This window comes from Vibrio sp. Isolate22 (assembly GCF_022398115.1).
Lineage (GTDB): Bacteria > Pseudomonadota > Gammaproteobacteria > Enterobacterales > Vibrionaceae > Vibrio.
This window is the reverse complement of sequence record NZ_JAKEUW010000006.1, coordinates 1-57,671: the sequence shown is the minus strand read 5'-3', so window position 1 is coordinate 57,671 and position 57,671 is coordinate 1. Positions and strand designations below refer to the sequence as shown.

At 45.2% G+C, this 57,671-nt stretch carries 49 protein-coding genes and 1 riboswitch; of the genes, 28 read left to right on the top strand and 21 right to left on the bottom strand.

Annotated elements, in window-relative coordinates; translation table 11 throughout:
- The first annotated feature begins 216 nt into the window (after positions 1 to 216).
- The gene (gene dnaJ, locus L1D55_RS05780; RefSeq protein ID WP_008224495.1) at positions 217 to 1,362 is read left to right on the top strand and encodes a molecular chaperone DnaJ; all 1,146 of its coding nucleotides are present in this window, start codon (positions 217 to 219) and stop codon (positions 1,360 to 1,362) included.
- Between the two features lie 155 nt (positions 1,363 to 1,517).
- Here the strand turns inward: dnaJ and L1D55_RS05775 are convergent, their stop codons facing one another.
- Positions 1,518 to 1,949 carry a type IV pilin protein gene (locus L1D55_RS05775; protein WP_345772776.1) on the bottom strand — a complete coding sequence of 144 codons (432 nt, stop codon included), beginning with the start codon at positions 1,947 to 1,949 and terminating at the stop codon, positions 1,518 to 1,520.
- A gap of 102 nt (positions 1,950 to 2,051) precedes the next feature.
- Between L1D55_RS05775 and L1D55_RS05770 the strand changes: the two genes are divergently transcribed.
- The 7 genes from L1D55_RS05770 (at position 2,052) to tadA (ending at position 8,974) form a co-directional block, all read left to right on the top strand.
- A complete protein-coding gene (locus L1D55_RS05770) occupies positions 2,052 to 2,558 on the top strand; it encodes a GspH/FimT family pseudopilin (protein ID WP_239916808.1) in 507 nt (168 codons plus the stop codon).
- The gene (locus tag L1D55_RS05765; RefSeq protein WP_239916880.1) at positions 2,539 to 3,171 is read left to right on the top strand and encodes a pilus assembly protein PilW; all 633 of its coding nucleotides are present in this window, start codon (positions 2,539 to 2,541) and stop codon (positions 3,169 to 3,171) included. The genes L1D55_RS05770 and L1D55_RS05765 overlap by 20 nt, the downstream gene beginning before the upstream one ends.
- A complete protein-coding gene (locus L1D55_RS05760) occupies positions 3,168 to 4,508 on the top strand; it encodes a hypothetical protein (RefSeq protein WP_239916807.1) in 1,341 nt (446 codons plus the stop codon). Before L1D55_RS05765 ends, L1D55_RS05760 begins: the two co-directional genes overlap by 4 nt.
- Positions 4,498 to 4,947: a prepilin-type N-terminal cleavage/methylation domain-containing protein gene (locus L1D55_RS05755; protein ID WP_239916805.1), complete on the top strand. Its 450-nt coding sequence runs from the start codon at positions 4,498 to 4,500 to the stop codon at positions 4,945 to 4,947. The genes L1D55_RS05760 and L1D55_RS05755 overlap by 11 nt, the downstream gene beginning before the upstream one ends.
- 297 nt (positions 4,948 to 5,244) lie before the next feature.
- On the top strand, positions 5,245 to 6,807 hold the full coding sequence (locus tag L1D55_RS05750) for an AbgT family transporter (protein ID WP_061033252.1): 1,563 nt from the start codon (positions 5,245 to 5,247) through the stop codon (positions 6,805 to 6,807).
- A gap of 196 nt (positions 6,808 to 7,003) precedes the next feature.
- Positions 7,004 to 8,293, top strand: a complete 1,290-nt coding sequence (locus L1D55_RS05745) for a hemolysin family protein (protein WP_239916804.1) — start codon at positions 7,004 to 7,006, stop codon at positions 8,291 to 8,293.
- A gap of 132 nt (positions 8,294 to 8,425) precedes the next feature.
- Positions 8,426 to 8,974: a tRNA adenosine(34) deaminase TadA gene (gene tadA, locus L1D55_RS05740; RefSeq protein ID WP_239916802.1), complete on the top strand. Its 549-nt coding sequence runs from the start codon at positions 8,426 to 8,428 to the stop codon at positions 8,972 to 8,974.
- 59 nt (positions 8,975 to 9,033) lie between these two features.
- Here the strand turns inward: tadA and L1D55_RS27565 are convergent, their stop codons facing one another.
- Together L1D55_RS27565 and mltF are read right to left on the bottom strand one after the other, a co-directional pair.
- Positions 9,034 to 9,165: a hypothetical protein gene (locus L1D55_RS27565; protein ID WP_004737586.1), complete on the bottom strand. Its 132-nt coding sequence runs from the start codon at positions 9,163 to 9,165 to the stop codon at positions 9,034 to 9,036.
- Positions 9,166 to 9,467: 302 nt separating this feature from the next.
- Positions 9,468 to 11,036, bottom strand: coding sequence for a membrane-bound lytic murein transglycosylase MltF (mltF, locus tag L1D55_RS05735; RefSeq protein WP_239916801.1), 1,569 nt, complete (start codon positions 11,034 to 11,036; stop codon positions 9,468 to 9,470).
- A gap of 329 nt (positions 11,037 to 11,365) precedes the next feature.
- Here mltF and purL point away from each other — a divergent pair, with 329 nt between their 5' ends.
- Together purL and L1D55_RS05725 are read left to right on the top strand one after the other, a co-directional pair.
- Complete coding sequence (gene purL, locus L1D55_RS05730) at positions 11,366 to 15,262, top strand: phosphoribosylformylglycinamidine synthase (protein WP_239916800.1); 3,897 nt, start codon at positions 11,366 to 11,368, stop codon at positions 15,260 to 15,262.
- Between the two features lie 245 nt (positions 15,263 to 15,507).
- Positions 15,508 to 16,041, top strand: a complete 534-nt coding sequence (locus tag L1D55_RS05725; protein ID WP_019823893.1) for a DUF3332 domain-containing protein — start codon at positions 15,508 to 15,510, stop codon at positions 16,039 to 16,041.
- 76 nt (positions 16,042 to 16,117) lie between these two features.
- Here L1D55_RS05725 and dapD read toward each other — a convergent pair whose 3' ends face one another.
- From dapD to L1D55_RS05695, 6 genes are all read right to left on the bottom strand, one after another.
- Positions 16,118 to 17,149, bottom strand: coding sequence for a 2,3,4,5-tetrahydropyridine-2,6-dicarboxylate N-succinyltransferase (gene dapD, locus L1D55_RS05720; RefSeq protein ID WP_239916798.1), 1,032 nt, complete (start codon positions 17,147 to 17,149; stop codon positions 16,118 to 16,120).
- 256 nt (positions 17,150 to 17,405) lie between these two features.
- The gene (locus tag L1D55_RS05715) at positions 17,406 to 18,047 is read right to left on the bottom strand and encodes a MarC family protein (protein WP_004737591.1); all 642 of its coding nucleotides are present in this window, start codon (positions 18,045 to 18,047) and stop codon (positions 17,406 to 17,408) included.
- 199 nt (positions 18,048 to 18,246) lie between these two features.
- Positions 18,247 to 19,236, bottom strand: a complete 990-nt coding sequence (locus tag L1D55_RS05710; protein WP_239916879.1) for a GGGtGRT protein — start codon at positions 19,234 to 19,236, stop codon at positions 18,247 to 18,249.
- Between the two features lie 24 nt (positions 19,237 to 19,260).
- The gene (locus tag L1D55_RS05705; RefSeq protein WP_239916796.1) at positions 19,261 to 19,953 is read right to left on the bottom strand and encodes an iron-sulfur cluster assembly scaffold protein; all 693 of its coding nucleotides are present in this window, start codon (positions 19,951 to 19,953) and stop codon (positions 19,261 to 19,263) included.
- Between the two features lie 192 nt (positions 19,954 to 20,145).
- Positions 20,146 to 20,229: riboswitch (Fluoride riboswitch) on the bottom strand.
- 154 nt (positions 20,230 to 20,383) lie between these two features.
- Complete coding sequence (locus L1D55_RS05700; RefSeq protein WP_008223840.1) at positions 20,384 to 20,677, bottom strand: YebG family protein; 294 nt, start codon at positions 20,675 to 20,677, stop codon at positions 20,384 to 20,386.
- 88 nt (positions 20,678 to 20,765) lie between these two features.
- Positions 20,766 to 21,662, bottom strand: a complete 897-nt coding sequence (locus tag L1D55_RS05695; protein ID WP_008223843.1) for a LysR family transcriptional regulator — start codon at positions 21,660 to 21,662, stop codon at positions 20,766 to 20,768.
- Between the two features lie 205 nt (positions 21,663 to 21,867).
- On the opposite strand from L1D55_RS05695, the gene L1D55_RS05690 reads away from it, so the two are divergent.
- The 4 genes from L1D55_RS05690 (at position 21,868) to recD (ending at position 32,714) form a co-directional block, all read left to right on the top strand.
- Positions 21,868 to 22,818: a TDT family transporter gene (locus L1D55_RS05690; RefSeq protein WP_128162692.1), complete on the top strand. Its 951-nt coding sequence runs from the start codon at positions 21,868 to 21,870 to the stop codon at positions 22,816 to 22,818.
- A gap of 127 nt (positions 22,819 to 22,945) precedes the next feature.
- Positions 22,946 to 26,422: an exodeoxyribonuclease V subunit gamma gene (gene recC, locus L1D55_RS05685; protein WP_239916794.1), complete on the top strand. Its 3,477-nt coding sequence runs from the start codon at positions 22,946 to 22,948 to the stop codon at positions 26,420 to 26,422.
- A 407-nt stretch (positions 26,423 to 26,829) separates the two neighbouring features.
- A complete protein-coding gene (recB, locus tag L1D55_RS05680; RefSeq protein WP_239916793.1) occupies positions 26,830 to 30,504 on the top strand; it encodes an exodeoxyribonuclease V subunit beta in 3,675 nt (1,224 codons plus the stop codon).
- Positions 30,504 to 32,714 carry an exodeoxyribonuclease V subunit alpha gene (gene recD / locus L1D55_RS05675; RefSeq protein WP_239916792.1) on the top strand — a complete coding sequence of 737 codons (2,211 nt, stop codon included), beginning with the start codon at positions 30,504 to 30,506 and terminating at the stop codon, positions 32,712 to 32,714. Before recB ends, recD begins: the two co-directional genes overlap by 1 nt.
- 52 nt (positions 32,715 to 32,766) lie before the next feature.
- Here the strand turns inward: recD and L1D55_RS05670 are convergent, their stop codons facing one another.
- Together L1D55_RS05670 and argA are read right to left on the bottom strand one after the other, a co-directional pair.
- The gene (locus L1D55_RS05670; RefSeq protein WP_008223046.1) at positions 32,767 to 32,958 is read right to left on the bottom strand and encodes a hypothetical protein; all 192 of its coding nucleotides are present in this window, start codon (positions 32,956 to 32,958) and stop codon (positions 32,767 to 32,769) included.
- A 294-nt stretch (positions 32,959 to 33,252) separates the two neighbouring features.
- Positions 33,253 to 34,590 carry an amino-acid N-acetyltransferase gene (argA, locus tag L1D55_RS05665; RefSeq protein WP_239916791.1) on the bottom strand — a complete coding sequence of 446 codons (1,338 nt, stop codon included), beginning with the start codon at positions 34,588 to 34,590 and terminating at the stop codon, positions 33,253 to 33,255.
- A 161-nt stretch (positions 34,591 to 34,751) separates the two neighbouring features.
- Between argA and L1D55_RS05660 the strand changes: the two genes are divergently transcribed.
- The 4 genes from L1D55_RS05660 to csdE all read left to right on the top strand — a co-directional run bounded on the left by L1D55_RS05660 (position 34,752) and on the right by csdE (position 37,812).
- A complete protein-coding gene (locus tag L1D55_RS05660; RefSeq protein ID WP_239916878.1) occupies positions 34,752 to 35,225 on the top strand; it encodes a DUF2850 domain-containing protein in 474 nt (157 codons plus the stop codon).
- A gap of 81 nt (positions 35,226 to 35,306) precedes the next feature.
- On the top strand, positions 35,307 to 36,419 hold the full coding sequence (gene mltA / locus L1D55_RS05655) for a murein transglycosylase A (protein ID WP_063522713.1): 1,113 nt from the start codon (positions 35,307 to 35,309) through the stop codon (positions 36,417 to 36,419).
- Positions 36,420 to 36,532: 113 nt separating this feature from the next.
- Positions 36,533 to 37,342, top strand: coding sequence for a tRNA cyclic N6-threonylcarbamoyladenosine(37) synthase TcdA (gene tcdA, locus L1D55_RS05650; RefSeq protein WP_004737606.1), 810 nt, complete (start codon positions 36,533 to 36,535; stop codon positions 37,340 to 37,342).
- Positions 37,343 to 37,383: 41 nt separating this feature from the next.
- Positions 37,384 to 37,812: a cysteine desulfurase sulfur acceptor subunit CsdE gene (gene csdE, locus L1D55_RS05645; protein WP_171367642.1), complete on the top strand. Its 429-nt coding sequence runs from the start codon at positions 37,384 to 37,386 to the stop codon at positions 37,810 to 37,812.
- Between the two features lie 153 nt (positions 37,813 to 37,965).
- On the opposite strand, the gene L1D55_RS05640 is transcribed toward csdE, so the two are convergent.
- The 4 genes from L1D55_RS05640 to L1D55_RS05625 all read right to left on the bottom strand — a co-directional run bounded on the left by L1D55_RS05640 (position 37,966) and on the right by L1D55_RS05625 (position 41,902).
- A complete protein-coding gene (locus L1D55_RS05640; protein WP_008223059.1) occupies positions 37,966 to 38,445 on the bottom strand; it encodes a porin in 480 nt (159 codons plus the stop codon).
- 339 nt (positions 38,446 to 38,784) lie between these two features.
- Positions 38,785 to 39,996 (bottom strand): cysteine desulfurase CsdA, encoded by a 1,212-nt coding sequence (gene csdA, locus L1D55_RS05635; RefSeq protein ID WP_239916790.1) that lies wholly within the window; start codon positions 39,994 to 39,996, stop codon positions 38,785 to 38,787.
- Between the two features lie 86 nt (positions 39,997 to 40,082).
- Positions 40,083 to 40,976, bottom strand: a complete 894-nt coding sequence (panE, locus tag L1D55_RS05630; RefSeq protein ID WP_239916789.1) for a 2-dehydropantoate 2-reductase — start codon at positions 40,974 to 40,976, stop codon at positions 40,083 to 40,085.
- Between the two features lie 110 nt (positions 40,977 to 41,086).
- Complete coding sequence (locus tag L1D55_RS05625; protein WP_239916788.1) at positions 41,087 to 41,902, bottom strand: outer membrane protein OmpK; 816 nt, start codon at positions 41,900 to 41,902, stop codon at positions 41,087 to 41,089.
- Between the two features lie 587 nt (positions 41,903 to 42,489).
- Between L1D55_RS05625 and L1D55_RS05620 the strand changes: the two genes are divergently transcribed.
- Positions 42,490 to 43,836, top strand: coding sequence for a DUF4397 domain-containing protein (locus tag L1D55_RS05620; RefSeq protein ID WP_239916787.1), 1,347 nt, complete (start codon positions 42,490 to 42,492; stop codon positions 43,834 to 43,836).
- Between the two features lie 77 nt (positions 43,837 to 43,913).
- On the opposite strand, the gene L1D55_RS05615 is transcribed toward L1D55_RS05620, so the two are convergent.
- The 4 genes from L1D55_RS05615 to L1D55_RS05600 all read right to left on the bottom strand — a co-directional run bounded on the left by L1D55_RS05615 (position 43,914) and on the right by L1D55_RS05600 (position 47,662).
- Positions 43,914 to 45,272, bottom strand: coding sequence for an MFS transporter (locus L1D55_RS05615; protein WP_239916786.1), 1,359 nt, complete (start codon positions 45,270 to 45,272; stop codon positions 43,914 to 43,916).
- Between the two features lie 53 nt (positions 45,273 to 45,325).
- Positions 45,326 to 45,874, bottom strand: coding sequence for a peptidylprolyl isomerase (locus tag L1D55_RS05610; RefSeq protein WP_128161785.1), 549 nt, complete (start codon positions 45,872 to 45,874; stop codon positions 45,326 to 45,328).
- Positions 45,874 to 46,443: a YajG family lipoprotein gene (locus L1D55_RS05605; protein ID WP_239916785.1), complete on the bottom strand. Its 570-nt coding sequence runs from the start codon at positions 46,441 to 46,443 to the stop codon at positions 45,874 to 45,876. Before L1D55_RS05605 ends, L1D55_RS05610 begins: the two co-directional genes overlap by 1 nt.
- Before the next feature lie 67 nt (positions 46,444 to 46,510).
- A complete protein-coding gene (locus tag L1D55_RS05600; protein ID WP_105024445.1) occupies positions 46,511 to 47,662 on the bottom strand; it encodes a methyltransferase in 1,152 nt (383 codons plus the stop codon).
- A 174-nt stretch (positions 47,663 to 47,836) separates the two neighbouring features.
- Between L1D55_RS05600 and bolA the strand changes: the two genes are divergently transcribed.
- The 9 genes from bolA (at position 47,837) to nqrM (ending at position 55,957) form a co-directional block, all read left to right on the top strand.
- Positions 47,837 to 48,145, top strand: coding sequence for a transcriptional regulator BolA (gene bolA / locus L1D55_RS05595; RefSeq protein WP_008223074.1), 309 nt, complete (start codon positions 47,837 to 47,839; stop codon positions 48,143 to 48,145).
- Positions 48,146 to 48,667: 522 nt separating this feature from the next.
- The gene (locus tag L1D55_RS05590; RefSeq protein ID WP_004737617.1) at positions 48,668 to 50,008 is read left to right on the top strand and encodes a Na(+)-translocating NADH-quinone reductase subunit A; all 1,341 of its coding nucleotides are present in this window, start codon (positions 48,668 to 48,670) and stop codon (positions 50,006 to 50,008) included.
- A gap of 5 nt (positions 50,009 to 50,013) precedes the next feature.
- Positions 50,014 to 51,258 carry an NADH:ubiquinone reductase (Na(+)-transporting) subunit B gene (locus tag L1D55_RS05585; RefSeq protein ID WP_032551421.1) on the top strand — a complete coding sequence of 415 codons (1,245 nt, stop codon included), beginning with the start codon at positions 50,014 to 50,016 and terminating at the stop codon, positions 51,256 to 51,258.
- Positions 51,248 to 52,015: a Na(+)-translocating NADH-quinone reductase subunit C gene (locus L1D55_RS05580; protein ID WP_102423848.1), complete on the top strand. Its 768-nt coding sequence runs from the start codon at positions 51,248 to 51,250 to the stop codon at positions 52,013 to 52,015. The genes L1D55_RS05585 and L1D55_RS05580 overlap by 11 nt, the downstream gene beginning before the upstream one ends.
- Entirely contained in the window at positions 52,015 to 52,647 is a 633-nt protein-coding gene (locus L1D55_RS05575; protein WP_008223083.1) for an NADH:ubiquinone reductase (Na(+)-transporting) subunit D, read from the top strand. Before L1D55_RS05580 ends, L1D55_RS05575 begins: the two co-directional genes overlap by 1 nt.
- Positions 52,648 to 52,654: 7 nt before the next feature.
- The gene (nqrE, locus tag L1D55_RS05570) at positions 52,655 to 53,251 is read left to right on the top strand and encodes an NADH:ubiquinone reductase (Na(+)-transporting) subunit E (protein WP_004737621.1); all 597 of its coding nucleotides are present in this window, start codon (positions 52,655 to 52,657) and stop codon (positions 53,249 to 53,251) included.
- 29 nt (positions 53,252 to 53,280) lie between these two features.
- Positions 53,281 to 54,507: an NADH:ubiquinone reductase (Na(+)-transporting) subunit F gene (gene nqrF, locus L1D55_RS05565; protein ID WP_063522726.1), complete on the top strand. Its 1,227-nt coding sequence runs from the start codon at positions 53,281 to 53,283 to the stop codon at positions 54,505 to 54,507.
- Positions 54,508 to 54,681: 174 nt separating this feature from the next.
- Positions 54,682 to 55,686, top strand: coding sequence for an FAD:protein FMN transferase (locus tag L1D55_RS05560; RefSeq protein ID WP_239916784.1), 1,005 nt, complete (start codon positions 54,682 to 54,684; stop codon positions 55,684 to 55,686).
- A gap of 16 nt (positions 55,687 to 55,702) precedes the next feature.
- The gene (gene nqrM / locus L1D55_RS05555; protein ID WP_004737624.1) at positions 55,703 to 55,957 is read left to right on the top strand and encodes a (Na+)-NQR maturation NqrM; all 255 of its coding nucleotides are present in this window, start codon (positions 55,703 to 55,705) and stop codon (positions 55,955 to 55,957) included.
- Positions 55,958 to 56,047: 90 nt separating this feature from the next.
- Here nqrM and L1D55_RS05545 read toward each other — a convergent pair whose 3' ends face one another.
- Positions 56,048 to 57,289: an IS3 family transposase gene (locus L1D55_RS05545; RefSeq protein WP_345772777.1), complete on the bottom strand. Its 1,242-nt coding sequence runs from the start codon at positions 57,287 to 57,289 to the stop codon at positions 56,048 to 56,050.
- Positions 57,286 to 57,671: helix-turn-helix domain-containing protein (locus tag L1D55_RS05540; RefSeq protein ID WP_239916783.1), on the bottom strand; the 386-nt coding region annotated here is incomplete at its 5' end. The genes L1D55_RS05545 and L1D55_RS05540, both read right to left, overlap by 4 nt.

Below are 57,671 nucleotides of genomic sequence, written 5' to 3'. Positions count from 1 at the left end.
TTGAACTAACGTGTTTTAGCTTAGAAAAGTCGTTTTTCGATTTCTAAATATACGGGCGTCAGAGGTAACTCTCACGCCCGTAAATTTGTATTTAGACTTGTCGATCTAGATAATAGCTTTATTCGGTGATTCAGCCGGCAGAACTTTTATCTAGATTGATACACAGACTACTGAAGTTATTTTTCGGTAGTAGCAATTATTTTGGTGACCTAGAATATGTCAAAACGTGATTTTTACGAAGTATTAGGCGTAAGCCGCGATGCATCAGAGCGCGATATTAAAAAAGCGTACAAGCGCTTAGCAATGAAATTCCACCCGGACCGTAACCAGGGTGATGAGAGCGCAGCGGACAAATTTAAAGAAGTAAAAGTAGCGTACGAGATCCTAACCGATCCTCAAAAGAAAGCAGCTTACGACCAATACGGCCACGCAGCTTTTGAACAAGGCGGCATGGGTGGCGGCGGCGGTTTCGGCGGCGGTCAAGGTGACTTCGGCGATATCTTCGGTGACGTATTTGGCGACATCTTCGGCGGCGGTCGTCGTGGTGGCGGTCAACAACGTGCACAACGTGGTTCAGACCTACGTTACAACATGGAACTGACGCTTGAAGAAGCGGTTCGTGGTGTATCTAAAGAGATTGAAGTACCAACACTGGTTGAATGTGACACTTGTGATGGTAGCGGCGCGAAGAAAGGCTCTTCTGCGCAAACTTGTGGCACTTGTCATGGCCACGGCCAAGTGCAAATGCGTCAAGGTTTCTTCGCAGTTCAGCAGACTTGTCCTACTTGTAACGGTAAAGGCAAGATCATCAAAGACCCATGTAACTCTTGTCACGGTCAAGGCCGTAAGCAGAAGACGAAAACACTTAACGTTAAGATCCCTGCTGGTGTTGATACTGGCGACCGTATTCGTCTATCTGGCGAAGGTGAAGCGGGAGAGCAAGGCGCTCCAGCTGGCGACCTATACGTGCAAGTTCACGTAAAAGAGCACAACATCTTCGAACGTGACGGCAACAATCTTTACTGCGAAGTACCAGTAAGCTTCTCTATGGCTGCTCTAGGTGGTGAAGTTGAAGTTCCAACACTGGATGGTCGTGTAAACCTTAAAGTGCCAGAAGAGACACAAACGGGCCGTATGTTCCGTATGCGTGGCAAAGGCGTGAAAGGCGTTCGTGGCGGCGGTGTGGGTGACCTAATCGTTAAGCTAGTGGTTGAGACGCCAGTTAAGCTAAGCTCTCGTCAGAAAGAACTTCTACGTGAGTTTGAAGAGACATGTGGCGGCGAAGCGGCAAGCAAGCACAAGCCTAAGTCTGAAGGTTTCTTCAGCGGCGTTAAAAACTTCTTCGATGACCTAACTAAGTAATTAGATTATTGAAATATTAAGTTATCGATACTTTAACTTAATGACGAAAATAGAAAGCCTGCTCTTGTAGCAGGCTTTTTTGTATCTGTAGAAAAGAGGAAAGATAAAGGAGAAAGGATAAAAGAGGTCACACATGGCTTGAGTGGCCTACCTCATTATTTCCAACACGCTTCTGGTTCTGAGATACCAGAGTGGTGTAACTCCAAAATATCAGTCGTTGAGTCTAAGCAGTCATCGTTAGTCTGTGAGGCGTGCGGCTCAGCTTGAATAGTATAGGTGGTGGTGCTTGCTGAGATAGCGAGCGTGTATCTGCTTGAATCGGAATCGCAAAAACTGCATGTCCCGGCGGAAATAATCCCTTGGGCTGCGGATGCATAATCGCCCGTATATAGGGTTTCCATCTCTAATTGGATCTTGGTCATGTCGGCCAACGCGGTGACACGATGCGCCTTCATGACATGGTTGGTATAACTCGGGTAGGCGATTGCCCCAAGTATTCCCACGATGACTACAGCCAACAATAACTCGATCAATGTCATCCCTCTCATGCTTATGTTGTTGCTGTTGCATATATTTTTTCGAATCATCGCGAGTAGTTTCCTTTCATAACTCAGTACATTCTTCTCCGGTGGTAGCATCGCTGCAAGATTAAATACGGTTACGCACTGAATTACATAGGAATTTGGGAAATGACTCGCGGGTTTACTTTATTAGAGCTGTTAATAACGGTATCGGTACTGTCGATACTGATAGCGACGGCTGCCCCGAGTTTTAGTTCGGTGACTCAATCCGTTAAGATGCAGCGGTTGGCAGGGGAGCTCAATGGTTTCTTAATTCAAGCTAAGTCTGAATCGGTGAAAAGGAATCAGGATCTCTGGGTGCATTTCTCTACCTCAAAAAATGAAGTGCAATCGACTGGCGAATGGACGGTATGGTTGAAGCCGACGGAAGATCTCACTGGAGAAACTTTGCTGCAGTTGTCGGGTGAACCATTTCGCGATGTCGCGTTTTCTCACAACTACACAGGGGAAAGAATTAGCTTTGAGAGTGTCAGGGGGAGACCAGCCAGAGGCACGATCTACCTTTCTCCTAATGCATCTTCAAGCGACCGTTTATTGATTAAATTATCTAGCCCTCCTGGGCGCATAAAAGTGTGTGGTGAGTCGAGTGCGCAGTATGACTATGATGCGTGTTAAACCTGTCGTGGTAGGACTCAGCAAGCAACAAGGTACTTCATTGGTTGAGTTAATGGTGGCCTCTGTGATTGGTATCTTCGCTATCTCGATTATCGGCAGTGTTTTTATTACGGGGCAGAGAATAGCCAAGGACAAAGGCATTGAGTTACTGCTGCTACAAAACCTAACAAGCACCATACAAGTGATGAAAGAAGACATTCAACGAGCGGGTTACAACGGCTCAAACGGTTACTCAATCAAGTTATCTGGTGCAAGCAATACGATTCAAGTGAGTGGTGGCGTTGCGGTGGGCTTTGTTTATTTCAGAGAGGGTTCGAGCGGCAATAAAAACCACCGCAATATTGTTTACCAAAAAAACGGCACCAAGCTGCAAATATGTGAGAAGGGCACCACAGTATCAGAGGCGATCCCCACGTTTGAACAAGTTACTGGCTGCTATTCACTGTTTGATGACACCATTATGGATGTCGATGAATTCAACATTACGTCTAGGGTATTAGAACAGAACTCAATTAAGAGTACGCTCACGGATATCAGTATAACCGCATCAATTCCAACTGCTGCGGTGACTAAGTCGGTATCTGTTTCTATTAAGCAGAGGAATTGGCAATGAAGAGGTATGCAAAGCAGCATGGCGTAGTGACTTTGTTGATTACATCTGTGCTTTTGCTTGGAGCCTTAGTTGTAACGCTAGGCTCCTATCGAAGCATCTTCCATCAGATGAAAGTAGCTCAAAATGAAGTTCAAGGCAGGCAAGCACATTGGCGATCGGAAGGTGGACTGGAGTGTACTTACGCTTATCTACTTGAATTAGATAAAAGTGTTTCCGACATTCAAGATGCCAGTACTCGCCCAGCAGATTTTGCTGACTGGTGTTCCCCTTATCAAGACCAGCCCCAGATCGATCTGTCGAGCACGGCTAGCTCTAGTACGTATTTGGTGACATCTTCTTCGAATACAAACTCCCTTTATAAGACGATAACAGAGCGGTCCCAACTAGGCACGGGAGCAATTCAGTCGACAGGGCCAATAGAAATAGTTGGTACGTTAAGTCTCAAGCCAACAGCGAAAGAAGAGCCAATCAGTGGTAATGAATATGAGTGTGTCAGTGTCTCATTCGCTGACCTGTTTACTTATCAATATGATGCTACTCACGGTGATTCAGGGCAGGTATTAGGGTTAGAAGTCCTTAATCCTACTGCTGATGGGCCCTTTTCTGGTTTCGATGGCGTTTGTCACAGCGATTATAAAACGGCGATACCGAAAGGCACTTCCGGTAGTTCCTATTCGATCTATGCCCCTGATTATTATCAAGGAACCAACCCACCGCCGTTTAAGAAAGACTTTAATCCAGATCCTAATATGAATCCGTTTTACACCTTCTTTGGCATGGCTAGAACGGAACAAAACATTCTCGACTTGTCGCAAGATACGGACTTGTTTAAGCATGTTCAGCTATTGAATCCGACAGAGTGTGGTCCTGAGATCATGGACCACTTTACGATAGGCCAAACCAAAGGGCTGTGGATTGAAGGTAACTGTCACATCAATGCGGCGGTAGCAGCTGCAAATAACCCCTCTCAACTTCTCGTGATTCAAGATGGTGTGCTCGCATTGAATGGCGCTATGACCTATAACGGGGTGATTTATCACTTGGTTGATTACCAAAAGAGCCATGTGAAAACGCGAGTCGATAACTTCTGGAACTCGCTTGCGGCTAACAACGTGTTTGCGCCTTTTATCAAAGACATCGATGAGGCTAGCGTGATTAAAAAGAGTGTCGGGATTCAGTTTGCCTCTGGTTTACCTTCTGGTGGCCTTATCTTTGATTCTCCCTCGGGAGTGACGACCATTGTGGGAGATATGGACATGGATTTTCGTGCGGATTCGAACCCAAGTGACCCGCCTTCAACGTACCAATGGCAGCGAGGTTCGTGGAATGATTTCTAATAATTCTGGCTTCAGTTTACTAGAGGTACTTATCTCTTTTCTGCTGATTGGCGTTGCGTCGTTAGGGCTGGTTAAATTACAGGTGTATGCGGAACAAAAGTCGGATCATGCGCTCCAGAGTGTCGAAGCTTTGCATTTTGCAGAAAGGCAGATGGAGTATTATCGAACTCGCGCGCTCAATGTTAGTGGGGCGGTAGGGCTTATTCCCTTTGAGGAACTAAATCAGTCGAGTTACTGTCTCAACATCGCGAGTTCAGATCCGTTATCCGGTTTATCAGGTTCTGCATATTCGATGACATGTGAAGTCACTAATGCGAGCGGAGCCTTATCTGGCGCCCTCAAAAACATTATTGTCACAATTGCATGGCAAGATCGTATGAACCGTACGCAAAGTATTTACCTCGAAACTATGCTCTCCAAATACAGTGAGTTTGACTGATCCCTAAGCAAACGTTTACTGCATGCCAAGGCTTACGCCACTCCTTTTACTGACAATTTTCACTCCTCGGACATTGTTTAATTACTGGTTAAATCTATGTATATGGAATGGTGTTTTTTGTGTTTTTATATTGTTGTAGTTGTATGGTATTTTTGCAAAATATGTCTCCATTTATGGAATTTAAGGTGGAATCTTGTGCTTTTTATGGGGGCTTTTAATAGAATATGTGTTGCACCAATAGGCCGTGGTAAAAACTTATATTAGGCCTAAACAAACAACATCACATATGGAGTTACAATGAGTAACCAAGCCGTAAAAAAAGCACCATCGACTGACAAGATCAGTGGAATGGATCGCTTTCTAAACTTCATTGAACGCGCCGGCAACAAAATTCCAGATCCAGCAATCCTGTTCTTCTGGGCTCTAGTTATCGTATGGGTAGCATCTGCACTTTTGTCGAATCTTTCATTCGATCTAATCAACCCTCAAACGGGTGCTGCTCTAGAAGTAAATAACCTACTGACTGGTGAAGCGCTTGCTAGCTTCCTAGCGAATATGGTTACTACGTTCACTGGCTTCGCACCACTAGGCATCGTACTTGTTGCTATGCTAGGTGTTGGCGTTGCAGACTCTTCAGGCTTCATTACGACTGGCCTTAAGAAGATGCTGAACTTCACGCCAGCTAAGCTACTTACGCCAATGCTAATCTTGGTTGCTATCGTGTCTCACACAGCAGCTGATGCAGGTTACGTTCTAGTAATCCCTCTTGGCGGTATCATCTTCCACGCTGCGGGTCGTCACCCTCTAGCGGGTATTGCAGCAGCATTTGCTGGTGTATCTGGTGGTTTCTCTGCGAACTTCATTCCTTCAGGTATCGACCCGCTACTAGCTGGCTTCACGCAAACAGCGGCAAACGTTCTTGACCCTGAATACGTGATTAACCCTCTAGCGAACATCTTCTTTACTGGCCTATCTTCAGTTCTTATTGTTGCTATCGGTTGGTACGTAACTGAGAAGATCATCGAACCTCGCCTAGCGAACACGCCAGTTGATGAAGATGCTGAAGAAGCACCTGATCTAGGTACGTTCACTGCAATCGAATCAAAAGCATTCAAATACGCAGGTTGGGCAATGGTTGCTGGTATTGGTCTGCTTGTTGCGGCTCTAATCCCTGAGAACTCTGCACTGCGTTCTCCTGAAGGCGAGCTAACAGCATTCTCTGCACCAGTTATGAAGTCTATCGTTCCTCTGATCTTCATCCTGTTCATCATCCCAGGTATCGTTTACGGCCGTGTAGCGGGTACTTTTAAGAACAGCAATGACGTAATCAAGGCGATGTCTGAGACAATGGCTACGATGGGCGCGTACATTGTAATGTCGTTCTTCTGTGCACAGTTCCTATCGGCATTCGGTCAATCAAACATTGGTACTATGCTGGCACTTTACGGTGCTGAAGGCCTGAAAGCGATGGACCTTCCTGGTGAAGCGACAATCGTTGGTATGATTCTACTAACGGCTTCAGTTAACCTTCTTGTTGGTTCAGCATCGGCTAAGTGGGCACTTATCGGTCCAATCCTAGTTCCAATGCTAATGGTTGTGGGTATCTCTCCTGAGCTATCTCAAGCGGCTTACCGTGTTGGTGACTCGGTGTCTAACATCATCTCTCCACTAATGGTGTTCTTCCCACTGGTTGTTGTTTACTGCCAACGCTACGTTAAGTCTACAGGTATCGGTACTCTAGCTTCTCTAATGATGCCATTCTCGATTGCAATGCTAATCGGTTGGTCTATCTTCTTGCTAGCTTACTGGGCTCTTGGTATCCCACTAGGTATCCAAGCACCTTACACTTACACAATGTAAGATTGAACTAAGCAAAATTAAGCTTTATTCATTACTAAGCCCGCACCGAAATGTGCGGGCTTTTTTGTTACTTTTTCGCTCTCTTTTTCGATGATTTTTATATCCAAAAGTTTTTATATCAAAAAGCAGGCTACTCAGCTTATACTCCGGATTACGGCTAATTGTTGGCCGGTAAAATTAGGAAATCCAAAACATCATGAAAATTCTGCTTCTGGTAGGGTTAATTGTTTTAAATGGTCTGTTTGCCATGTCTGAGATTGCATTGGTAGCAGCAAAAAATAGTCGGCTGAAACGCTTGGCCGAAAAGCACCGTTCTGCTCAGATCGCACTTGAGCTTAAAGAAAATCCCACTCGCTTCCTCTCAACGATTCAAATCGGTATTACCGTCATAGGCCTGCTCAGCGGTATCGTGGGCGAGGCGACGCTATCTGCACCATTAGCCGTTCAACTTGAACAGTGGGGCATGGATGCAACGCAAGCGAATGTCCTGTCTACAGCGGTCGTCGTTGTCGGTATTACTTACTTTGCCATTGTTGTTGGTGAACTCGTACCAAAACGTTTTGCTCAGTCTCAAGCGGAAACTATTGCCGTATTAGTCGCTATGCCAATCTATTGGTTATCTAAAATCGCGACGCCGTTTGTTTTTGCTTTGTCAGCTTCAACGGAAGGTATTCTTAAGTTGATGGGCCGAGGTGGCGAAGAAGACAGTGTGACTGAAGATGATATTCATGCGCTTGTTAAAGAGGGCTCTGACTCAGGTGTGATTGAGCGTGGCGAGCAAGAGATGATTCGTAATATCTTGCAGCTTGATGACCGCTTGGTGAGCTCGTTGATGACGCCGCGTCGAGACATCGATTTTCTGGATGTCGACCAACCTGTTGAGAATATCTTGAAGCAGCTCCGCTCATCAAAGCACAGCGTATTCCCTCTGTGCCAAGACCATCTAAATAAGGTGGTGGGCACAGTATCTGCCAAGGCTTTATTGAATCAGGCGGGTAATCTGAGTATTCAAGTGATCATGGGGCTGTCTAAATCGCCGATCTATGTACCAGAATCGATGAAGGCACTGCGCTTACTTAGCTACTTTAAAGAGTCGGGTACAGAGATGGCATTCATTGTTGATGAGTATGGTGATGTTCAAGGCCTTGTGACTCATTACGATATTCTAGAAGCGATTGCCGGAGAGTTATCAAACAACCCGAACGACCTTTGGACTGAGTCTTTGCCAGATGGTTTGCTGGTGGATGGATTAATCCCGATCAGCGAACTGAAAAACCACTTGGAGCTTTCAGAGTTAGAAGGTGAAAGCGAGGGCTTCCAAACTCTAAACGGACTCATCACGTGGCTGCTAGGTCGCTTGCCTGATACGGGAGAGATCGTTGAGTGTCAGCAGTGGCAGTTTGAGATTATCTCGGTTGAGAACAATCGTATTGTGAGCGTGAAAGCGACGCAAATCGTCAATGATTTGGTTGAAGCCGAAAGCTAGACTGGCAGCGAATCATCCAGTCCATGGTTATTGATGGGCATCTCTTTGTTGTCCATCATCACTAAGATTAGGTATGCTTCACCGCATACCTTTTTTATTTCTATTTCTATTGTTTGCTTTTTGGAGTCCCCTTTGTCAGACCATCAATTCACCCCTCAAGATGAAATCTTTATGCGATGTGCCATTGAAGTGGCCAAAAAAGCGGAGAGTGAGGGAGAGGTACCTGTTGGTGCCGTGCTGGTAAAAGATGGTGAGATTATCTCTGAAGGGTGGAACCGTTCGATTGGTAGCCATGACGCAACAGCGCATGCTGAAGTGGAAACTTTGCGCAAAGCGGGGCAGGTTCTGGAAAATTATCGACTGCTTGATACCACCTTGTATGTCACACTTGAGCCATGCCCTATGTGTGCGGGTGCTTTGTTACATAGCCGAGTGAAGCGTATTGTTTTTGGCGCGCCAGATCTAAAAGCAGGTGCGGCAGGGACGGTGTTGAATTTGTTTGAAAGCCAAGCTTCTTACCATTATGCCGATGTTGAACACGGGTTATTAGAAGATGAGTGTCGCGAGCAACTACAGGCGTTTTTTAAGCGTCGTCGAAAAGAGATAAAAGAGAAGCGAAAGCAAGAGCGGTTATTGGAAGAGCAGCAGCTTGTAGCTGATAAGGCTCGTAAAAAGAAATAGCAGTGAGTCTAAGGCACTCTCATCGTTAGAGTGCCAGACAAATTTATTGGCCTTAGTGTTTACTCGGCAAGCATCTGCATGAAAGCACGGTTGCGCCAAATGATCTTCTTCTTATTATTTGAAAGCATACGCTTACGACGGTTTGCAGCAACTGTCTTATCAAGGCGTTTCGATTTCAGTTTCTTCATCATTTCAATGATTTCCTATTGGTCGTCTGACTGTGTCGTTTGGACTAACGATTTAATTATAGTGTGATTCGTCTGTTTGTTCTGTCGCGCAGAGGCTGACTTAGAAGAGCAACTCTATTCTTAAGCCTTTAACTTCGGCCAATGGCCAAGTGCAACAGAACGATAATCTTGATTGTGGTGTGTCGTTATAAGGTGCGATTGTTACTGTAATATGACACTGCCTTTTATCCACACCACTCCTTTGTGTAAGCGATAGCAAGCGCAATAAAAAAGAGCAATACTGGAAGGTATTGCTCTTTTGGTTTCTATTTCGAAGACTCAGAACCGCTAACTGTTGATTCTGCAGCGCTGATGCTAGATTCAGCCCCAGAAGTCTCTAAAGGTGGAATAACGATCAATCCTTCCAGACTCTCTTCTTGTTCTTTATTACGTTTATTAACATGGCCGATGATGCTTTGGTAATAACGGCGAATGTTCTCTACGTAGTTTCTTGCTTCATCACCACGAGCATAACCATAGCGAGTTTGGCTGTAGTATTTCTTCTGTCTTAGTAGAGGTAGCCTGTCTTTTACATCACCCCAAGCATCAGGATCTCCGCCTTGTGCTTTGGTTAAGCGGCGTGCGTCCATCATGTGTCCGTAACCGACGTTGTATGAAGCAAGCGCAAACCAGATCTTTTCGTGTTGCGTGATTGAATCTGGTACTCGGTTCACGATACGACGCAGGTATTCAACACCACCTTGTACCGACTGTTTAGGGTCGAGACGGTTGGTCACACCAACGCTCTTCGCTGTCGGCAGTGTCAGCATCATCATGCCACGAACACCGGTTGGTGAGCGTGCGACTGGGTTCCAGTGTGACTCTTGATAAGCAAGTGCAGCAATCAAGCGCCAGTCAAACTCTTGCGAATACTTCTGAAACAGTGGTGACCATTTTGGTAGCTTGCTGTCTAGCGCACGGATAAAGGCACGAGTATCAACGTAATCAAAAGTGCCAATATGACCGATGTACTTTTCTTCTAGCGAAGCAAGTTCACCAGACTGTTTTAGGTTGCCGAAGAACTCAATCAGCAATGCGTAAAGGCTTTCATCTTCAGACTTCTCTAAGTACCAAGAGATAGGTTGGTCTTCAGTGAGCTCAAACGCCAATGCTACGTCTGGGTATAAACGTTGTGCCAGCGACAGTTCGATAGAGTCTGCAACCGTAAATAAGCGTTCGCCTGTTGATACTTCTTTTAGCAGATCATTGATATCAGCATTACCAACTGCATCGTAGATGAAGTCCTGGTGCGTGTTCTGTAATTGCTTAAGTGTTGGTTCGAAGTGCGAGTCTTTGACCACAACTAAAGAGGGCGTCAGAGTCTCGTTAGGTGACGCGTCTTCTGATTCAGCTTGCGCTTTGATGAATTCAGCCTGGCGGTCGTTTTCAAACTTGATAAGTTGAGCTAGGTTTCTTGGGCGCCATTGGCCTTTTTTGTACACCACCTGTTGGCTTACATAGTAATAAGCAGGCGCTGCACGATAAGCACGTGTCAGTTTGTTGTTTTGCGTTAACCCAGTAGCGATAAGGTCGATCTCGCCTTTCTTTAAAGCAGGGAATAGGCCGGATAGACGGTAAGCCGGTTTAACCTCAAGCTTAACCCCTAGCTCTTGTGCAAACTCACGAGCCAATTCGTAATCGAGACCAGCAGGGCCATCAGGACCAATGTAATAAGAGAGTTGGTTATTCAGAGTACCGACACGAAGCACGCCACGCTCTCGTATCTGCTCGAGGACATTTTTAGGCTCAGACTCAATCTGGCATGCGGTTAGCCCAAACAGAGCGATAACCAGCAGAAAGAACTTAGACGAAAAGATGAGAGAAAATTTAGGCATCAAAATGAAATCTCGAAAAGTGGAAGCCCCTTTATACCAAACCCCGCCAGACTGGCAAAGCAGGTTTCATTAAACAGATGTAAAAGTGGTGATAAATGCAGCAAAACCACCATTTACTCAGAAACATGAAAAAAATCACGCAAACGGTTGCTTTTGGTGTTACGTCACAAAAAAAAATGCTTTATAATGCGCTCGCATTGAAGAGGTGGAATCGGCATAGGTTTTTAAACCTTCGGGAATAGCTTCGAAGAAAACAGTTAGGTTTTTCCTTTAACCCACTGAATTTATTCCAATATCACCTTAATCAACTGCATAAGAGACCTAAGCACATGAGAATTTTGCGTGGCTCCCCAGCTCTATCTGAGTTTCGTGTTAACAAGCTTTTAGAGCTTTGTCGTGAATTAAGCTTACCTGTAACAGGTATTTACGCTGAGTTTGCCCACTTTGCTGATTTAACAGCAGACCTAGACGCGTCTGAAGTTGAGAAGCTAGAAAAGCTACTGACTTACGGTCCAACGATTGAAGAGCATGAACCTGAAGGTTTACTGCTGCTTGCTACTCCTCGTCCAGGTACTATTTCTCCTTGGTCTTCAAAATCTACTGATATCGCACATAACTGTGGTCTAGCGAAAGTATCTCGCCTAGAGCGCGGTACGGCTTTCTACATTGAAACGTCTTCTGAACTTTCTGAGCTTCAACTTGTTGAACTGAAAGCGATTCTTTACGACCGTATGATGGAAGTGGTATTCACTGACTTCGAATCAGCAGCAGCACTGTTCACCGTTGCAGAACCAGCACCTTATACGGAAGTTGATCTTCTTACTGGCGGCCGTAAAGCGCTTGAAGAAGCAAACGTTACCCTAGGTCTTGCTCTTGCAGAAGATGAGATTGATTACCTACTTGAAAGCTTTGTAACTAAGCTTGAACGTAACCCGACTGACATCGAGCTAATGATGTTTGCACAAGCGAACTCAGAGCACTGTCGTCATAAGATCTTCAACGCTGACTGGACTATCGACGGCGTGAAGCAAGAAAAATCATTGTTCAAGATGATTAAGAATACGTTTGAAGTGACTCCTGATAACGTACTTTCTGCATACAAAGATAACGCAGCTGTTATGACGGGCTCTGAAGTAGGTCGCTTCTTCCCAGATCCTGAAACTCGCCAGTACAACTACCACCAAGAGAAAACACACATCTTGATGAAGGTTGAAACGCACAACCACCCAACGGCTATCTCTCCATGGCCGGGCGCATCAACAGGTTCAGGCGGTGAAATCCGTGATGAAGGCGCAACAGGTATCGGTGGTAAGCCAAAAGCTGGTCTTGTAGCGTTCTCTGTATCTAACCTTAAGATCCCGAACTTCGTTCAACCTTGGGAAACTGACTTTGGTAAACCAAGCCGTATCGTTACTGCATTGGATATCATGCTTGAAGGTCCTCTTGGCGGCGCGGCATTCAACAACGAATTTGGTCGTCCAAACCTACTAGGCTACTTCCGTACTTACGAAGAGAAAGTAAATTCTCACGCAGGTGAAGAAGTACGTGGTTACCACAAGCCGATAATGCTGGCTGGTGGTCTTGGTAACATCCGTGACGAGCACGTTCAGAAGAAAGAGATCCCAGTAGGTGCAAGCCTAATCGTTCTGGGTGGTCCTGCGATGAACATCGGCCTTGGTGGCGGTGCAGCATCTTCAATGGATTCGGGTTCTTCTTCTGAAGATCTTGATTTCGCTTCGGTACAACGTGAAAACCCAGAGATGGAACGTCGTTGTCAGGAAGTTATCGACCGTTGTTGGCAACTAGGTGATGCGAACCCTATCGCATTCATTCATGATGTGGGCGCGGGCGGTATCTCAAATGCACTTCCTGAGCTAGTAGACGATGGTGAACGTGGCGGTATCTTCAACCTACGTGACGTGCCAAACGATGAGCCGGGCATGAGCCCACTTGAGATCTGGTGTAACGAATCTCAAGAGCGTTACGTAATGGCGGTTGCAGACAAAGACATGGCAACGTTCGACGCTATTTGTAAGCGTGAACGTGCACCATACGCTGTGGTTGGTAAAGCTACTGAAGAGCGTGAACTTAAACTTGAAGATTCACACTTCGACAACACGCCAATCGACATGCCGATGGACATCCTATTAGGTAAAACACCTAAGATGCACCGTGATGCGAAAACGCTAAAAGCGAACAACCCAGCGATTGACCGCTCTGGTATCGAAATGAACGAAGCGGTTGACCGTGTTCTTCGCCTACCAACTGTCGCAGAGAAAACATTCCTTATCACTATCGGTGACCGCTCGGTAACTGGCCTTGTTGCTCGTGACCAAATGGTTGGCCCATGGCAGGTTCCTGTTGCTAACTGTGCAGTAACCGCAGCAAGTTACGATTCTTACCATGGTGAAGCGATGTCTCTTGGTGAGCGCACGCCAGTGGCACTGCTAGACTTCGGCGCATCGGCTCGCCTAGCAGTTGGTGAAGCAATCACAAACATTGCAGCGACTAACATCGGCGATATCAAACACATTAAACTGTCGGCTAACTGGATGTCTCCAGCGGGTCACCCTGGTGAAGATGCAGGTCTTTACGAAGCGGTGAAAGCAGTCGGTGAAGAGCTATGTCCAGCACTGGGTCTAACTATCCCTGTGGGTAAAGACTCAATGTCGATGAAGACGAAGTGGGAAGAGAACGGCGAGCAGAAAGAAGTAACTTCTCCGCTATCTCTAGTTATCACTGCATTTGCTCGTGTTGAAGATGTTCGTAAGACAATTACGCCTCAGCTTCGCACTGACAAAGGCGCTTCAAGCTTAGTACTTATCGACCTAGGTAACGGCAAAAACCGTCTAGGTGCAACGGCACTAGCGCAAGTTTACAAGCAGCTTGGTGATAAGCCAGCAGACGTAGACAACGCAGTACAACTGAAAGGTTTCTACGAAGGTGTTCAAGCACTGGTTGCTAACGACCAAGTAGTGGCTTACCACGATAAAGGCGATGGTGGTCTATTCGTTACTCTTGCTGAAATGGCGTTCGCAGGTCACTGTGGTGTTAATGCAAACATCGAAGCACTAGGTGAAGACGCACTAGCTGCACTATTCAACGAAGAGCTAGGTGCGGTAATCCAAGTTCGCAACGATGACCTAGACGCAGTTCTTTCTACGCTTGCAGCAAACGGTCTAGAAGCGTGTTCACACGTGATTGGTTCTGTTGAAGCTTCTGATGAGTTAGTGATTAAGTCTGGTGAGTCTGTAGTGATTGAACGTAACCGTACTGAACTGCGTACTATCTGGGCGGAGACAACGCACAAGATGCAAGGTCTACGTGATAACCCAGCATGTGCCGACCAAGAGCACGAAGCGAAGAAAGACAACTCAGACCCAGGTCTAAACGTGAAACTGAGCTTCGATGTTAACGAAGATATCGCTGCACCTTTCATCAACACTGGCGCTAAGCCTAAGATGGCGATTCTACGTGAGCAGGGAGTTAACTCTCACGTTGAAATGGCAGCAGCATTCGACCGTGCAGGTTTCGAAGCAACTGATATTCACATGAGCGACATCCTTACTGGTCAAGCGGTACTTGATGAGTACAACGGCCTTGTAGCATGTGGTGGCTTCTCTTACGGTGACGTACTAGGCGCTGGTGAAGGTTGGGCTAAGTCAGTTCTGTTTAACGACTCGACTCGTGAGCAATTTGAAAACTTCTTCAAGCGTGAAGATACCTTCTCTCTAGGTGTATGTAACGGTTGTCAGATGCTGTCTAACCTACGCGAACTTATCCCAGGTGCAGAGTACTGGCCACGTTTCGTTCGCAACGAATCTGAGCGTTTTGAAGCACGTTTCAGTCTAGTTGAAGTTCAGAAATCTGATTCTGTATTCTTCAACGGCATGGAAGGTTCTCGCATGCCTATCGCTGTTTCTCACGGTGAAGGCCGCGTAGAAGTACGTGACAACGACCACCTAAACGCGATTGAAAACTCAGGTACGGTTGCTCTACGTTACGTTGACAACCACGGTAACCCAACGCAGCAATACCCGAATAACCCGAACGGTTCGCCAAACGCTATCACAGGTTTAACAACGACGGATGGCCGTGTGACTATCATGATGCCTCACCCAGAACGTGTATTCCGCACAGTGGCTAACTCTTGGTCTCCAGAAGGTTGGGGCGAGAACGGTGCTTGGATGCGTATGTTCCAAAACGCACGTAAGAACGTGGGTTAATCATGCCGCGTTAATCTAGATTAGATTAAGCAAAAATTAAAAGCGCAGATCGAAAGGTCTGCGCTTTTTTTTGTGAATTTTTTTGGAACCAGAGTGATAAATTGAGGTTTGCTGTTCTAAAAATCTCCACTACGCTAAATGTTATGGAATCAATTTGTTAGGCGAATAATGTCTGTTTTTATGCAGTGGGATATTCGTTCGTCTGTGCAAAAACTGAATCAATCATCGTGGCATAAGAGGGAACTATGAAAACAACAATCACAAAAGCCGTTGCAGTGGCAGCGATTGTCATGTCGTTAGCTGGGTGTGTAGGTAGTAACGCTGTGACTGGGAAATTAATGAAGTTTAACGTCGAGGTAGTGGATAACCGTTATGCTCGTGCGGGCGTCAACTTCTTGCTTGCTCCGGTTTACGCATTGACTACTGCAGCCGATTACATTGTATTTAACTCGATTGAATTCTGGGCAGGTAAAAACCCACTTACTGGCGCGCCTCACATCTTCGATAGCAAAGTCGACACTATGATCGATGTGAATGACAGCCTAGACGATTCATTAAAAGAAGCACCACTAGGCTTCAACAATCGCCAGATCGAATGGGGTGAAATGCAGCAAATCGATGAAAACACGATTCGCATGGACATCACTTACAACGATGGTCAGAAAGCTGTACTACTGGGTGTTCGCGATGGCGATAAGGTCAGCTACTACATGGATGGCACACTAGTATCTGAAACCTCTATCCAGGCTCTAGAGCAGTTAGCCGCTGAGAAAGTGTAACGTCTTTCATTATCTACAGATAAAAGAAAAGCCGCTGGATTTAACCCCAGCGGCTTCGTATTTTCTAGCATCTAGATTAGTTGTTGCTGTGTAGTTCGCTGTTTAGTTCAACAGCAGACTTGTTCGCTAGACACTCAATTTGACCGGTGATTGAGTTGCGACGGAATAGCAGATCAGAAACACCAGCTAGGTCGCGAGCTTTAATGATTTCTACTTCGTTGCCTTCTTTATCTAGCATGCGAACTTTCGTACCAGCCGTTACATATAGACCAGACTCAACAGTACAGCGGTCGCCCATTGGGAAACCAAGACCCGCGTTTGCGCCTAGTAGGCAGTTTTCGCCGATAGAGATAACCATAGTACCGCCACCAGACAGAGTACCCATGATAGAAGCGCCGCCGCCGATGTCTGAACCGTTACCTACAACAACACCTGCAGAGATACGACCTTCAACCATGCTTACGCCTGTTGTACCAGCGTTGAAGTTGATGAAACCTTCGTGCATAACCGTTGTACCTTCACCCACATGTGCGCCAAGACGAACACGAGAAGTGTCAGCAATACGAATACCTGTTGGTACCACGTAATCAACCATCTTAGGGAATTTGTCTACGCAATCTACAGACAGAGTACGACCTGCAAGGCGAGCTTCGATTTGACGCTCAGCCAGCTCAGGAAGATCGATTGGACCTTCGTTAGTCCATGCGATGTTGTGCAGTAGACCGAAGATGCCGTCTAGTACTGTACCGTGTGGTTGAACTAGACGGTTAGAGATAAGTTGTAGCTTAAGGAAGCCTTCAGCAACAGATGCTGGCTTCTCGTCAGTCGCAAGAACAACAAGAACGAGTGGCTGTTCAGATGCTGCTGCTTTTTCTGCGAAAGATGCGTTTGCTGCGTCATCGTTTGCTGCGAATGCTTTCGCTAGTTCTGCGCTTTGTGCAGCAGAGATTTCGATAGCTTGGTTGCCTTCAGTGTAACCTGCTACTTCACCAACAGCCGCTACTAGAGCGTCGCTTGGGTTTAGAAGTGGGCTAGGGAAGAACGCTTCAATGATTTTATTGTCGCGGTTTTTGATTGCCGTACCGAAGGCTAGTGAAAAGAAAGCCATGTTGAATCTCCATGTGTTGAGTCTTGATTTTGCTATTTCATAACAGCGGCTCGAATAACCAGCGCTGCCGTTAGCAAAGTTAATTTAATTGCGTTCATCATAAAGAGAGCGCCCTCGTTATGAAAGGGCGCATCGGGATAAAGTCTGTAAAATGATATTGCTTGTCTTTTGAGAGATATTTTTCTGCAATGAGAAAACGCTGCAGATCTATACAAATTGGCGGGTATATCAGTCAATATTCCCTTTGAATGACCATTTAAACAAACAGTGCTTTATGGGCTTGCTCGATCCCTTCAATCAACATCTGCATACCGATAACAGCCAGTATCAAACCCATCATTCGAGTAATCACGTTCAGTGCGCTTGGCCCTACCGCTTTCACGAAGCGTTCGCCAAACACAAACAATACGTAAGTTAAGGTACACAACAGACCAAACGCGATGATGGTGATGACGGTTTCATAGATGCCCTCAGTGCTGGCAAAGTTCATCGCGGTGGCAATGGTCCCTGGGCCAGCCAGTATCGGCATGGCCAGTGGTGATACAGCGATACTAAGCGCTGCGTCTTGCTGGGCGTCTGAGTTGACCTTCTCTTTCGCTTTCGAGTGTGTCGATTCACCTTGTAACATGTGAAAGCCAATCAAGAAGACTAAAATACCGCCTGTGATGCGCAGGGCATAAAGTGTGATACCAAAAAGGTCGAAGATCAGCTTGCCAGAAATGGCAAACGTACTGACGATGATAAATGCGATAAACACTGAGCGAAACGCAATCGACTTAACTGTCTCCCTGTCGTTGTCGCCTGTTAAACCAAGGAAGATCGGCGTGTTAGCGATAGGGTTCATGATGGCGAAAAAGCCCATGAACACTGTGATGGTATGAATGATGAGCTCTTTCATATTATTCCTTTAAAAATATGCAGTTAAATACATGTGTTGAATAAGAATAGATACTAGAGCAAGTGTGAATAAAAAACAGCCAGCATAGGGCTGGCTGTATAGTTTTAGTGATGGGAGTAGAGTTTTGATTGTGTGTTGGTGTCGATTTTTCAACTAACGCCTCGGCTCGAGGCGCTAAATGCTGACAATCACTTATTCATTATGCGGTTTGAGACTCGCTTACCACGACAGCCAGTGCAACCGTAGCACCGACCATTGGGTTGTTACCCATGCCAATGAAACCCATCATAGCAACGTGAGCAGGAACTGATGAGCTACCTGCAAACTGAGCGTCTGCGTGCATTCTGCCCATGGTATCTGTCATGCCGTAAGACGCAGGGCCTGCCGCTACGTTGTCTGGGTGCAATGTACGACCTGTACCACCGCCTGAAGCGACTGAGAAGTAAGGTAGACCTTGGCGAGTACGCTCTGCTTTGTAGATACCCGCAACAGGGTGTTGGAAGCGTGTTGGGTTGGTTGAGTTACCCGTAATGCTCACATCCACCTCTTCTCTGTGCATGATTGCTACACCTTCACGAACATCATCGGCGCCGTAGCATAGGATCTCTCCACGAGGGCCATTTGAGAAACGGCGACGTTCTGTTTCAACGAGTTCACCGGTTTGGTAGTCGTACTGAGTGCGCACGTAAGTGAAGCCATTGATGCGTGAGATTAAGTAAGCCGCATCTTTACCTAAACCATTTAGGATAACTTTTAATGGATTTTTACGTGATTTATTGACGTTCAATGCGATTTTGATTGCACCTTCAGCTGCCGCAAATGACTCGTGACCTGCAAGAAAAGCAAAGCAGTGGCTCTCTTCATTCAGAAGACGAGCAGCAAGCGCACCATGACCAATACCCACTTGACGTTGCTCGGCAACACTACCGGGTTTTGTGAATGCTTGAAGGCCTTCACCAATGATATTGGCTGCTTGTTCTGCGTTGCTTGCTTTGCGAAATAGTGCCAAGGCTGTACCTAAGGTGTATGCATCAGCTGCGCTTTCAAAAGCAATTGGTTGAGTGTCCATCACCAAAGTTTTTGGGTCGACATTGTGGGCTTTACAGTATTGCTCTGCTTGCGCCAAAGAGTCGAAGTTCATTTCTGCCAAAGCGCGAGTTACTGATTCATTAAGTTGAGTGTTCATAATATCTTTCCTCTAAATTGGCAAAAATTACTGTTGGCGTGGGTTAATCGTGGTCACGGCTTCGTCGAAGCGACCATAAGTCCCTGTAGCAAGATCGGCCGCTTCATTGGCTGGCACACCTTGATTAATCGCCTTCATCATTTTTCCGAGGTTAAGATACTCGTAACCAATCACTTCGCTGTGGTCATCAAGTGCAAGCTTGGTTACGTAACCTTCTGCGAGTTCTAGGTAACGGACGCCCTTTGCTGCGGTTGAGTAGCTGGTACCAACTTGGCTGCGCTGGGTTTGACCTAAGTCTTCCAATGCAGAGCCGATTTCTAGGCCACCTTCAGAGAAAGCAGATTGAGTTCGACCGTAAACAAACTGCAGGAAGATTTCGCGCATCGCGACGTTAATCGCGTCACACACTAAGTCAGTATTAAGCGCTTCTAGAATGGTTTTTCCGGTAAGGATTTCAGCGGCCATCGCGGCAGATTGCGTCATGCCTGAGCAGCCGATAGTCTCGATGAGTGCTTCTTCGATGATGCCGTTTTTCACGTTAAGAGTCAGTTTTGCCGCACCTTGTTGTGGTGCACAAGTGCCAACACCGTGGCTTAAACCTGAGATAGCGATAACATCTTTTGGACTAACCATGGCACCTTCAACTGGGATTGGAGCCGAGTTGTGAAGATCACCCCTTTGAATAGGGCACATGGATTGAATTTCTGAAGAGTAATGCATAATGTTTTCTCACTAATAAAGTCGTATTGACCTAGGGCGTTGAGAAAACAGGACGTGTTGGAAGAGGTGCGGCTAATTCACTACAGATCTTGAGTATCGATAATCCAAAGGAGTAATGAACCTGGTCTTAATAGACACAGCCCATTTCAAAATGGAGGAGTAGCGATACATCCAACAGTATTACCTGTTTTCGATTCTGTAGGAGTCATTAGCACGGTTCAAAAGAACGGGCGGTTGAAGCAAAAGCTTAGGTGGAACCCCATCACCTGATGGCTATAGATTAGATCTTTATCACACTTTTTTGCAAGCGAATGTTTAGAGCGATTTCGACTATAAACAAGCATCATTATATTTCGATAAGTATAAAAAAACGCCAATGACTGACTCTGATTAGAGGTGTCATTGGCGTTTTTTAGAAAGCTTCAGCTAATTAAGCTGCATCTTCTTCTGCGTCTTCAACCGCTTCAAGCTTCTTCGCTTTTTTCGGAGCTGGTTTACGCTTCGCACCTAATGCGTAAAGAACTTCTTCTTTGTTCTTAGCTAGGTACATTGCAAGTTCTTCTTGCTTGCCTTCATCTTCAACTAAATCGCTTTTGCCTAACAGTTCAAAAAGCTCATCAGCCATATCCAGCATTTTGTCGTATGCGTCAGCTTCGGCTTTAGAGGTAAAAGTCATTTTCTCTTCTCCGTTGCGTTCCACCACGTACTTGACGATAACAGCCATGGTTAATCCTCTAAGTTTGATAAATTTTACTGGCTTTTTATACAGTTTCTGAGGCTGAAAGTCCAGTTGGAGCCCGCACTATGCGGCCTCAATCTTGATGTGTCGCCCAGTCTTCACAATAACTCATGAAAGATTTCAGTAACGGGCTTTGGTATTTGTCTTTGTGGACCAGCATCCAGAATCGACGTTTCATATCGAGTGGCACATTAAGCGCTTTTACTCGACCTGAATCGATCGCCCTTTGAGCAGCTAAACGAGACAAACACGCAAAGCCAAGACCGGCAGAAACAGAGTTGATGATCGCTTCTGTGGTGTTGAGCTCAAAAGACTCATACCAGTGCTCGATGCGTGGTGCGACAGCGCGCAGGAAAAACTCACGGGTACCAGAACCTGACTCACGCAATATCCAATGGCTGTTCTCTAGATCTTGTAGTGCAATTTGCTCTTTTGCTACCAGAGGGTGTTGATTACTAACGATAATACACATCTCATCGCTACTAAACTGGCTTGAGATTAACTCCGGATGGAGTGTTTTTCCTTCAATTAACGCGATATCCAGTTCATAATCCACCAACTTTTGACAGATCAGGGCACTGTTTGAAATGAACAAGCTTTGGTCTTGGTGCTGAGTTTTTTCTCGAAAGCCAGACAAAATAAAAGGCGCAACCTGATTACCAATCGTGTCACTCGCACCAACCTTAAGATTGCCACTTAATGGCTGGTCGTCGCGGAATAGAACATCGATGCCTGCAGCCCGATGAAGAATCTCATCAGCTAAAGGAAGCAGCTTGTGCCCTTCTTGATTGAGAATTAATCGGTTGTTAACCCGGTCAAATAGAGAATGGCCTAGCTGTTTTTCCATTTCACCGAGTGCCATGCTAACCGCGGCTTTAGAGAGAAACAGAGCTTCCGATGCGGCGGTAAGTGTCGAATGCTGGGTAATGGTGACAAACACTTTGAGTTGTTTGATTGAGATATTAGCCATCAGGTTCCTAGTTTTACGCTGCTGGTGGAATGGGTTGTTCAGTATTGGTGAACGCTTGTTATATATAATTGGATATTACTTAACGAAGTGCAAGCGTATTATGGCTTCAACAAGCTGATGAGTTCACAAGTTTAGTGAATCAAGTTCAAGAGAGGCTCACATGATTCAACGTATTAAATATAGATTAACAGGAGCTCCAACACCCATGGCAGGGTTAGCACTAGCAATTGCAAGTTTAGGCTGGTGTTGGGATGGCGTTTTAGTCGCACAAGGTATTTTGCACACCCCAGGCTTAGTGCAATGGATCAGTGCTGGCATCGCGGCGGTATTACTTCTTGTTTTAGCTGTGAAGTTTCTGATTCATGGCCATCTATTGCGTGAAGATCTTGCTCACCCTGTCGTGGGTAGTGTGGTTCCAACATTTGCGATGGGCTGCATGGTGGTATCAGCATCTTTAGCGCCGATTTCTCAATTCTTACAAGAGGCGATGTGGCTAGCGGCGGTTGCTTTACATGTTGTGTTCTTAGTGAGCTTTTTGTACCACAGAGCAAAACAGTTTGAGATTCACCACATGGTGCCAAGCTGGTTTGTGCCACCAATCGGTATCATTGTGGCAGACGTTTCTTTCTCTGGTAATCCGGTTTTGGAGCCTGTAGCGAACGCGACTTTGGTATTCGGTTTATTGGTTTACGCAGTAATGCTACCAATGATGGTTTACCGCTTGATCTTCTCTCACGAAGTGCCAGATGCTGCAAAACCAACGATTGCGATTATGGCGGCACCTGCAAGCCTATCTCTGGCGGGTTACCTAACCGTGACAGCGAGCCCTTCGCCAGTGATCATTGGTCTGCTATTTGGTATTGCGGTGTTGATGACGTTTATTATCTATGCAGCGTTCTTCAAACTACTTCGTCTACCATTTAGCCCTGGCTATGCAGCGTTTACTTTCCCAATCGTGATTGGTGCAACAGCCCTATTTAAATTGGCTGCGTGGATGCAAGCACAAGGCATCGAGGCGCATTACATTAACCAAGTATTTAACCTAGCTTATCTAGAACTGATTGTTGCAACCTTGGTAGTAGGTTATGTGGCTGTTCGTTACTACATGAACTACAAACCTCATCGTGTTTTGGGTGCGGTAGCCGGTAGATTGTAAAGGGCAATAGTTCAAAAGATAAACGGACCTTAAGCTTTCGGTATTTCATAAGCTTATATTCCTAATCCAAACTCAGCACTTATGCTAATCTGGCAGTATATTGTGGCAAGATTAGCGTGAGTGCACTTTGTTTACTGTTTACCATTCCAATAAAGTTGATACTTTAAAAATTCTTCTCGTTCACTTAATCAAAAGTGACCCTTTAGCCAATCCTTTCGAAAAAGAGCAGATCTTGGTTCAGAGCCCGGGTATGTCTCAATGGCTTAAGATGGAACTCGCCAAAGAGTTTGGTGTAGCAGCAAATATCGATTTTCCTCTTCCAGCAACCTTCATTTGGGATATGTTCACCCAAGTGCTTCCTGACGTACCGAAACGCAGTGCTTTTAATAAAGAAGCGATGACGTGGAAGCTAATGAGTTTGCTACCTGCGAAGCTTGACCACCCTGATTTCTTACCCCTACAGCGCTATCTTGAAAACGATGAAGACGGCTCTAAGTTATATCAATTAGCCGAGAAAATTGCTGATATCTTCGATGGTTACTTGGTATATCGTCCTGAGTGGATGGCGATGTGGGAAGCGGGAGAGCCCGTTGCAGAATTGATTGATAGTGAAGGGCAGCAAGAGCACCCTTGGCAGCCAATTTTGTGGAAGGCACTCTACGAGCAAACACTGTCTCAAGGCCAGTCAAAATATCACCGTGGTAACTTGTATCACGACTTCATTGAAGCGTTAGCTAATCAACAAGGGCAATCACAACACCTGCCGAAACGTCTGTTTGTGTTTGGTATTTCGTCACTGCCTCCTCGCTACATGGATGCCTTGAAAGCGCTTGGCGAGCAGATTGATGTTCACCTGATGTTTACTAACCCTTGCCAACATTACTGGGGTGACATCCGCGACCGTAAATACTTGGCAAGAGTGGAAGCGCAGCGTCGTAAGCAGTTTGCTCTGGTTGATGGTTTGCCTCAGCTTGAAGGCGAAGTCTCGCCACTGAAAGATGGTATTGAAGCCAATGTCGAAGATGAGCTGCATACTAGCCAAGCAGTAGGCAATAGCTTACTCGCTTCTATGGGCAAGCTAGGCAGAGATAATTTGTTCTTGCTGTCTCAATCAGACAGTGAAGAGCATGAATTCTTTATTGATATCGAGAGAGACAGCCTGCTGCATCAACTGCAAGCCGATATTCTTGAGTTAGAAGAACACCAAGACGATCACATCTTAGATTCAAGTAGCCATAAACAAGTGGTTGAGCTGGGCGATCGTTCATTGACAGTACATGCTTGTCACAGCCCAATGCGTGAGGTTGAAGTTCTTCATGATCAGCTGTTAGCAATGTTTGACGCTGACCCGACATTAAAACCACGCGACATCATCGTGATGGTGGCAGATATCAATGCCTACAGCCCTGCGATTCAGGCGGTATTTGGTAATGCTCCGGGCGAGCGTTATATCCCTTACTCGATCTCGGATAGAACGGCAGACCAAGAGAGCCCGATTCTGACCGCGTTCATGCAGCTGGTCGCGCTACCGAACACGCGTTGTTTAGCGTCTGAGTTGTTAGAGCTACTGGAAATCCCAGCAATGATGGCACGCTTTGGTATTGATGAATTTCAATTTGAGCAAGCTAAGCAGTGGGTTGAAGAAGCAGGTATCCGTTGGGGTGTCGATTCTTCTACCGCAACCGAGTTTGATTTGCCTGCCACGGAGCAAAATACCTGGCTGTTTGGTATCCAGCGTATGCTACTGGGCTACGCGATGTCGGATTCTGCAGGTTTGTTTGAAACTGAACACTCTCCAATTGCAGCTTATAACGAAGTTCAAGGCATTAACGCCGAACTTGCTGGTAAGTTAGCGCACTTTATTGATCGTATTGCCCATTACCGTCAACGTCTTGCTAAGACGCAATCCATCGATATATGGCGTGAAACCTTGCTGCAAATGATTGATGATTTCTTCGCCGTTGAGCTAGAAGGCGAGGTGGTGCTTAAGTCGATTCGTGATGCACTTTCTCAACTGAATGAACAGCTTGATGATGCCTTGTACGAGCAAGAGCTATCGCCAAGCATCATCTATCAGTACTTAAACAATAAACTGTCAGGCGCGCGTATCAGTCAGCGTTTCTTAGCGGGGCAAGTGAACTTCTGTACCCTGATGCCGATGCGTTCTATCCCGTTCAAAACTGTTTGTCTATTAGGTATGAATGATGGGGTTTACCCTCGCTCAATGCCACCAGAAGGGTTTGATTTGATGAATGGGCGCACTCGTCCCGGTGACCGTTCTCGTCGTGATGATGACCGTTACCTATTTTTAGAGGCGATGTTGTCGTCGCAAGAATGTTTATATATCAGCTATGTTGGTCGTTCGATTCAAGATAATACTGAGCGAGTGCCGTCGGTATTGGTTTCAGAGTTGATTGAGTACTGTCAGCAAAACTACTGCCTAAGTGAAGATCAAGCGCTACCAAGTGATGATTCTGGTATCAAGCTGACTCAAGCGATCAGCTTTGAACACACCATGACGCCGTTCAGTCCGGCAGCTTTTACACAAGGTGATGCAAGCCATGTATTGAGCTACGCCAAAGAGTGGCTTCCTGCGGCTAACCGTTCCGGTGAACGCAGTGGGGAATTCAATCGCGCGTTGGATGACTATTTGCTTGGTGCGACTTATCCGTTAGAACTCGATTTGGTTGAGCTACAGCGTTTCTGGCGCTTGCCAGTGCAATACTTCTTTAATCGCCGCTTAAAAGTAGTGTTTGAGCCACCGCTTCCGGTAATGGAAGACGACGAGCCGTTCGTGCTTAATGGCTTGGAGAGCTTCCAGCTTAAGGATGCTCTGCTGCAAGTGCTGCTGGATAATCCTGAAGGGGCAGATGAAGCGGTTAGCCTGTTTGTTTCTGAACAAAAGGCACAAGGTCGCTTACCGGTTGGTGCTTTTGGTGATATCGAGTTTGAAACCAACCGTGTTCAAGCGGAAGATTTAGCCAAAGAGATTCGATTTGTAAGTGGGCAGCCACAGCAAGATCTCGAGGTAAATATTGAATTTGACGTGCTAGGCGAGGGTAAACCGGTTCGTTTGATGGGTTGGCTGACTCAAAATTATCAATCAGGCTTAGTACGCTTCCGTAGCGGTAAAATTCGTTCGCAAGACTACTTGGCTGCATGGATTGATCACTTGTGTTGCGCAGTGATGGAGCACGGCAAAACGACTCATATTATTGGCTACGACAGAAAAGAAGGTGTGGTACACCAAACGCTACAACCTATCGGCGATGCGCAGCAGGCGAAGGGTTTATTGGCAGAGTTGGTGCGATTGTTTTATCAAGGTATGACTGCACCATTGCCGTATTTCCCGAAAACCGCCTTGGCCGGCGTTGAAGCGGGCTTTAGCCGTGGTAAATGGGTCGATGATGAAGAGAAGTCGCTCAAGAAAATGGCCGATACTTTTAATGACAGCTTCGCTTTCACTGGCGAGGGTCGAGATACCTACATCTCACGTATTTGGCCTAAGTGGGATGATGAGCTGGCTGCTGAGTCACGTATGTATTCAACGCTTGTATTGCAGGCGGCAAGGTTGGCTGCTGCCGATCTGGAAGAGCAGGAGTAAGTGGCTGTGATCGACAAGATCAGTAGCGGATGCGCAGAGTCAATGAAAGGCGAAAGAGAGTCGCTGGTAAGCATTTGGGGTGCTTGCTTTCAGTGTGAAAGGAATCAAGGGAAGAGAAGCAAGGTACAGGAAATAAAGTGGCCGCCAGTAAATCATTATTAGTGTAGGGCGTTCGCTGTACGGCCACAGGTCAGAGGGACCATTATTCTGTGGTTCTAAGTAGGCAATGAGTATAAAACTCGAATCGCGCTCCTGAACTCGTGGGCGCATAGTAGCGAGGCGATCCGAATTGATCCGTGAGAGAGATCGCACTAACTATTAACAAATAAGCGTAGGACGTAAATTGAATGACGTTTTCCACGCTAGGTCACATTTGTAACAACATATTTATCAGAAGGCAGTAAGGCATGACGACCACAAGCAGTGTTCAGGTAATTGCTCCACAGACACTCAATACCATGACATTTCCACTTCATGGCGCGCGTTTAATTGAAGCATCGGCGGGTACAGGTAAAACATTTACCATCGCTGGCTTGTACTTACGCCTACTGCTCGGACACGGCACGGCAGCACCACAAGGTGAGCTTACAGAAGCTACCCGACATCACGAGCCGCTCACTGTAGATCAAATCCTGGTCGTGACTTTTACCGAAGCAGCAACCGCAGAGCTACGTGACCGTATCCGTGCTCGAATCCATGATGCTCGCATTGCGTTTTCTCGCGGGCAAAGTGCCGACCCAGTGATTGCTCCTTTGTTGCAAGAGATCGAAGACCATGCTGGCGCTGCGAAAACACTGCTCAATGCCGAAAGGCAAATGGACGAAGCGGCGGTCTACACCATTCACGGCTTCTGTCAGCGAATGTTGACTCAAAATGCCTTCGAGTCTGGCAGCCGATTTGATAATGAGTTTGTGACTGATGAAAGCCATCTCAAAGCGCAAGTGGTTGCCGACTATTGGCGTAAGCAGTTTTACCCGTTGCCTATTCAGCTAGCTGGTGAGGTTCGTAATATCTGGGGTTCACCGGCTGCATTATTAGCAGACGTCAATCGTTATCTGACGGGCTCTCCATTGAAGCTAACCGTCGATGCGATGTCAGGTGATTTGCAAACTCTACACAATCAGAACCTCGATAAAGTGAAGCAGCTCAAAGCGCTGTGGTGTGAGTCTGAAGCGGACTTTTTGGCTTTGATCTCAGGTTCAGATGTGAACAAACGTAGCTACACCAAGAAGTCTCTGCCGACATGGTTAGAAGCGGTGACAGCATGGGCGCAGAGCGACACTCATGATTATCAATATCCAGACAAGTTAGAGAAGTTCTCTCAAGCCACGTTAATTGAAAAAACACCGAAAGGCACTGCACCTCAGCACGCTGTTTTCGAAGCGATTGAAGATTTCTTAAATCACCCAGCTGATTTGAAGGCTCCGTTATTGGCGCACGCGATTACCCATTGTCGAACTATGTTAGCCAAAGCAAAACAGCAGAAGCAGTGGTTATCATTTGATGATCTACTGACTCAGTTATCTGCGTCGATTGATGTCGATGAACAATCCTTGCTGGTGGAAAGAATTCGCACACTCTACCCGGTTGCGATGATCGATGAATTCCAAGATACCGATCCACTGCAATACAGTATTTTTAGCCGAATCTATCTCGATAATCCGCAGTGCGGCTTGTTTATGATCGGTGACCCGAAGCAGGCTATTTACGGCTTCCGTGGCGCAGATATCTTTACCTATATCAAAGCGAGAAACCAAGTTAGTGCTCACTACACCTTAGGCACTAACTGGCGTTCAAGTGCCGATATGGTCAGCGCAGTAAACCAAGTGTTTATGAATTCGGATAGTCCGTTTATTTATGATCAAGACATTCCATTCTTACCCGTTGCTGCTAGTCCATCGGCTGATAAGCGCCAATGGGTTATGAATGGTGAGACTCAGCATGCACTCACCTTTTGGCTACAAGAGGCTGAAGACAAGCCGTTGCCAAAAGGCGAATATCACAAGGCAATGGCTGAGGCGACGGCGAGTCAAATTCAAACCATTCTGACCGCTTCTCAAAACCAGCAAGCCTATTTTGATAACGGCAAAAAACAACATGTCGTGAATGCGGGTGATATTGCTGTCTTGGTTCGAACCGGCAGTGAAGGTCGTCTGATCAAGAACGCGCTGTCTGAACAAGGCATTGCAAGTGTGTATTTGTCTAACAGAGACAGTGTATTTACCAGTTTGGTTGCGCAAGATCTTCAACGTCTGCTGCAAGCTGTGCTGACGCCCGAAAACGACCGTGCATTGCGAGCGAGTCTAGCCTCCGAGTTGTTTGCTCTGGATGCCGCATCATTGGATGAACTCAATAACGATGAAGTAGTGTGGGAAAATGTGGTTAATGAGTTTCGTGAGTATCGTAAGTTGTGGCTACAGCGTGGCGTGCTACCAATGTTGCGCAGTGTGATCAGCAAGCGACATCTCGCGGAACGCTTGCTGGAAGAAGAAAATGGTGAGCGCTCACTTACCGATTTAATGCACATAGGCGAATTGCTGCAACAGGCAAGGCAAGAGCTTGATAGCGACTATGGTTTGTTGCGTTGGTTGGCAGAAGCGATTTCCGATGCTCAAAATGGTTTAGGCGGCACTGAAGATGACATTCAACGTCTTGAATCAGAAAGAAATTTAGTTCAAATCGTTACCATTCATAAGTCGAAAGGTTTGGAGTATGACTTAGTATTCCTGCCATTTGTTGCGAGTTACCGAGAGGCGAGCGAAGGCAAATTCTACGACCATGATTCAGACACCACAGTACTGGATATTACCGGTAGTGACAGTGCCTTAGCCCAAGCCGATAAAGAGCGGCTAGCGGAAGACCTGCGTTTGATTTATGTAGCGCTGACTCGTGCGGTTTATGGCTGTTTCATTGGCATGGCGCCACTGCGCAAAGGGCGTTCAACTAAAGAGCCGACCGGCGTGCATTTGAGTGCGATGGGTTATTTGGTTCAAAACGGACAAGAGCAGGGGATTGCCGAATTGCATCAGGCTCTTGCAACCATTGAGGGCAAGAGCTCCAGTGTGTTGTTAGCCGAAACACCAACCGCGCATGAGCAAGTGTTTGTACAAACAGAGCAAGTGAGTGAAGACTTACATGCTAACGAGTTAAAGGCTTCAATCGACAGGGCTTGGCGTATCACCAGTTACTCGGGGCTTGTAAAGCAAGGTAGTCACGGTGCGAGTCATGACGCGACCATTGAGGTGTCTGGTTTTGATATTGATTCGGCTGATGAACAGGATGAATCTGAGTTGATTGAACCTGAACGCTCTATCTTTACGTTCCCTCGTGGTGCTCGCCCAGGCACTTTCTTGCACACATTGTTTGAGGAGGTTGAGTTTACCGAGCCAGCAACCAGCGAACACAACACGCAAGTAATCACTCACTTATTAGAGTCAGAGCAGTACGAATTAGAGTGGTTACCTGTGCTTCAGCAACTGGTCGATACGGTGTTGAACACCGCATTGGATGGCAAGAACTTAAAACTAAGCGAGAAAGATTCAACACAACGCTTAGTTGAGATGGAGTTTTTACTACCAATCGAAGTACTGGCCGCATCTGAACTGAATCAAACCATTCAATATCATGATCCGTTATCAGCGAAAGCGGGTGACCTAGGTTTCCAAACCGTGCAAGGCATGCTGAAAGGTTTCATCGATTTGGTGTTCGAGCATCAAGGTAAATACTATGTACTCGACTGGAAATCGAATCACTTAGGAGATGATGTTGCCGTCTACCATAGTGAAGCATTGAAATCGGCGATGGCCGACCACCGCTATGATTTGCAATATCAGATCTATGCATTGGCGTTGCACCGTTTCTTACGTAGTCGTGTTGCCAATTACAGCTACGAACAACATTTTGGCGGCGTGTACTACTTGTTCCTACGTGGAATGGACGGCCAATCTCAACAAGGTATTTTTTCTGCGAAACCAACACTGGCTTTACTTGATGAAATGGATCAATTGATTGACGGTAAAGTGATAGACAGACGTTCAGCACAATTGAATGACGATGAAACTGGACAGATGGGGCTCTTATAATGACAACAACGACCACTAATACCAGCATAGATACTGCGAACACAGCAAAGCCAGTTTCACTTATTCCTGAGCAACTCATGGATGTACTCCAGTTTCTTGCGAATAAGGGTTCTATTCGTCAGTTGGATTATCAATTTGCTAGTTTTATTGCTCAGCAAGCCACGAGCTACCCTCAAGAGATCGGCTTTCTTGCTGGTGTAGTGAGCCATGAATTAGGCAAAGGACACATTTGTACTCAGCTGATACAGCAGCACACGACTGGCCACGAACAAACGGCAGATCTAGCCCAGTTACTTGGGTTGTACGGTGAAAATGCTCTGCAATTGAACCAAAAGCTGTTAGGTATTGATTGGGTGACTGTTCTGCAATCATCCAATTTAGTTGGTTCAACCAATGACTGTGTTAAGCCGCTGATGTTTGACGGGCAGCGTGTCTACTTACAGCGTTACTGGAACTACGAGGTGGTGCTGGCAGACACGTTAAACCGTTTAAGTAAGCCAGTAGAGTTTAATATTGAACAGAAAAAGGCGTTGACGGAAACACTCAATCAGCTCTTTGCACGCAGTTATCATTTTCTGTTTAACGCCTTAGCCAAGGCTGAAGCAAATCAGCAGACGTCTCAGGTACTGCGCCAACAGCTGGTGTGTGATCATCTTGATATTGTCGATGAGCAATCTCTGAATTGGGGCGCAATTGACCAAGCGATCGTCCAAGCTAAGCAGGTAACAGACTTAGATGTTCTAGATAGCTTAGTACCGCTATCGGCATGTTTGAATTGGCAAAAAGTGGCAGCAGCGGTAGCGCTAAGTCGTCGCTTTGCTGTGATCTCTGGTGGACCGGGTACCGGTAAGACAACCACGGTAACCAAGTTGTTGTCGGCGATGGTCGAGCAATCACTAAGCCAAGGCAAAACACCAACGATTAAGCTCGTTGCACCAACGGGTAAAGCGGCGGCGCGTTTAACTGAATCAATTGGTAAAGCGATTGAGCAACTGCCTTTAGCGCCTGAAGTAAAAGCAAACATACCAACGGAATCGAGCACTTTGCACCGCTTACTTGGCGCGATTCCCAACCGTGCTGAGTTTAGACACAACCGACGTAATCCACTTCACCTTGATATCTTGGTGGTGGATGAAGCGTCGATGGTCGACCTGTCGATGATGTATAAGCTGGTGGATGCGCTCCCTGAACACGCAAGGCTTATCTTGTTGGGAGATAAAGACCAACTGGCTTCCGTTGAGGCAGGTGCTGTTCTCGGTGATATCTGTTCTTTCAATTCAGCAGGTTATAGCAATGCGCAAGGCAACTTGATTGCGGAGATGACAGGTTTTGATGCGATAGCCCATACACAGCATGCAAAAGCGGGAGCTGTTAACCCTCCGGCGATTGCAGATAGTTTGTGTATGCTGCAGAAGAGTTACCGTTTCGATGCGCGTTCTGGTATTGGTCAGTTGGCAAAAGCAATCAATAACGGCTCTGCGAATCAAGTAGACCAAGTGTTTGCCAAAGGGTTTGGCGATATCGAAAATCATCCTCTATCGAGCGACAGCTATAACTTGATGCTGCGTACCTTAGTTAATGAGTATGGCGCGTATCTCAATCGAATGAATGTGCCGTTAGAAGAATTAGAAACCCAAGAAGCGAGAGCTAAATCGGTACTCGATTTGTTCAGCCAATGCCGACTACTGTGCTCTATTCGTGAAGGTGATTTTGGTGTTAATGGCCTCAACCACAGAATTGAAAGAGCGCTTGCCGCAAGGCGTTTAGTGAATCCACATAATGATGAATTGTGGTATCACGGGCGACCAGTGATGGTAACGCGTAACGATCATGGCTTGGGTTTATATAATGGTGATATTGGTATCTGCATGCTTGAATCGGATTCAAGCCAACCTGACTCAACCCCTCGTTTGAAGGTATATTTTGAATTACCTGATGGCAATGTGAAAGCGGTACTACCAAGTCGAGTGCCTGAGCATGAAACGGCTTATGCGATGACAATTCATAAATCTCAAGGTAGTGAATTTGATTTAACCTTAATGATTCTGCCACCAGATTTCAGCCCAATCTTGACTCGAGAGCTTATTTACACGGGGATTACGCGTGCGAAGAAACGACTGATGATGTTCAGTGATACGAATGTATTGAAGCGTGGGATTAAGGTGAAAACAGAGCGAGTGAGTGGTTTAGGAAGTCGCTTAACCAACTAGAGATAATTGAGGCATATGTACAAAGCAACCATCCCTGGTTGCTTTGAGCGTACTAGGAATCAGTGCCTAAAAACGCTCGAGTAAACGATATGTGGTTTATCTTGTATTTTGCTTGGCAATTCAAAATAAACTCTTTTAGATTTTCGCTCACAGGGAACACGCAGTGTACGTCTAGCCCTTCTAAGAATTGGTTATCAGCCATATCCCAAAAACTTTGCAGCGAGTTACAAACAATGGTTCTCATATCAATGTTGCTCTTTTTGCTGTTTATATCAACGATCAGAGCATCAAGCGCCTGCTGATCGTTAACGGGTATAGCAATCCGTGCAGTAACCACGTCGATTTACTCTAATGATTTGTGTCATAGGGCGGTCGAGGTGGTCATTCCAATAAAAACATTTGTTATTTTGTTAAAGCGACCAAATTCTAAACAATTTTGTTTGTGAGTTAAAGTGCATACCTAATAAATCTCATATAGAAAACGATTACATTTGCAATTATTTTTCCTTTGAAGTGAGATTCTAGTCCAAAACTTTATTTACACATTTAATGCTAGGATTTTTGAGTTACGTTGATAGTTGTATAGGCCCTGTTTTTCCATCGGTAGCTCATCAACTCCAATCTCGTAAAACCCTTGTTCACGGAACCAATGCAGGCTATGTGTAGTTAAAACGAAAATTTGGTCGATATCACGAGACTTCGATTGATGACGCATATAATCCAGTAATATTTGTCCGCGGTTGCCATCACGATAATCAGGATGAATAGCCACACAAGCCATCTCCGCCATATGATCTTCCGGGTATGCGTAAAGCGCTGCACAACCGATAATCAGTCCATCTTTTTCAATAATGGTAAATCGGTGGATCTCTTGTTCTAATTGCTCTCTTGAGCGGCGTACTAAGATGCCTTGCTCTTCAAGAGGGCGAATAAGGTCAAAGATGCCGCCAATGTCGTCAATCTGAGCTTGTCTTACTTGCTCGGCACTCGCCATCACCACTTGGGTTCCAATACCGTCGAAAGAGAACAGTTCTTGGATCAGGGCGCCATCCACTTTGTAGCTTATTAAGTGGCAACGAGGTACGCCTGCACGACAAGCGGAAATTGCTCCTTTTAGAAAGCGCATGGTCCCGGTGCTCATGTCTTCAACTGGATTCTGATCTTCAGTTAAGCGTTCGAGAATATGTTTAGCATCTTTAGGAAACAGCTCGGCGAGCACATTGCCGTTTTGATCTGTTACCCCTTGCTCAGAGCAAAAACCAATGAGCTTGTCGGCTTTTAAACGAATCGCTACTTGAGTCGCGACTTCTTCAGAGAGTAGGTTAAAGCTTTCGCCCGTAACGGAGCTGGCAATAGGGCCAAGCAACACGATAGAACCTTGGTCGAGTGTGCGATTAATCCCTTCGATATCGATTCGACGAATACGTCCGCTATGGCAATAGTCGGTGCCATCATCCACCCCCAGTGGTTGTGCTGTAATGAAGTTGCCACTCATCACGTTAAGTTGAGTGCCCGCCATTGGTGTGTTGTTTAAGCTCATTGAAAGGCGAGCGGTGATGGCAAGTTGAAGCTGTCCAGCAGCCTGCATAGCCACACACAGAGCATATTCATCGGTGACTCTAATGTTCTTATGATAGGGCGTGTGGCAATCTTGTTTCGCCAGCAGCTGGTTGATCTGTGGTCTTGCACCGTGAACGAGAACAATCTTTACTCCAAGACTGTGGAGCAGAGCGATGTCACTAATTATGTTACCAAAGTTCTTATCGGCAACGGCTTCGCCTCCCAGCATTATGACCATGGTTTTGCCACGGTGTGCATTAACATAGGGGGTAGATTGTCTAAAGCCTTTTACTAGCGCTGTACTTCTTAGTTTCACAGAACAAGTCCAATTTGTTTATTTATTCGATAATTTAGCATTTAAATTCAAATTTAAACAACATCTTTTTGGAATAAAGCGCAAACAATTCTCATCTAGGCTTCATTATATAAAGTGTCTCAGTGTAGAATGCGCACAGCATCTTCATGAGTAGTAACCGAATGCCACAAGCTTCAACACAAAAGAATAAAATCGATGAGATTACTAAAGGCCTCTACAGTGAGGCTGAGCAGCGCAATCAATCTCCATTGAAGCGCAAGATCATAGAGCGTTGCCTGATGGTGCTGGCTCTGGTCGGTTCGTTTGCTGTCGTATCGCTTTATGGTGATGTCATCACTCGTTTGCAGGAGGCTGCAACGCCCAATTATTTGCTATATGGCACTTGGATTGAGCAAGATGTGGCCCATTATGCGACGGATGAGTTTGTGTTGAATGCCAATGGAGTGTCTGTCGCTGGATCGATTATCGCGACCAGTTTTGAATTTGACGGCAACTACTTCGAGTATAAAGCGGGAGATAAGACGTACCGCTTCCGAATGACCAATTCTGACAACACAGAAATGACGCTGGATTCAGAGAGTCATTACAATCCCGTCTTTCGTTTAAAAGGTCATACTGATAACTCCGTCCGATAGGTTATCTTCTTGTAAACTCTTACAAACTAAGATTGTGTTATCTGATCGTTTTTGTCATCCTCGATGCATAGAATTTTTAGGATGACTCTTGTGATTAAAAAATGGCTTCCCCTTGTCGCTGCCTCTGTTTTATTTGGCTGTGCTCAACCCACCGATCTCGCTCAACAACACCTTGATGATGAATTTCCTCGTACCTTAAATAAGGTCGATGTAGTGGAGTCTAATAAACCAAGAGATTACACGGCATTTGCTGAGCAAGCTGAGATGGTTGTGTCTCGTTCACCATCGATGGCGAAAATCTACGAGCCGCTATACAAACAACTTAATGAGTGGGCGATGCTGAGTGGTGACCCAAGTGAACTCGCAAACTTTGGTGTTCAAACGGCTCAACTTGGTGGCGGAGATAAGCAGGGTAATGTGCTTTTCACCGGCTATTTCTCTCCAGTAATGGAACTGCGCCATGAAGCGAATGAAGAATACCGTTACCCGGTGTATGGACTGCCAGAATGCGATAAAGAGTGTCCAACACGTGAAGAGATCTACAATGGCGCACTAGACGGTCAAGGGCTTGAACTTGGCTACGCTGCTAACCGTATCGACCCGTTTATGATGGAAGTACAAGGCAGCGGTTTCGTGCACTTTGGTGATGACGACACCTTGCAGTATTTTGCGTACGCAGGAAAAAACAACAAAGCTTACGTGAGTATTGGTCGTGTGTTGATCGAGCGAGACTTGGTTCCCCGTGAAAAGATGTCGTTGAAAGCGATCAAAGAGTGGGTGTTGGCGAATGACCCTGAAGTCGTTAAAGAGCTGTTAGAACAAAACCCATCTTTCGTTTTCTTTGAAGCAAGAGATGACCTATCGGTAATGGGCAGCGCAGGTATCCCTCTATTACCAATGGCTGCAGTCGCAGGTGATCGCTCTATCTTACCAATGGGAACGCCGATCCTTGCAGAAGTACCGTTGTTAAATGCCGATGGTACTTGGAGTGGGGCACACCAGTTAAGATTGTTACTGGTTTTAGATACGGGCGGTGCGGTTAAGCAAAACCACTTGGATCTTTATCACGGTATGGGACCACGTGCAGGTACTGAAGCAGGTCACTACAAGCATTTTGGTCGAGTGTGGAAATTGGGCTTAGACGGCAGTGCGACTGAAGCGCCATGGGCTTTACCACCTGAAAAGGTCGAGTAAACGGCAATAAAATAGGGCATTGAAAGCGAATTGCTAATCCCCTAGACTTTTTATCCAAGAGTGCGTATAAAACGCACTCTTTTCTTTTTCTCAGAAATAAATTGGCGGCAACAATGCGTGAATTGACCACTCCAGCTTCAGAAAACTATGACCAACGATTCGGTGGCACTCGTCGCCTGTATGGTAATAGTGAAGTCGACATACTTAGAGCGGCACATGTGTGTGTGATCGGTATTGGTGGCGTCGGTTCATGGGCGGTTGAAGCGCTTGCTCGTACTGGCGTGGGTGAGCTGACATTGATCGATATGGATGATGTGTGTGTTACGAATATCAACCGTCAGATTCATGCAATGTCGGGCACGGTCGGCAAGAGCAAAATCGAAGTGATGGCTGAGCGTGTTAAGCTGATTAACCCTGAGTGTAAAGTTAATCTGATTGACGATTTCATCGGCCCTGACAACCAGGCTGAATACCTGTCGAAAGAGTTCGATTTTGTGCTGGATGCTATTGATAGCATGAAGGCTAAGGCTTCGCTATTGGCGTATTGCCGCAGTAACAAAATCAAAGTGATCACCACTGGTGGCGCGGGTGGTCAAATCGACCCAACGCAAATTAAAGTGGCCGATTTGACTAAAACGATTCAAGATCCATTGGCGAAGAAACTGAAAGATACGCTGCGTCGTCATCATAACTTCCCTAAGAATCCTGCGCGTAAGTTTGGCATCGATTGTGTATTCTCGACCGAGCAGCTTAAATACCCACAAGCGGATGGTAGCGTATGCGCGGCGAAAGCCACAGCAGAAGGACCAAAACGTATGGATTGCGCGACCGGTTTTGGTGCTGCAACTGTAGTAACCGCGACTTTTGGCTTTGTTGCTGTTTCGCGTATTGTAGAAAAGATCATTCAAAAGCACAGTAAGTAACTCGCTACTGTACGTCTAATAAGAATTTACTGGATATAAAAATGATGTCATTCCCGAGCTCTCCATTCGGCAAAGAAATTACTAGTGATGATATTGTCGCAAAGATGCAGGCTTTCAACGGTTGGGAAGACCGTTACCGTCAAGTAATTCAATGGGGTAAGAAACTGCCAGTAATGCCTGATGAGCTGAAAAGTGAGCAGGTAGTGGTATCTGGTTGTGAGAGCCAAGTGTGGTTAGTTTCGCAGAATATCGACGGTGTTTGGTACTTTTGTGCCGATTCAGACGCACGTATTGTACGCGGACTTATTGCGTTAGTAATGGCGGCATATGACGGTAAAACATCAGAGCAAGTTCAAGCGTTTGATATCGATGGCTATTTCGACGAGATTGGCTTGATTACGCATTTGAGCCCTTCAAGAGGAAACGGACTTAAAGCGATTGTTGAGCAGATCAAGAACCTCTCCGCTTAAGCGTCTATTTGTTTGAGAACTCCTTTCTGTTTGAGAGCTTGTTCGTTTAACAACTTCTTAGTACAGATAAGCAAGCGACAGTATTGAAAAGAAACGGTGCCCAATGGCACCGTTTTTTGTTTTAACGGATAACTGAATACGTCGAGAGAAGAATTAGAAGTGGAATTCAGCGCTAATTGCGTAACCGTTCTCGATAAGTTTTGCTTCGTACATGGTGTATTCAAGAGCAACACGAGCAGGACCAATCTTCACACCAGCACCCACACCGTAGTAAACATCGTTGCTGTCACCTAGGTTACTTTCAAAGTGACCGATACCAGCACGACCATAAATATCAAAGATTGTGATTGGCAAAGAAACTTTTGCACTTGTTAACCATGCGTTTGAGTATAGGTGTTCGAAGTCTTTGTTCGTATCAACAAAATCTGCGTAACCAGCTTCGATAGAAAGCAGATCATTAAATGCGTAACCCAAGTATAAGTTGTAACCGCTATTTTGATCTGTCATGTCCACGTTTTCACTCTCTACTTGATACTCTGAGTATAAGTAGCTTGCACCAATGTATGGGTCAGCTGAAGCTTGTTGAGCGGCAGTTAGCATTACTAGAGGAAGAACGATTGTTTTAAGTTTCATTGTGTTGTCTCTATCTAAAAATTAATGTGTAAAGTGCTATTCCATCAGCTTCAGGTCACCCTTGATAAATGGTGATTCTCGCTATTCAGTCACGATCTTTAACGTGGTATCGGTGATTAAACGAGAACGGGGTGCATTGTCGTTTTTTTCAGAAATGACGCATCAATGAAGTCTTAGAAATCAATAAAAGCAGATAAGTGACATATAAAGAAAATATAAAGTTACTACTTATCAATGGGTTATTTGTTTCTAATTTAATGCTAAAAAAGGAACTATTTTTGAGAAGGGGAAGTCTGGTTCGAGGTCATTGAACCAGACATTAAGATCTTTGGTGGGTTTTTAGAGCATATCGACAGCTTTTTCTATCGCTGCGATCAGTTTGTCGACATCATCCATGTTGTTGTATATACCAAATGAAACTCGCACGGTTCCTTTTACCTTGAGTGCATCCATTAATGGGTGTGCACAGTGGTGACCAGCGCGAACGGCAATACCTTGTTGGTCAAGTAACGTCGCAATATCTTGATGGTGAACGCCATCCATCACAAAAGTAATAACGCTCGAATTGGGCTTATAACCGAGTATTTGGATGTCGTCCAATTGACTGAGTGCTTGATAAGTTTTGTGTTGTAGTTGGTGGATATGATCTTCTACGTCTTGTTGTTCAAACTGATTTAACCACTCGATTGCTGAACTTAAAGCGATAGCACCTGCTACGTTTGGTGTGCCTGCTTCGAACTTACCAGGCAATTCAGAAAACGTGGTGCCAGAAAAAGAGACGCGTTCAACCATTTTGCCACCGCCATGCCATGGCGGCATCGCTTCAAGCAATTCCAGTTTGCCGTAAAGTACGCCAATCCCAGCTGGGGCATAGAGTTTGTGCCCTGAGAATACGTAGAAGTCTGCGCCCAAAGTGGCAACATCCACAGGTTCATGAACGATACCTTGTGCACCATCGACCACAACAATGGCATCCATCTTGTGGGCTTTTTCGATCACTTGCTCAATCGGCTGGCGAGAACCCGTCACATTGGTTATCTGAGCCAGAGCAACAATCTTGGTTCGCTTCGTTAACAGTGCATCAAAAGTGGTAAGATCAAACTCACAGTCAGATGTCATCGGGATTTTGATGACCTTAGCACCGGTTTGTTCTGCCACGATTTGCCAAGGGACGATGTTGGCGTGGTGCTCCATTTCGCTCACCAGAATTTCATCGCCTGGTTGAAGGGTGCTTCTAGCGTAAGTTTGAGCGATAAGGTTGAGTGCTTCGGTGGCACCGCGAGTCCAGATAATCTCTTTCGATGAGGCAGCGCCAATAAACTGAGCGACCTTGTCTCTAGCGGCTTCAAATTGGCTGGTGGCGTGCGCGGTTAAGCTGTGACTACCACGATGAACATTGGCATTCTGCTTGGAGTAATACTGGCTAATAGCATCAATAACTACCTGAGGTTTTTGTGTGGTTGCCGCGCTATCTAAGTAAATCAGTGGTTGCTGATTGATGGTTTGTGATAGCGCAGGGAACTGCTCTCGGATGTGATTGATATCAAGCATCTATTCTTACCTAAATCTTGGAAATTGGTGCCAGCGTTATGCTGAGCGGTATCATTATTTTATCGCGACTTATTGATTGGCGCAGGCTAATCTTGTTTTTTCCAGCTACTTTCTTGTTCTTTGACTTGTGTGAAGAGTGTTTGGTTAATGGGAACGTCGATTTTATGTTTATGTGCTGTCTTTATTAGAAAGCCAGTAATGAAATCTATCTCGGTCTTTCTGTGATAGAACATGTCTTGTTTCATAGAGGAGTTATTCTTTGCCGTCGCTTGAATAACGTTGTTGACGTTAGTTTCCAATTCGTCGAACGAGCAACTAATGCCCTCTGCCTGCATAACTTTCGTCAGCTCTTCAATGATCGCGGTTAGAGTATTACCAAAGCGTGGTTCGGACAGCTCTCCATTCTTGATTTGCTCAAGGCCAGTTAGCGGGTTGATTGCACAATTGATCGCGAGTTTGGTCCATAAAGCGGTATTTATTTCTGGGTTCCAGGTGACGTCAGGTAATGCGTGATTAAGGACATCGACTAAGAAGGCGCATTTCTCCCCAGCTTGATTAAAAGCCCCTAACTGAGTTTGACCAGCACCAGTGTGAACCACATGATTGCGAGCGGGTTTGAATGCAGCTTGAGTGGTGGTCGCTAATATAACTGGGTGAGTATTAACTTGATCAGCTATGGCGTCGACAGCGCCCATGCCGTTGTGTATGAACATTAAGATAGCATCGGAGTCGATATATTGAAGCAGTGGCGTGATAGCATCTTCGACTTGCCAAGCCTTAACCGTGAAGAGCACCAAATCGCTTTCTGAAAGCTTGTCTTTGTCGTTATTGCTGAAGGAAATCGAAGCCTGCTCGTCAAGAGATAGATCAACAGAAGGTTCAGAAGAACGACTCCATAAAGACACATTATGACCAGCTTGAAGCAGTTTTATTGCCCATAAAGCGCCAATCGCTCCGGGACCAACAATAGTGATGTTCACAGCAATACCGAGATAAGAAAGTGATGCTGCAAGGATAGCGAGGCATTAAATGAAAGCAATAAAAAATGGCACCCGAGGGTGCCATTTAGGAAACTTTCTTAGAAGTTCGATTAGAACTTGTAAGTTACTGCAACGTAGTGACCTACGCCAGAAGATTCAGCTTGTGAAGTTGCATCCCAAGGTAGGTTTGCACCATCTTTGAAGCCGTATACATCGCTGTATAGTTTCAGGCCGTAACCAACTGCAAAGCGATCTGAGTGCCAGTAGATACCGTTAAACATCGCGCCGCCGTTGCTTACTTGAGCGTACTCATCTTTCATACCGAATTGGTAATCAATGTAACCTTGGTAAGAGATGAATGAGCCGTTCTCGAAGAAGTAGAATGGCTTGAACCAGTTAGTCGAGATTTGGAAACCATTCCAATCTTTTTGGTTTGAATCGTATGTACCGTAAAGGTTTAGACCCATTTTACCGAACCATGGAACCATTACGTCAGAACCAAGACCAACTTTTTGAGTGTTAACACCGCCGTTGTTACCATCCCACTCGAAAAGAGTTGAAAGGTATAGCTCTTCAACAGGACCGAAAGATAGATCTTTACCTGTTAGGCCGTCAAGAGACATACGAGGAGCAAACTTCATGAAGATCTTGCCATCTTTGTCTGCTTTATCGCTGCTAGAGTCTGATGTTAGGTTAAATACATCAACATAACCGTATAGATCGAAAATTCCAGAGCGACCGCCAAATTCCATCTCTAGGTAATCGTGAGTAGATTCGTAAGGACCTTTCTCATTGATTGCGCCCATAATGTTGAACTGCATCCACTTGTAATCGTTTTTGTGGATGTCGCCGTCAGAATAATCTGCTGCCATTACTGGAGCAGAAGTCGCTGCAAGTAGGCCAAGAGTTAAAAGTGATTTACGCATAATGGAACTCTCTATGTTTGAAATAAGTAACCCGCTAATCCGTGCGTGTTTATATGTCCGAATGGCGAGCATCATGGCGATTTTGTTCTCAAATAAAAGTGAGACAGAGTGAAAATTGCAATTATTAAGGTGAGTTTGATCACACTAATGATCTAAATGATGGAACTTTAATGTAGAGGTGCATCTTGATGCACCCCTAATTCTATTGATTTTGTGAAATCTGATTATTTTGTGTATTAATTGGTGAATTGATGCTCTAAGCAAACGATTATACTAAATTGAGTGATATGCATATCAAAATCAACAGTATTCCTTTCTATGTGATTTTCTCACTAAAAGCGGATAAATCTCTCCTCCTATAAACCCACTTCCTGATCTATTTTTAATCAACTTCGTAATGGTGGTGGAATCAATTGATGAGCGACCGGTGTGACGATCTATAACCTTCGAACTTTTTTGACTTGTTTCGATCACCGAGGATTTTAAGACGGTTCCCTACACGAAACACAGAGAGAGTGTGTTTTAAGATTTTTACTGAGCGTATCTTTTGTGTGACGAACCGGTCTAACTTTTTGGAGAGAAGACCGATGAAATATTCACCATTACTAGCTGTCGCTGTGTCAGCACTATTTATTGTTGGGTGTGATGATGACGATGAGCCTACAACGCAGCTTCAAGCCGTTCATGCATCTCCCGATGCCCCATTAGCTAACGTACTGATAGACAATCAACCCCTCTGGAGTAGCGTAGACTACGCGCAGGCCTCTGGATACTCGGCGGTTAATCAGGGGCAGACATCTGTGCAAGTCGATGTCCAACTTCCCGGAGACGCAGTAGCAACGGTTATCCCGCAAAGCCAATTCGATTTGAGTGGGGATCTAGACTACACCGTTATGGTAGTAGGGGATGCCGATGGTTCCAACAATCCTGTCGAAGCCTTAGTTGTGACGCGACCAGCTGAGGGCACAGCAACGAGTTCAACGTTAGATGTACAAGTCGTTCATGCAGCCACGGGTGTTGGCGATGTAAACCTGTATGTGACGGGGCCTAGCGATCCATTGGGTGCTCCACTCGGCACCTTAGGCTATAAAGATTTTACCGATGTTCTAAATATTCCTGCAGGGCAATACCGTGTGAGACTGGAAACAGTCAATGGGAATGCTATCGTGTTCGATTCAGGGGAGATCACTCTAGCCGCTGGTAGCGAATTGACGATTGCCGCTGTGCCGAGAGCTGATTCTAATAGCGCCTCACCTGTGAAATTAATGGTTATGGACGGTAGTGGCTCCTCGTTAATCTACGACATGGCAGAGACGGCGGAAGTCAGAGTAGGGCATTTAGTCGATGGAGCACCTGACGTCGATGTTTATGTAAACGCGGCTAAGTTTGCTCCTCTTGATGGCTTAATGTTTAAAGAGGTTCGTGGCTTCTTAGATTTGGCAGCAGACAGTTATGACATTGATATTTACGAAACGGGAACAACGACTCCAACATTTATCGATGTTGATGGGCTAGCTGTATTCGCGGGGATGGATTACAGCATTTATGCAGTAGGGACAGTGAGTCCGCTAAACTTGGAGCCTTTAGTAGTTCCTGAAAACCGTCGTCCGGTGGCAACCAGCGCGGTGCTAAACATTACGCATGCTGCTGCTAATCCAATTGCGGCATCTGTGGACATCTATTTAACAGAAAATGTAGGCATCGCTGGAAGCACGCCAGCGCTGAGTGATGTGAAGTTTAAAGATTATGCGAATGGTATCTATGTTGCGGCTGGGTCTTACTTTGTGACCATTACTGTGGCCGGTCAACCATCTGTTGTGGCGATTGACTCTGCTCCAGCAACCTTGGCTGATGGCGTGGTTTATCAAGTTGTGGCGATAGATGATTCGGCAGGCACAGGCTTCAACCTTATCGTGAGTGACACAACAGACTAGCGCTTACGAAACCAAAGTAACAAAGTAAAAGAGGGTAGCGTGATGCTACCCTCTTTTTATTCTGTATTCTTTTTCTCTTATTCGTGGTTGTTTTTCGCTTTTTCTAGTAAATCTGCGAAAAAGTGGCGCAGCGAATAGAGCATGATCAAACTTGGAATCACCATCAGTGCTGTCAGTATAAAGAAGGTTGACCAATCATTGAGGTAATCAACCAACTCACCACTGAAGGAAGCTAAAGTGGTACGACCGAAGTTTCCAAGTGAAGCAAGTAAGGCATACTGTGTTGCTGAAAACGCCTGACCTGTTAATAGCGTTAGGAAAGAGACAAACGCAACGGTAGAAAAGGCTGTTGTGAAGTTATCAACAATAATAGTAGCCAAGAACAGCGTCTCACTCGGGCCTGTCTGAGCGATCCAAGCAAACATTAGGTTACTTGCTGCCATTGCCACGCCGCCTATCATCAGCCCGCGTACAATACCGAACTTCACATTGAAGACACTGCCGACCAAAGTGAAGAATATCGTCGCACCCCAACCAATCAATTTGGAGTAGTGGCCAATTTGCTCGTTACTGAAACCTATCTCTTTATAGAAGGTGATCGACATTCGGCCTAAGAAGGCTTCACCGATCTTAAATAGGAACACAAACAGCAGTAGGGTAATCGCAACCTGAACGCCATTTCTTTTGAAGAAATCATAAAAGGGCTCAATGACCGTTACGCTGAACCAAGCGACAAGCTTTGAACCAACTACTTTATTGTGTCGCTGTTGTGCTTGTTCTTGTAGGGCCTCACGCTGAGTGTTTGGCTCTCCGACAAAAAGAGTAAACAGCATTAACACGACAACGACACCAGCCATACCGTAGTAAACACCATTCCAACCGATTGAGTCTGCGTTAATAAAGGCAAGATAGCCTGGTAGAGAATAGCCCGTCCACCAACCAACTACTGCCATTGCAGAAGCTTGTGGCAGTTTTGATGCTTCAGATTTTGGGAAGGTATCAATACGAAATGCATCTATCGCAATGTCTTGCGTGGCAGAGGCAATAGCGATAGCGAGCGCCAACATTGAGGTAAACGCCAAATTCTCAGCGGGGTTGACGCCTGCGATGAATAAGGTGCCAACTAAAACAATGGATTGGCAGAAAAATATCCAACTGCGGCGCTGGCCGAGTATTGCGTGAAGCACCGGTAATTTAACTCGGTCTACCAGAGGTGCCCACAAAAAGTTAATGGCGTATACGGCAAATACACTACCAAAGTAGCCAATCGCAGCACGGGTTAAACCTGCGTCTTTAAGCCAGCCAGACATGTTGGATCCAATAAGAACCCATGGGAAGCCGCTTGAGCAGCCGAGCATGAACACCCACAGTAAGCGCTTATCGAGATAGCTTCGGAAAGTTTGCATCCAAGAAAGAGAGGGGGTGCCTAATGACATAGGTCGTCCTTGTATAGAAAAACGCCCTTAAGAAATAAGGGCGTTGCTTTAGATTACTTAAGAAGGGTCACTTTCGTGATGACAATTGGATCAACAGGGATATCTGCCATACGACCCATTCGCTTAGTTGGAATGGTCGCCATCTTTTGAATTACGTCAAAGCCTTCGGTTACTTTACCAAATACTGCGTAACCCGGGTTGCCGCCTTTCGCGTTTAGGAAATCGTTGTCTGCATAGTTAATGTAGAACTGACGAGTTGCAGAGTCTGGTGCATTAGTGCGAGCCATTGCGATGGTCGCTGTGTCATTTTTCAGACCATTGCTACCTTCATTTTTGATTGGAGCATACGTTGCTTGTTGCTGCATGTCTTGATTGAAGCCGCCACCTTGCGCCATAAAACCAGGAATAACACGGTGGAAGATAGTGCCTTCGTAACTACCGTCTGCTACGTATTTAAGAAAGTTTTCAGAACTAATTGGTGCTTGCTCTTGGTTTAGCTCGATTGTGAAGTTACCTAGCGTAGTTTCCACATTCACTTTAGGGCCAGCCCACACGCTCACGCTCACTAACATGAGTGCGATAGAAGATAGAATACGACCCATTAGAAACGCTCCTTCATGTAAGTTTGCAGTTCTTGGTCATTAGCGATCTCTTTAAGCACTAAGTCGATAACATCGTTAAGTACCATTGCGATATCGTCGTTTGATGCGCTTAATGCACCAGTGCGAGTTGCTGTACCATTGAATGTCTTGACCAGTTTGCCTTCTGGTGTTTCAGCCGTAACTTCAAGCGTTACTTTACCGTCCATTTGGTTTTCCATAATGGTGTGTTCTACGGTAACTAAAGCTTCTTGAATTTCTAAAACAACAGAGTTTTCGCTGTTTACGCTGGCACGAAAGCCTTGAGACTCAAATTGTTGTGCAATAGCGTTTTCTAGAGAAATGCGCATGTTTTGCTTAGCGTGAATTGGCTGAATGTTAGCTCGGCCGCTATCAACAAGTGCAACATACTGAGCAGCGCGAACATCTTTACTGGTTAGTGTGTAGGTTTTGCCTTGCACTAGGTTGCTTGAGCTTAGTGAAGCTTCTGGCATTATATTGATCTGTTCTTGCTGAGGGGCTGAACATGCTGTCAAAGCCATGATAGAAGCAGCCAAAATCAGTTTTTTCATTCCTTTATCCTTTCTAAATTCACACCAGAAGCTCGGTATTTTAAATTCTTATAAAGTAGTCTACTGCCTATTTGTTAAAATTAGCAGGTTCTCTTGTTGCTTGTAATATCTCAAATTTTTGGTTTAGTTCAAGCGTTTCAACGTTCGCTTCACCAAATAATCTTGCTAGTTTGACATCGTATCCGAGGTGTCGGTTGCCAATAACAATTAATTTGCCTCCATTGCTAAGAACATGCTTTGCATCACAGAACATTTGCCATGCAATGTGATCGGTAATCGCTTGTTGTTGATGGAACGGAGGGTTACACAAAACTAGGTATGTGCTGTTTTTCTTAAAACCGTCCAAACAGTTGTTAGCAATGAACTGGAAGTTGCCTTCTTCCCCAAGGTTATCTTTTACGTTTTGGCGCGCTGATTCTACGGCCATAAAGCTTTCATCGACACACGTAATACGAGCTTGCGGATTCAGTTGACCAGCTTTAACACTCAGTACACCGTTACCACAACCAAGATCGATGATATGACGTAACTCTGGATCTTGAGGGATATGCTCTAGCATATAGCGAGCGCCCTGATCGAGTGCTTCCCCTGAGTAAACATTTGGTAAATTTTTCAGGCGGATATCTTCACCATCAACGTCCCACTCAACGAATGGTTCAACTTTGTGAATAGGTTGACAGTTTGGAGATGAGAACACCAAACGGTGCTTTTTCTTCGCCAGTGATGTTTTGGTTTCACCCAAGTACTTTTCAAACAGATTCAGCGTTGATGTGTGAATCTCTTTTACCTTGTTGACACCGATCACTTGGCAGCCTTCAGGTAAAGCTTGGCGCAATTGGCTTAGTTGCCACACCAAATGGCGGTTGGTTTTTGGTAGCTGCATCAGTACCAGATCAATACCGTGAGGGATATCATCCATGGTGTTTAAAAAGTTGACGCGATTGCACTGATTACGCTGTAAGTTTTTCAGGCCGCCTCGATGAGAGATAAACGAGTCGCTCATCATGGTCACATCGTGATCTTTTGAGAACCAAGCGGATAGGGCACCAAAGCTATCGTTTAAGATCAGAATGTGTTTGCCAGGTTCAAGGTTCATCTCTTCAACATGGTTAATAATGTATTCGTCGCCCGCATCCCAAGCTTGAAGCGTTTCATTTGAACGTTTAGGGAAACGATGTAAGGTCAAGGTTCTATCGTGAAGGGTAAGTTCAGTTTTCATTACTTGGGATACTTATGTGAGAAATAACAAAGATATTGTCTCAAATGCGGGCTGAACAAGATAGGGAAAACTCGATTAAACCTATGCTGTTCGTTATTAAATACTCAGACAGTAGCCTTGTTAGGGTTTATACTCACCCCACAGATAATGCCAACCCGTTATTAAGGAATCACAATGATCCAAGAAGTTATCGAAACAAAATTGCACAATGAGTTTTCACCAAGTCACTTGAATGTGGTTAATGAGAGCTATATGCACAATGTTCCGGCTGGTTCTGAGAGTCATTTTAAGGTGATTGTTGTGAGCGATGCGTTTGAAGGCTTGCGTCTCATTGCTCGTCACCGAGCGGTAAATAAAGCACTTTCAGAAGAGCTAGCGAACAATATTCACGCTTTATCTATTCACACTTATACAAAAGATGAATGGTTGAAGCAGCTAGATAACGTGCCAGACAGCCCAATGTGTATGGGTGGGGGCAAGTAATAGATTTAATACATATAAAAAGAGGTGGCTATGCCGCCTTTTTTATCGCCCAAATTATCTGTTTTTTGCCGTTATATCACTCAAACTGATGGCAAATTAAACGTCTAAAAATACCTACAATGAGTAGTGCTTTTATTAACAGTGTTTCAACATAACTCATAAAATATTAGTTTGTGACAGAGTGTTAATCTCTTGTTTAAAACACCTTTCAAAAGCCAATTTATCTGTGCGGCTCGTCAAATTTATACATATTTAAGAGTCCATATGCTTCAATTCTCACCAAATAAACGTGCTATTCAAGTTATTGGTCATGGCATCAAGATGCCAAAAAATGCTAGAATACGGCACCTGATAAATCTCACATGATTTGTGTGAGAGTTTTATTAAGATAATGTTGCGATTTTGGTATCTCAAATTTACCAAAACCGGACACTGTAATGTCGTGTCTAAGGGCGATTTTAAAACGTCCTGAATTTACGCAATTAAAAGAATCTTTTTCCCGATAAAGTAGTGCAAGTGCGTATGATTACAATAAAGAAGGGTTTGGATCTTCCTATCGCAGGAACTCCATCCCAGGTGATTAATGATGGTAAGTCCATCACTAAAGTCGCCTTGCTTGGCGAAGAGTACGTTGGTATGCGTCCTACGATGCATGCTCGCGTTGGTGATGAAGTGAAGAAAGGCCAAGTTCTTTTTGCAGATAAAAAGAACCCAGGTGTTGTATTTACTTCTCCAGCAAGCGGTAAAGTTATTGAAGTGAACCGTGGTGCTAAGCGTGTTCTTCAATCTCTAGTGATTGAAGTAGCAGGCAATGAGCAAATCACGTTCAATAGCTATGAAGCTAACCAACTAGCAGGTCTAGACCGTGAAACGGTTAAAGCTCAGTTAGTTGAGTCTGGTTCATGGACCGCTTTGCGAACTCGTCCGTTCAGCAAGGTTCCAGCAATTGATTCTGAAACTCAGGCTATTTTCGTAACTGCTATGGATACAAATCCACTAGCAGCTGAGCCAGAATTAATCATTAACGAGCAGTCTGATGCTTTCGTTGCTGGTTTAGATATTCTTTCAACTCTGACTAACGGTAAAGTGTACGTTTGTAAAAAAGGTACTAGCTTACCTCGTTCAGCTCAGTCTAACGTTGAAGAACATGTTTTTGATGGCCCACACCCTGCAGGTCTTGCAGGTACGCATATGCATTACCTATACCCGGTAAATGCAGAAAACGTAGCGTGGAGCATTAACTACCAAGATGTTATCGCATTCGGTAAGCTTTTCCTTACTGGTGAGCTTTACACTGATCGTGTTGTTTCTCTGGCTGGTCCAGTAGTAAACAACCCGCGTCTAGTTCGTACTCAAATTGGTGCTAGCCTTGAAGAGTTGACAGACAGCGAGCTAATGCCAGGCGAAGTTCGTGTGATTTCTGGTTCTGTACTAACTGGTACACAAGCAACTGGTCCACATGCTTACCTTGGTCGTTACCATCAGCAAGTTTCTGTTCTACGTGAAGGTCGTGATAAAGAGCTATTCGGCTGGGCTATGCCTGGTAAGAACAAGTTCTCTGTTACTCGTTCATTCCTTGGTCACCTGTTTAAAGGTCAGTTGTTCAACATGACAACGACTACAAACGGTAGTGATCGCTCAATGGTTCCAATCGGTAACTACGAGCGCGTAATGCCTCTAGATATGGAACCTACATTGCTGCTTCGTGATCTATGTGCAGGCGACGTTGATAGTGCACAGGCACTAGGTGCGCTAGAGCTAGATGAAGAAGATTTGGCATTGTGTACCTTTGTATGTCCAGGTAAGTACGAGTACGGTCAACTACTTCGTGAATGCCTAGATACGATTGAGAAGGAAGGGTAATTTTCATGGGCCTTAAAAAGTTTCTTGAAGACATCGAGCATCATTTTGAGCCAGGTGGCAAACACGAGAAGTGGTTCGCGCTTTACGAAGCAGCGGCTACAGTGTTCTACACGCCAGGTCTTATCACAAAGAAAAGCTCGCACGTTCGTGATAGCGTTGACTTAAAACGTATCATGATCATGGTTTGGTTCGCGGTATTCCCAGCAATGTTCTGGGGTATGTACAACGCGGGTGGCCAAGCTATCGCTGCACTTAACCACATGTACGCAGGCGCTGAACTAGCATCTGTAATCGATGGTAACTGGCACTACTGGCTGACTCAAATGCTTGGCGCCTCCTTAGGAGCCGATGCAGGTGTTGGCAGTAAGATGCTACTTGGTGCGACTTACTTCCTACCTATCTACGCAACGGTATTTATCGTTGGTGGTTTCTGGGAAGTTCTGTTCTGTATGGTGCGTAAGCACGAAGTTAACGAAGGTTTCTTTGTAACTTCTATTCTTTTCGCGCTTATCGTTCCGCCAACACTTCCTCTATGGCAAGCAGCTCTAGGTATTACCTTCGGTGTTGTTGTTGCTAAAGAGATCTTTGGTGGTACAGGTCGTAACTTCCTAAACCCTGCGCTTGCTGGCCGTGCGTTCCTATTCTTTGCATATCCTGCACAGATTTCAGGTGACGTAGTTTGGACTGCAGCAGATGGTTTCTCTGGTGCAACTGCGCTTAGCCAATGGGCTCAAGGCGGCGGTAGCGCACTAGTGAACACAGTATCTGGTGAAGCAATCACTTGGATGGATGCGTTCATTGGTAACATCCCAGGTTCTATCGGTGAAGTATCGACTCTAGCACTTATGATTGGTGCAGCGATGATCGTTTACATGCGTATCGCTTCATGGCGCATCATTGCTGGTGTAATGATCGGTATGATCGCTGTGTCTACGCTATTCAACGTGATCGGTTCTGATACTAACGCAATGTTCAGCATGCCTTGGCACTGGCACCTAGTTCTAGGTGGCTTCGCATTCGGTATGTTCTTCATGGCGACAGACCCTGTATCAGCTTCATTTACCAACAAAGGTAAGTGGTGGTACGGCATCCTAATCGGCGCAATGTGTGTAATGATCCGTGTAGTTAACCCTGCATACCCAGAAGGCATGATGCTTGCGATTCTATTCGCAAACCTATTTGCTCCTCTGTTTGACCACGTTGTAATCGAGAAGAACATTAAGCGGAGACTAGCTCGCTATGGCAAGTAATAACGATAGCATTAAAAAGACGCTGTTTGTTGTTATCGCATTGAGCCTAGTGTGCTCAATCATCGTTTCAACAGCTGCAGTTGTTCTTAAACCTAAGCAACAAGCTAACGCGGTTCTGGATCAGCAAACTAAGATCCTAGAAGTTGCAGGTGTTGACCTTGAAGGTGACATCCCAGCGCTGTACGCAGAGAACATCGAACCTCGTCTAGTTGATTTCGCTACTGGTGATTTCGTTGACGGTGATGCTTCTGCATACGACCAACGTAAAGCGGCAAAAGATCCAGCTCAGTCTATCAAGCTTTCAGCTGAAGATGACATTGCTAAGATCCTTCGTCGTGCTAACACAGGTACTGTATACCTAGTGAAAGACGGTGCTGAAACTACTAAAGTTATCATTCCTGTTCACGGTAACGGTCTATGGTCAATGATGTACGCATTCGTTGCGGTAGAAACTGATGGCAACACAGTTTCTGGTATCACTTACTACGAGCAAGGCGAAACTCCTGGACTTGGTGGTGAAGTTGAGAACCCAACTTGGCGTGCTCAATTCGTTGGTAAGAAATTATTCGACGAAAACCACAAGCCAGCTATCAAGGTAGTTAAAGGTGGTGCTCCTGAAGGTACTGAGCACGGTGTTGATGGCCTTTCTGGTGCAACACTGACCAGTGTTGGTGTTCAACATACATTTGACTTCTGGTTAGGTGATATGGGCTTTGGTCCGTTCCTAGCAAAAGTTCGTGACGGAGGTCTGAACTAATGTCTAGTGCAAAAGAAATTAAAAAGAGCATTTTAGCGCCAGTATTGGATAACAACCCAATCGCGCTACAGGTTCTTGGTGTGTGTTCTGCTCTTGCGGTAACCACTAAGCTAGAAACAGCATTTGTTATGACTATCGCGGTAATGTTTGTTACTGCTCTGTCTAACTTCTTCGTTTCTCTAATCCGTAACCACATTCCTAACAGTGTGCGTATCATCGTTCAGATGGCAATTATCGCATCATTAGTAATCGTGGTAGACCAAGTGCTAAAAGCATACCTATACGATATCTCTAAGCAGCTATCTGTATTCGTAGGCCTAATCATTACTAATTGTATTGTAATGGGTCGTGCTGAAGCATTCGCAATGAAGTCTGCGCCAATCCCATCTCTAATCGATGGTCTTGGTAACGGTCTTGGTTACGGTTTCGTTCTTATCACTGTTGGTTTCTTCCGTGAGCTTCTAGGCTCTGGCAAACTATTTGGTATGGAAGTACTACCTCTAGTGAGCAACGGTGGTTGGTATCAGCCAAACGGCTTGATGCTTCTAGCACCTTCTGCATTCTTCCTAATTGGTTTCTTGATTTGGGCAATTCGTGTGTTCAAACCAGAACAAGTAGAAGCGAAGGGGTAAGGTAGTCATGGAACATTATATTAGTCTGCTAGTTAAATCGATTTTCATCGAAAACATGGCGCTTTCTTTCTTCCTGGGTATGTGTACATTCCTAGCGGTATCTAAGAAAGTTAAAACTTCTTTTGGTCTTGGTGTTGCGGTAGTTGTAGTACTTACAATCGCTGTTCCTGTGAACAACCTTGTTTACACAAACATTCTGAAAGAAAACGCGCTTGTTGAAGGTGTCGATTTAAGTTTCCTTAACTTCATCGCATTCATCGGTGTTATCGCGGCACTTGTACAAATCCTAGAGATGGTTCTAGACCGTTTCTTCCCACCTTTGTACAACGCACTAGGTATCTTCCTTCCACTGATCACAGTTAACTGTGCGATCTTTGGTGGTGTATCTTTCATGGTAACTCGTGACTACAACTTTGCTGAATCTGTTGTTTACGGCTTCGGTTCTGGTGTGGGTTGGATGTTAGCTATCGTTGCTCTTGCGGGTATCCGTGAGAAGATGAAGTACTCTGACGTACCTCCAGGTCTACGTGGCCTTGGTATCACGTTCATTACTGTTGGTCTGATGGCGTTAGGCTTTATGTCTTTCTCTGGTGTTCAACTGTAGGGTAAGCACCCAGTAATAAGGAATAACAAATGCAAAGCATTATTCTTGGCGTAGCGATGTTTACCATTATTGTATTGGCTCTAGTGCTAGTGATTCTATTCGCTAAATCTAAGCTAGTACCATCAGGTGACATCACTATTTCAGTAAACGGCGACCCTGAAAAGGCGATCGTTACTCAACCTGGTAGCAAGCTACTTGGTGCCCTAGCGGGCGCTGGTATCTTCGTATCTTCTGCTTGTGGTGGCGGTGGCTCTTGTGGTCAGTGTCGTGTAAAAGTTAAGTCTGGCGGTGGCGACATCCTACCAACTGAACTTGATCACATCACAAAAGGCGAAGCTCGCGAAGGCGAACGTCTTGCATGTCAAGTTGCTATGAAAACTGACATGGAGATTGAACTAGACGAAGATATCTTTGGTGTTAAAAAGTGGGAATGTACTGTTATCTCGAATAACAACGAAGCTACTTTCATCAAAGAACTTGCACTAGCAATCCCTGAAGGTGAAGAAGTACCGTTCCGCGCGGGTGGTTACATTCAGATTGAAGCTGAACCACATCACGTGAAATACGCAGATTACGATATTCCTGAGGAATACCGTGGTGACTGGGATAAGTTCAACCTATTCCGTTACGAGTCTATCGTTAAAGAACATTCAATCCGTGCTTACTCAATGGCTTCATACCCAGAAGAGAAAGGCATCATCAAGTTGAACGTTCGTATCGCGACTCCGCCGCCAAACAACCCAGACGTAGCTCCAGGTGTGATGTCTTCATACATCTGGTCTCTTAAGCCTGGTGACAAGTGTACTATTTCTGGTCCATTTGGTGAGTTCTTCGCTAAAGACACAGACAACGAAATGGTATTCATCGGTGGTGGTGCAGGTATGGCGCCTATGCGTTCTCATATCTTCGACCAACTTAAGCGTCTTAAGTCTACTCGTAAGATGTCTTACTGGTACGGCGCACGTTCTAAGCGTGAGATGTTCTACATTGAAGATTTCGATGGCCTAGCGGCTGCAAACGAAAACTTCGTGTGGCACTGTGCACTGTCTGATCCTCAACCAGAGGACAACTGGGACGGTTACACTGGTTTCATCCACAACGTATTGTACGAAAACTACCTGAAGGATCACGAAGCTCCTGAAGATTGTGAGTACTACATGTGTGGTCCACCGATGATGAATGCTGCTGTTATCGGCATGCTGAAAGATCTTGGTGTAGAAGATGAAAACATCCTACTAGATGACTTCGGTGGTTAATCCACTTAAGTGATTGATATTATGGCTGACTCCTACGAGTCAGCCATTTGTTTTTCTAAGACAGCTTTTGACAACATACTGGCTTATATAAGAAAGAGTAAGGCATTCAAAATACCTATTTTTTACTCTTATTTTTCCTTATATAAATCCTCAACATTAGACAGGAGTAAGCAAGTGAGAATTTGGCTTGTTGCATTAACTTCTTTGATTTTTCTTGCGGGCTGTGAGCAGTCAAGAGAGCAAGTGCATTTGAGTGGCCCAACGATGGGCACGAGTTACAATATTAAATACATCAATGGTGATGAATTTCCTGAGTCTAATGAAGTTCATACTGAGATCGACCGTCTACTTGAAGAAGTAAATGACCAGATGTCGACATACCGTCAAGATTCAGAGTTGAGCCGCTTCAACCAATACAAAGGTGCTGACGCATTCGAAGTGTCTGAGCAAACAGCGACGGTTGTGAAAGAAGCGATTCGTTTGAACGGTCTTACTGAAGGAGCACTGGATGTAACGGTTGGTCCATTAGTTAACTTATGGGGCTTTGGTCCTGAAGCTCGCCCAGAAGTTGTGCCATCTGATGAAGAGCTGGCGGCTCGCAAGGCTAAGATTGGTATTCATCATCTTAGTGTTGAAGGCAACATGCTGAAGAAAGACCTGCCTAATTTGTATGTCGATCTATCAACCATTGCGAAAGGCTGGGGCGTTGACGTGGTCGCAGATTACCTAGATTCTATTGGCATCCATAACTATATGGTTGAAGTTGGCGGTGAAATTCGCCTGAAAGGTTTAAACCGTGAGAATGTAGGCTGGCGCATCGCAATCGAGAAACCAAGTGTTGATGAGCGTAATATTCAAGAGATCATCGAGCCGGGTGACATGGCTATCGCAACCTCTGGTGATTACCGTAACTATTTTGAACGTGATGGTGTTCGTTACTCACACATCATCAACCCTGAAACAGGAAAGCCTCTTCACCATAAAGTGGTTTCTGTAACAGTTTTAAACTCGTCTTCAATGACTGCAGACGGCTTATCTACAGGCCTTATGGTCTTAGGTGAAGAGAAAGGAATGGAAGTCGCAAACCAACATAACATCCCAGTGTTCATGGTGGTAAAAACAGCAGATGGCTTTAAAGAAGTTGCTTCTGAAGCATTTAAGCCATACTTAGGTAAATAAGGTAAGCGAGATAATTATGAATACATTTCTGATTACATTTGGTGTTTTTCTAGCTGTGATTACAGCAATGTCGATTGGCTACATCATTCAAAAGAAAGTAGTTAAAGGTAGCTGTGGTGGCTTAGGTGCTGTTGGTATTGATAAAGTATGTAACTGCCCAGAACCGTGTGACGCGCGTAAGAAGCGTGAAGCTCGTGAAGCTTACCGCGAAGAGAAACTGGCTGAGCGTCAGCAAAAAGAAGCAGCTTGGAATAAAGATCGTATTGCTTAATCAGCGATATTGATGGCGAGCAAATTAACCGCTCCAAGAACAAAAGCCCAAGGTATATGTGATGTGACCCCGTAAAGTTGGACATTTCTGTTAAGCGGCTTTCAAGGCCTGAGTTCGATATTCTATCGGAGTCAGGCCTTTTAGTTTCACTTTTATACGTTTGGTATTGTAGTACTCGATGTATTCTTTAATTTGCTCTATCAGAGCATCTGCATCTTCAAAGCTTTGGTTGTGATACATCTCTGTTTTGAGTAAAGCAAAAAAGTTTTCAGCAACCGCATTATCCAAGCAGTTACCTTTTCTCGANACTTTTATACGTTTGGTATTGTAGTACTCGATGTATTCTTTAATTTGCTCTATCAGAGCATCTGCATCTTCAAAGCTTTGGTTGTGATACATCTCTGTTTTGAGTAAAGCAAAAAAGTTTTCAGCAACCGCATTATCCAAGCAGTTACCTTTTCTCGACATGCTTTGTGTTAACCCACTCTCCGCTACCTTTTTTTGATACTGTCGATGACGATATTGCCAACCTTGATCGCTATGTATAATTGGCTTTGAGTTGGGTTTAAGCTTTGATATGGCTTCCGTCAGCATATCCGTGACAAGCGGCAAACAGGCATTTTTGGCCACTCTATAAGCAACCACTTCCTGAGTAAACAAGTCTACAACGGGAGACAAGTATACTTTCTGCTCTTTTACTTTGAACTCCGTGACATCAGTTACCCATTTTTCATCGGGTTGAGTCGCACTAAAATCTCTTTCAAGCACGTTAGGAGCTGCTGTTCCAGACTCTCCTCGATATGAACGATACTTTTTAATCCTGACCGTCGATTTAAGGTTGACAAGCGGCAAACAGGCATTTTTGGCCACTCTATAAGCAACCACTTCCTGAGTAAACAAGTCTACAACGGGAGACAAGTATACTTTCTGCTCTTTTACTTTGAACTCCGTGACATCAGTTACCCATTTTTCATCGGGTTGAGTCGCACTAAAATCTCTTTCAAGCACGTTAGGAGCTGCTGTTCCAGACTCTCCTCGATATGAACGATACTTTTTAATCCTGACCGTCGATTTAAGGTTGAGCTGAGCCATAAGCCTTTGAACCGTTTTGTGATTAAGCATGAACCCCTGATTTTTTAGTTCCAAGTGAATACGGCGGTAGCCGTATCGCCCCTTATGCTCATGATAAATTGACTTTATCAACCGCAGCTCACGTTCGTAGCTATTTGGGCGCTTGCGCGTTTGAGCCTGATAATAAAAGACACTTTTTGCCAGCTGTAGAGTGTGCAGTAAGTGCTTTAACGGGTACTTGCTTTTAAGAGTTAGAGCTATGACCGCTTTTTCTTTGTTCGACGGTTTTTTTCCTGCTCCAACTCTTCCAACTTTTTTAGAACGGCATTCTCGGTTCGCAAGTAGACCAACTCCTCTTTTAGCTCCTCAAGTGTCATTTCATCATCAGGCTTAGTTGTACGTTGAGGTTGCTGTTTCATTGAGGGTCTTCCTTTCTGGCGCATTTTGAGCCCTTTGATACCGAGCTCATTAAATCGTTTGAGCCAGACTGAGAGTATCCCAGGGGATGAGAGGTTTAATACTGCGCTAGTGTGCGTGAGAGACCATTCATTCGTCCACATTAAATTCAATGCTTTTCGTTTTGTCTGAGCAGTAGCCGCATGGTTAGTTGGCAAAAATGAATCAGTACCATGAATGGCAAAGA

Coding starts and splice junctions, on each gene's coding strand:
- dnaJ (WP_008224495.1), top strand. CDS start 217: ATGTCAAAACGTGATTTTTACGAAGTATTAGGCGTAAGCCGCGATGCA.
- L1D55_RS05775 (WP_345772776.1), bottom strand. CDS start 1,949: ATGATTCGAAAAAATATATGCAACAGCAACAACATAAGCATGAGAGGG.
- L1D55_RS05770 (WP_239916808.1), top strand. CDS start 2,052: ATGACTCGCGGGTTTACTTTATTAGAGCTGTTAATAACGGTATCGGTA.
- L1D55_RS05765 (WP_239916880.1), top strand. CDS start 2,539: ATGACTATGATGCGTGTTAAACCTGTCGTGGTAGGACTCAGCAAGCAA.
- L1D55_RS05760 (WP_239916807.1), top strand. CDS start 3,168: ATGAAGAGGTATGCAAAGCAGCATGGCGTAGTGACTTTGTTGATTACA.
- L1D55_RS05755 (WP_239916805.1), top strand. CDS start 4,498: ATGATTTCTAATAATTCTGGCTTCAGTTTACTAGAGGTACTTATCTCT.
- L1D55_RS05750 (WP_061033252.1), top strand. CDS start 5,245: ATGAGTAACCAAGCCGTAAAAAAAGCACCATCGACTGACAAGATCAGT.
- L1D55_RS05745 (WP_239916804.1), top strand. CDS start 7,004: ATGAAAATTCTGCTTCTGGTAGGGTTAATTGTTTTAAATGGTCTGTTT.
- L1D55_RS27565 (WP_004737586.1), bottom strand. CDS start 9,165: ATGATGAAGAAACTGAAATCGAAACGCCTTGATAAGACAGTTGCTGCA.
- mltF (WP_239916801.1), bottom strand. CDS start 11,036: ATGCCTAAATTTTCTCTCATCTTTTCGTCTAAGTTCTTTCTGCTGGTT.
- purL (WP_239916800.1), top strand. CDS start 11,366: ATGAGAATTTTGCGTGGCTCCCCAGCTCTATCTGAGTTTCGTGTTAAC.
- L1D55_RS05725 (WP_019823893.1), top strand. CDS start 15,508: ATGAAAACAACAATCACAAAAGCCGTTGCAGTGGCAGCGATTGTCATG.
- dapD (WP_239916798.1), bottom strand. CDS start 17,149: ATGGCTTTCTTTTCACTAGCCTTCGGTACGGCAATCAAAAACCGCGAC.
- L1D55_RS05715 (WP_004737591.1), bottom strand. CDS start 18,047: ATGAAAGAGCTCATCATTCATACCATCACAGTGTTCATGGGCTTTTTC.
- L1D55_RS05705 (WP_239916796.1), bottom strand. CDS start 19,953: ATGCATTACTCTTCAGAAATTCAATCCATGTGCCCTATTCAAAGGGGT.
- L1D55_RS05700 (WP_008223840.1), bottom strand. CDS start 20,677: ATGGCTGTTATCGTCAAGTACGTGGTGGAACGCAACGGAGAAGAGAAA.
- L1D55_RS05695 (WP_008223843.1), bottom strand. CDS start 21,662: ATGGCTAATATCTCAATCAAACAACTCAAAGTGTTTGTCACCATTACC.
- L1D55_RS05690 (WP_128162692.1), top strand. CDS start 21,868: ATGGCAGGGTTAGCACTAGCAATTGCAAGTTTAGGCTGGTGTTGGGAT.
- recB (WP_239916793.1), top strand. CDS start 26,830: ATGACGACCACAAGCAGTGTTCAGGTAATTGCTCCACAGACACTCAAT.
- recD (WP_239916792.1), top strand. CDS start 30,504: ATGACAACAACGACCACTAATACCAGCATAGATACTGCGAACACAGCA.
- L1D55_RS05670 (WP_008223046.1), bottom strand. CDS start 32,958: ATGAGAACCATTGTTTGTAACTCGCTGCAAAGTTTTTGGGATATGGCT.
- L1D55_RS05660 (WP_239916878.1), top strand. CDS start 34,752: ATGCCACAAGCTTCAACACAAAAGAATAAAATCGATGAGATTACTAAA.
- mltA (WP_063522713.1), top strand. CDS start 35,307: ATGACTCTTGTGATTAAAAAATGGCTTCCCCTTGTCGCTGCCTCTGTT.
- tcdA (WP_004737606.1), top strand. CDS start 36,533: ATGCGTGAATTGACCACTCCAGCTTCAGAAAACTATGACCAACGATTC.
- csdE (WP_171367642.1), top strand. CDS start 37,384: ATGATGTCATTCCCGAGCTCTCCATTCGGCAAAGAAATTACTAGTGAT.
- L1D55_RS05640 (WP_008223059.1), bottom strand. CDS start 38,445: ATGAAACTTAAAACAATCGTTCTTCCTCTAGTAATGCTAACTGCCGCT.
- csdA (WP_239916790.1), bottom strand. CDS start 39,996: ATGCTTGATATCAATCACATCCGAGAGCAGTTCCCTGCGCTATCACAA.
- L1D55_RS05625 (WP_239916788.1), bottom strand. CDS start 41,902: ATGCGTAAATCACTTTTAACTCTTGGCCTACTTGCAGCGACTTCTGCT.
- L1D55_RS05620 (WP_239916787.1), top strand. CDS start 42,490: ATGAAATATTCACCATTACTAGCTGTCGCTGTGTCAGCACTATTTATT.
- L1D55_RS05615 (WP_239916786.1), bottom strand. CDS start 45,272: ATGTCATTAGGCACCCCCTCTCTTTCTTGGATGCAAACTTTCCGAAGC.
- L1D55_RS05610 (WP_128161785.1), bottom strand. CDS start 45,874: ATGGGTCGTATTCTATCTTCTATCGCACTCATGTTAGTGAGCGTGAGC.
- L1D55_RS05605 (WP_239916785.1), bottom strand. CDS start 46,443: ATGAAAAAACTGATTTTGGCTGCTTCTATCATGGCTTTGACAGCATGT.
- L1D55_RS05600 (WP_105024445.1), bottom strand. CDS start 47,662: ATGAAAACTGAACTTACCCTTCACGATAGAACCTTGACCTTACATCGT.
- bolA (WP_008223074.1), top strand. CDS start 47,837: ATGATCCAAGAAGTTATCGAAACAAAATTGCACAATGAGTTTTCACCA.
- L1D55_RS05590 (WP_004737617.1), top strand. CDS start 48,668: ATGATTACAATAAAGAAGGGTTTGGATCTTCCTATCGCAGGAACTCCA.
- L1D55_RS05585 (WP_032551421.1), top strand. CDS start 50,014: ATGGGCCTTAAAAAGTTTCTTGAAGACATCGAGCATCATTTTGAGCCA.
- L1D55_RS05580 (WP_102423848.1), top strand. CDS start 51,248: ATGGCAAGTAATAACGATAGCATTAAAAAGACGCTGTTTGTTGTTATC.
- L1D55_RS05575 (WP_008223083.1), top strand. CDS start 52,015: ATGTCTAGTGCAAAAGAAATTAAAAAGAGCATTTTAGCGCCAGTATTG.
- nqrE (WP_004737621.1), top strand. CDS start 52,655: ATGGAACATTATATTAGTCTGCTAGTTAAATCGATTTTCATCGAAAAC.
- nqrF (WP_063522726.1), top strand. CDS start 53,281: ATGCAAAGCATTATTCTTGGCGTAGCGATGTTTACCATTATTGTATTG.
- nqrM (WP_004737624.1), top strand. CDS start 55,703: ATGAATACATTTCTGATTACATTTGGTGTTTTTCTAGCTGTGATTACA.